The sequence below is a fragment of the Flavobacterium sp. AK-345 genome (assembly GCF_058310175.1).
Map to the genome: position 1 here is coordinate 1 of NZ_JBZEER010000013.1, position 57671 is coordinate 57671.

General features: G+C 35.7%; 37 protein-coding genes (1 of these 37 running past the window's edge). 32 read left to right on the forward strand and 5 right to left on the reverse strand.

What is annotated here, in order from left to right:
* The first annotated feature begins 141 nt into the window (after positions 1-141).
* Both AC4FQ3_RS19280 and AC4FQ3_RS19285 read left to right on the forward strand, forming a co-directional pair.
* Complete coding sequence (locus tag AC4FQ3_RS19280) at positions 142-972, forward strand: M57 family metalloprotease (protein ID WP_042562891.1); 831 nt, start codon at positions 142-144, stop codon at positions 970-972.
* A gap of 247 nt (positions 973-1219) precedes the next feature.
* On the forward strand, positions 1220-1894 hold the full coding sequence (locus AC4FQ3_RS19285; RefSeq protein WP_491182925.1) for a 3-keto-disaccharide hydrolase: 675 nt from the start codon (positions 1220-1222) through the stop codon (positions 1892-1894).
* Between the two features lie 139 nt (positions 1895-2033).
* On the opposite strand, the gene AC4FQ3_RS19290 is transcribed toward AC4FQ3_RS19285, so the two are convergent.
* Positions 2034-4661 carry a beta-glucosidase gene (locus AC4FQ3_RS19290; protein ID WP_491182926.1) on the reverse strand — a complete coding sequence of 876 codons (2628 nt, stop codon included), beginning with the start codon at positions 4659-4661 and terminating at the stop codon, positions 2034-2036.
* 233 nt (positions 4662-4894) lie between these two features.
* Here AC4FQ3_RS19290 and AC4FQ3_RS19295 point away from each other — a divergent pair, with 233 nt between their 5' ends.
* The 23 genes from AC4FQ3_RS19295 to AC4FQ3_RS19405 all read left to right on the forward strand — a co-directional run bounded on the left by AC4FQ3_RS19295 (position 4895) and on the right by AC4FQ3_RS19405 (position 46103).
* Positions 4895-5926, forward strand: coding sequence for a LacI family DNA-binding transcriptional regulator (locus tag AC4FQ3_RS19295; RefSeq protein WP_042562888.1), 1032 nt, complete (start codon positions 4895-4897; stop codon positions 5924-5926).
* Positions 5927-6227: 301 nt separating this feature from the next.
* Positions 6228-8390 (forward strand): alpha-glucuronidase family glycosyl hydrolase, encoded by a 2163-nt coding sequence (locus AC4FQ3_RS19300; RefSeq protein ID WP_491182927.1) that lies wholly within the window; start codon positions 6228-6230, stop codon positions 8388-8390.
* A 17-nt stretch (positions 8391-8407) separates the two neighbouring features.
* Positions 8408-9145, forward strand: a complete 738-nt coding sequence (locus tag AC4FQ3_RS19305) for an SDR family NAD(P)-dependent oxidoreductase (RefSeq protein WP_491182928.1) — start codon at positions 8408-8410, stop codon at positions 9143-9145.
* A 113-nt stretch (positions 9146-9258) separates the two neighbouring features.
* On the forward strand, positions 9259-10428 hold the full coding sequence (gene uxuA / locus AC4FQ3_RS19310) for a mannonate dehydratase (RefSeq protein ID WP_491182995.1): 1170 nt from the start codon (positions 9259-9261) through the stop codon (positions 10426-10428).
* Between the two features lie 117 nt (positions 10429-10545).
* Positions 10546-11661 (forward strand): endo-1,4-beta-xylanase, encoded by a 1116-nt coding sequence (locus AC4FQ3_RS19315; RefSeq protein ID WP_491182929.1) that lies wholly within the window; start codon positions 10546-10548, stop codon positions 11659-11661.
* Positions 11662-11941: 280 nt separating this feature from the next.
* A complete protein-coding gene (locus AC4FQ3_RS19320; protein WP_491182930.1) occupies positions 11942-13375 on the forward strand; it encodes an MFS transporter in 1434 nt (477 codons plus the stop codon).
* 24 nt (positions 13376-13399) lie between these two features.
* Positions 13400-14434, forward strand: coding sequence for a glycoside hydrolase family 43 protein (locus AC4FQ3_RS19325; RefSeq protein WP_491182931.1), 1035 nt, complete (start codon positions 13400-13402; stop codon positions 14432-14434).
* 36 nt (positions 14435-14470) lie between these two features.
* On the forward strand, positions 14471-15178 hold the full coding sequence (locus AC4FQ3_RS19330; protein ID WP_491182932.1) for an NUDIX hydrolase: 708 nt from the start codon (positions 14471-14473) through the stop codon (positions 15176-15178).
* A gap of 461 nt (positions 15179-15639) precedes the next feature.
* Entirely contained in the window at positions 15640-16650 is a 1011-nt protein-coding gene (locus AC4FQ3_RS19335) for a GntR family transcriptional regulator (protein WP_491182933.1), read from the forward strand.
* A gap of 3 nt (positions 16651-16653) precedes the next feature.
* Positions 16654-18138: a xylulokinase gene (locus AC4FQ3_RS19340; protein WP_491182934.1), complete on the forward strand. Its 1485-nt coding sequence runs from the start codon at positions 16654-16656 to the stop codon at positions 18136-18138.
* Positions 18139-18142: 4 nt separating this feature from the next.
* Positions 18143-19468: a xylose isomerase gene (xylA, locus tag AC4FQ3_RS19345; protein ID WP_491182935.1), complete on the forward strand. Its 1326-nt coding sequence runs from the start codon at positions 18143-18145 to the stop codon at positions 19466-19468.
* A gap of 132 nt (positions 19469-19600) precedes the next feature.
* Positions 19601-20257 carry a fructose-6-phosphate aldolase gene (gene fsa / locus AC4FQ3_RS19350; RefSeq protein WP_042562838.1) on the forward strand — a complete coding sequence of 219 codons (657 nt, stop codon included), beginning with the start codon at positions 19601-19603 and terminating at the stop codon, positions 20255-20257.
* A 537-nt stretch (positions 20258-20794) separates the two neighbouring features.
* Entirely contained in the window at positions 20795-23887 is a 3093-nt protein-coding gene (locus tag AC4FQ3_RS19355; RefSeq protein ID WP_491182936.1) for a SusC/RagA family TonB-linked outer membrane protein, read from the forward strand.
* Positions 23888-23899: 12 nt separating this feature from the next.
* Complete coding sequence (locus AC4FQ3_RS19360) at positions 23900-25846, forward strand: RagB/SusD family nutrient uptake outer membrane protein (RefSeq protein ID WP_491182937.1); 1947 nt, start codon at positions 23900-23902, stop codon at positions 25844-25846.
* Positions 25847-26099: 253 nt separating this feature from the next.
* Positions 26100-27833: a glycoside hydrolase family 43 protein gene (locus tag AC4FQ3_RS19365; protein ID WP_491182938.1), complete on the forward strand. Its 1734-nt coding sequence runs from the start codon at positions 26100-26102 to the stop codon at positions 27831-27833.
* 9 nt (positions 27834-27842) lie between these two features.
* The gene (locus tag AC4FQ3_RS19370) at positions 27843-29066 is read left to right on the forward strand and encodes an SGNH/GDSL hydrolase family protein (RefSeq protein ID WP_491182939.1); all 1224 of its coding nucleotides are present in this window, start codon (positions 27843-27845) and stop codon (positions 29064-29066) included.
* Between the two features lie 59 nt (positions 29067-29125).
* A complete protein-coding gene (locus tag AC4FQ3_RS19375) occupies positions 29126-31849 on the forward strand; it encodes an alpha/beta hydrolase-fold protein (RefSeq protein ID WP_491182940.1) in 2724 nt (907 codons plus the stop codon).
* Between the two features lie 42 nt (positions 31850-31891).
* Positions 31892-34414, forward strand: coding sequence for a glycosyl hydrolase 115 family protein (locus tag AC4FQ3_RS19380; RefSeq protein ID WP_491182941.1), 2523 nt, complete (start codon positions 31892-31894; stop codon positions 34412-34414).
* Between the two features lie 29 nt (positions 34415-34443).
* Entirely contained in the window at positions 34444-37155 is a 2712-nt protein-coding gene (locus tag AC4FQ3_RS19385; RefSeq protein ID WP_491182942.1) for a T9SS type A sorting domain-containing protein, read from the forward strand.
* Between the two features lie 455 nt (positions 37156-37610).
* Entirely contained in the window at positions 37611-39893 is a 2283-nt protein-coding gene (locus AC4FQ3_RS19390) for a beta-L-arabinofuranosidase domain-containing protein (RefSeq protein WP_491182943.1), read from the forward strand.
* A gap of 14 nt (positions 39894-39907) precedes the next feature.
* Positions 39908-41476, forward strand: coding sequence for a glycoside hydrolase family 43 protein (locus AC4FQ3_RS19395; RefSeq protein ID WP_491182944.1), 1569 nt, complete (start codon positions 39908-39910; stop codon positions 41474-41476).
* A gap of 44 nt (positions 41477-41520) precedes the next feature.
* The gene (xyl3A, locus tag AC4FQ3_RS19400) at positions 41521-44115 is read left to right on the forward strand and encodes a xylan 1,4-beta-xylosidase (protein ID WP_491182945.1); all 2595 of its coding nucleotides are present in this window, start codon (positions 41521-41523) and stop codon (positions 44113-44115) included.
* Between the two features lie 44 nt (positions 44116-44159).
* Entirely contained in the window at positions 44160-46103 is a 1944-nt protein-coding gene (locus AC4FQ3_RS19405; RefSeq protein WP_491182946.1) for a glycoside hydrolase family 97 protein, read from the forward strand.
* A gap of 107 nt (positions 46104-46210) precedes the next feature.
* On the opposite strand, the gene AC4FQ3_RS19410 is transcribed toward AC4FQ3_RS19405, so the two are convergent.
* From AC4FQ3_RS19410 to AC4FQ3_RS19420, 3 genes are all read right to left on the reverse strand, one after another.
* Positions 46211-47734: a phage tail-like protein gene (locus AC4FQ3_RS19410; protein ID WP_491182947.1), complete on the reverse strand. Its 1524-nt coding sequence runs from the start codon at positions 47732-47734 to the stop codon at positions 46211-46213.
* Positions 47735-47807: 73 nt separating this feature from the next.
* Complete coding sequence (locus tag AC4FQ3_RS19415) at positions 47808-49610, reverse strand: DUF8693 domain-containing protein (RefSeq protein WP_491182948.1); 1803 nt, start codon at positions 49608-49610, stop codon at positions 47808-47810.
* A 670-nt stretch (positions 49611-50280) separates the two neighbouring features.
* Positions 50281-50469 (reverse strand): hypothetical protein, encoded by a 189-nt coding sequence (locus tag AC4FQ3_RS19420; RefSeq protein WP_463460502.1) that lies wholly within the window; start codon positions 50467-50469, stop codon positions 50281-50283.
* Between the two features lie 381 nt (positions 50470-50850).
* Here AC4FQ3_RS19420 and AC4FQ3_RS19425 point away from each other — a divergent pair, with 381 nt between their 5' ends.
* The 3 genes from AC4FQ3_RS19425 to AC4FQ3_RS19435 all read left to right on the forward strand — a co-directional run bounded on the left by AC4FQ3_RS19425 (position 50851) and on the right by AC4FQ3_RS19435 (position 53350).
* Positions 50851-51642 (forward strand): polysaccharide lyase, encoded by a 792-nt coding sequence (locus AC4FQ3_RS19425; RefSeq protein ID WP_491182949.1) that lies wholly within the window; start codon positions 50851-50853, stop codon positions 51640-51642.
* 192 nt (positions 51643-51834) lie between these two features.
* Positions 51835-52416, forward strand: coding sequence for a TetR/AcrR family transcriptional regulator (locus AC4FQ3_RS19430; RefSeq protein WP_491182950.1), 582 nt, complete (start codon positions 51835-51837; stop codon positions 52414-52416).
* A 100-nt stretch (positions 52417-52516) separates the two neighbouring features.
* On the forward strand, positions 52517-53350 hold the full coding sequence (locus AC4FQ3_RS19435; RefSeq protein WP_491182951.1) for an SDR family NAD(P)-dependent oxidoreductase: 834 nt from the start codon (positions 52517-52519) through the stop codon (positions 53348-53350).
* 84 nt (positions 53351-53434) lie between these two features.
* Here the strand turns inward: AC4FQ3_RS19435 and AC4FQ3_RS19440 are convergent, their stop codons facing one another.
* A complete protein-coding gene (locus tag AC4FQ3_RS19440) occupies positions 53435-54337 on the reverse strand; it encodes a DUF6268 family outer membrane beta-barrel protein (protein ID WP_491182952.1) in 903 nt (300 codons plus the stop codon).
* A gap of 151 nt (positions 54338-54488) precedes the next feature.
* Here AC4FQ3_RS19440 and AC4FQ3_RS19445 point away from each other — a divergent pair, with 151 nt between their 5' ends.
* The 4 genes from AC4FQ3_RS19445 to AC4FQ3_RS19460 all read left to right on the forward strand — a co-directional run.
* Positions 54489-55505, forward strand: a complete 1017-nt coding sequence (locus tag AC4FQ3_RS19445; RefSeq protein WP_491182953.1) for a sensor histidine kinase — start codon at positions 54489-54491, stop codon at positions 55503-55505.
* Complete coding sequence (locus AC4FQ3_RS19450; RefSeq protein ID WP_491182954.1) at positions 55505-56197, forward strand: LytR/AlgR family response regulator transcription factor; 693 nt, start codon at positions 55505-55507, stop codon at positions 56195-56197. The genes AC4FQ3_RS19445 and AC4FQ3_RS19450 overlap by 1 nt, the downstream gene beginning before the upstream one ends.
* Positions 56198-56392: 195 nt before the next feature.
* Positions 56393-57007 (forward strand): pyridoxamine 5'-phosphate oxidase family protein, encoded by a 615-nt coding sequence (locus AC4FQ3_RS19455; RefSeq protein WP_491182955.1) that lies wholly within the window; start codon positions 56393-56395, stop codon positions 57005-57007.
* A gap of 112 nt (positions 57008-57119) precedes the next feature.
* On the forward strand, positions 57120-57671 hold the beginning of the coding sequence (locus AC4FQ3_RS19460; protein WP_491182956.1) for an NADP-dependent glyceraldehyde-3-phosphate dehydrogenase. Its footprint extends 1083 nt past the window's final position; the window shows 552 of its 1635 coding nt (coding positions 1-552); it begins with the start codon at positions 57120-57122; the stop codon falls past the right edge of the window.

Below are 57671 nucleotides of genomic sequence, written 5' to 3' on the forward strand. Positions count from 1 at the left end.
CAAAAAGTGTTAATTTTGTTAAATTATTGTTTTATAAGTATTTTAAGATTAAAAATTATATAAATTTGGTAATAAGTATTACAATATTTTGTAAAAGAACCCCTATTTATCAACTTAATTTAACAAACCAAAAAACTTATTATGAAAAAAATTAAATCAATTGTAGCCTTGTCATTTATAGCGCTAACGCTGTTTTCTTGTAACAAAGAAGATGAGCAAGTTCAATCTAATCAAGGATCCCTTAAAGTAACACCAGAGGTGTTAAATAAAATTAGTTCACTTTCATTAAATACATCAGATGTTCAGGTGATTAAGAATACTAAATTAGATGGTACTACCGAGGATGCGTTCCTTATAGAAGGAGATATTATCATTACACAAGATCAATTAAACAAAATGGATCTTCATGGTGGTATTACCACAGAACAGTATCGTACTACTAATTTAGTATCTGCTCCAAGAACAATTAGAGTTGTTGGGTTAACAGGGACTGGTACATCAGCGCTGTCAACAAATATGCGGAATGGATTGCAAGCGGCAATCAACAGATACAATAACTTAGGATTATCAATAAACTTTACACTAACCTTTAGTTCAAGTACTTCAGGGGCAAACATTGTTGTAAGAAGACAAACCGGATCTGCCGGTGGAGTAGCAGGTTTCCCTTCAGGAGGGAATCCTTATAATTCAGTTACATTATATTCTGGATTAGATACTTATTCAACAAATGTAAACGCACACGTAGCTGCACACGAAATCGGACACTGTATTGGTTTACGTCATACAGACTGGTTCAGCCGTCAAAGTTGTGGACAAAATTCAAACGAGGGAACAGCTGGCGTTGGAGCAATTCAAATTCCTGGAACACCTTCAGGATACGATTCTACTTCTTACATGTTAGCATGTTTCAGTTCAAGCGTAACAGGGGCTTTCAATTCTAACGACGTTACAGCTCTTAATTATTTATACTAGAAGTTGAATTAGAGTTCTCTTACAAAATATAAGAGGCTGTTTCACAATTGTGAAGCAGCCTCTATTTTTATTGGATGCATTTCCTCATTTTGTATTATTTTTAATTAATAATATAAAGTTTCTTTTAGTTATTCAATTTTCTAATTTCTCCTGAAACTTGTTATTTTTATAGTGCCTGAAACGAAAGGAAAATCTCAGGAAGAACTTCAGAAAACCGTTTTTAGCACAAATAAATAATTTAAACAAAATGAAAAAAGTTATAATTGCAGTATTGATTTTGTCTTTTTTACAGATTCATGCACAGAAAGGTTTTAAACCGCTTTTTGATGGGAAAACCACAAAAGGCTGGCATTCTTATGGTAAAAATTCGGCAGGAGCCGGATGGAAAGTTGAAGATGGAGTCTTGCATTTTGATACTGATACAGCCGCAAATGGACAAGGAGGAGATTTAGTGACAGATGCTGAATTTGGAGACTTTCATTTGAAATTAGATTGGAAAATAGCGCCAAACGGTAACAGCGGTATTATTTTTTATGTTAATGAAGATCCTTCAAAATATCAAAACACATACAGTACAGGTCTCGAAATGCAGGTTTTAGATAATGACGGTCATCCCGACGGAAAAATCACTAAACACCGAGCGGGAGATTTATACGATTTAATTCAAAGTAAATCAGAACCTGTAAAAAAAGTTGGAGAATGGAATACTGCAGAAGTGATAAGCAAAAAAGGAAAACTAACACTAATTCTAAATGGGGTTATAGTAGTTGAGACGGTACTTTGGGATACTAATTTTAATAAATTGATAGAGGGAAGTAAATTTGCAGGATGGTCGGGTTTTGGCACATTCAAAAAAGGAAAAATAGCTTTGCAGGATCACGGAAATAAAGTATGGTTTCGTAATATTATGATAAAAGAATAAGATGTCCAGCATCGATAAAAAAACGGCTCCTCAAGATCCATAGGATGTCAAAGGAACCGTATTTAATATTCTAATTATAAAAGCACGTAAAAAATTGAACCGCTTTGATTCGATTAATTCAATAATATTTTATGTCTGCTTATTTTTCTATCTGAATAATTTGAGACACAATATTACTTTTCATTTGATTTTTTTCATCTGGCTGAGCACCGCCAACGGCAAATTTAACTTTACCTTCATATTGTTGTAAATTCCCTTCGGCAGTAACATAAGACAAATCCTCAGGAGAAAGGGTAAAGGTGATGGTCTTGCTTTCGCCCGGTTTTAAATTAAGACGCTCAAATCCTTTTAGACTTTTGAGTGGTGTTTTTATGTTTGCATTTTGATTGATGATATACAATTGGGCAACTTCTTCACCCTCCATTTTTCCGGTATTGGTTATTTTTACGGAGACCGGAACAGTTTCATTCTTTTTTATTTTAGAAGGAATCGTTAATGGATCATATTTAAAGGAAGTATAGCTCAAGCCATATCCAAAACCATAAAGCGGCGTGCCCTTGAAATAACGATAGGTTTTATTATCCATGCTGTAATCAACAAAAGCTGGCAAGTCTGAATCGCCCTTGTAAAAAGTAACAGGCAGTCTACCCGCCGGATTATAATCTCCAAACAGAATATCAGCGACTGCAGTTCCTGTCGCCTGACCACCGTACCATGCATTCAGTACTGCCGGAATATTTTCTGCTTCCCACGGAATCGCGATCGCACTTCCGGTCATCATCACAAAAACAACTGGTTTTCCTGAAGTTTTTAGTGCTTTCATTAGTCGGGTTTGTACTTCCGGAAGTAGGATAGAGGTACGATCACCGCCTGCGAACCCCGGAAAATTAACTGGCATTTCTTCACCTTCAAGCTGAGGTGATATTCCGCCAACGAAAATAAATGCATCGGCATCTTTATTTCGGTCAGTTAATTTTGCAAAATCAGTTTTTACAAAGTTTCCGGTACGTAAGGCAACGTTTGCTTTTCCTTCTCCTTGCCAATATTCAAGAACTAGCTTATAAACTGTATTTTTTTTGGTAGTTAATTGAAATGTTTTTTCTCCCCATCTGTTTTTTTTCCAGGCGTTTACGACTTCTTTTCCATCAATTAAAAAACGATAACCATCATCAGCGCTGAGTTCGAATGTTATAGAACCGTCTTTGTCTGCAGTAAAGTTTGTGGTGTAACGAGCAGAAAAATGATTTGCCTTAATGTTTTTAACCACAACTTCGCCTTCCTGCCAAAAGTTATTAATTTCAGGTTCAATTCTTATTTCGGTAGGATTTCCTGACAAATCAACATTATCAAAATATTCCGCTTTAAAACCTGCTTTTCTTTCGTAATGGTATTGATTTTTAAGATCCTGGTATACTAATAAAGTGTCATTGGTAAAATTAATTGCCTGTTCATAAACAATTTCTGTACTACTGCCCAGTTTTTCTTTGATGCCATTTAAAACCGTTGTCAATTTGCTCGGAGTTCCGTTGTAATTACCTAATATCGAGATAGCATTATCTGCATTGGGACCAAGAACTACGATCTTTTTTAACTTTTTACTCAGTGGCAATATATCCTTTTCATTGCGTAACAAAACCATTGATTGTCTGGCCATTTTTAAGGCATGCTGGCTATGTTCAGGACTTTCCAAAACAGAAGCCGGCGTCTGTGCATATTTAACCATTGCCACAGGATCAAACATTCCGAGTCTGAAACGGATCATAAAAAGCCTTTTAACCGAAATATCAATTTGTTTCTCACTGATTTTTCCATTCTTTACCGCCTGAACCAAAGCTTTGTACGCATCGGTACCACAGTCAATATCAGTACCGTGAAAAACCGCATCTGCAGAAGCTGATTCGGCATCAGGATGCGTTTTATGATTTTTGAAAAAGTCATCAATTGCCCAGCAATCAGAGGTTACATAGCCATCAAATTTCCATTGGTTACGAAGAATATCAGTCATCAAAATATCACTGGCACAACAAGGCTGCGTTCTAAAAGCATTATAAGCACACATTACGCCCGCCACTTTTGAACCGGTTATTAATTTTTGAAAAGCAGGCAGATAAGTATCCCAAAGTTCATAAGGCGTCACGTCAACATCAAAGGTATGGCGCAATGATTCCGGTCCGCTGTGTACCGCATAATGTTTGGCACAAGCCGCTGCTTTTAAGTATTTAGGATCATCACCCTGAAGTCCTTTTACAAATGAATCACCTAAAATGCTGGTCAAATAGGGATCTTCGCCATAAGTTTCCTGACCGCGTCCCCAACGCGGATCGCGAAAAATATTAATATTGGGCGTCCAATAGGTAAGTCCCAGATAACGCTCGTTGGTTCTGTTTGATTCTAAAGCTTTATTATAAATAGCTCTTCCTTCCAAAGCAGAATAATCGGCCATTTTAAAAAGTGAATTTTTATCGAATGTCGCCGCCATCGCTATTGCCTGAGGATAAACCGTTGTCTTAAAAGGAGTTCTTGCAACGCCGTGTAAGGTTTCGTTCCACCAGTCGTAAGCAATTATTCCCAAACGGGGAATTGCCGGCGATGAATTTAGCATCTGTGATACTTTTTCTTCCAATGTCAAGCGACCTACCAGATCATTTACCCGTTCTTCAAACGTCAGGTTAGGATCCTGAAAAAGAAATTTTCCGGATTTTTCCTGTGCGAAACAAAAAGAAGTTATAAACAGTAGAAATAAATATTTGAATTTTGGAGATCTCATAAGCTTTTTTGTTTTTGGAGTATTAAATATACAGCATTATAATTAGTTTTCAAACAACCGATTGTGTAAAGGAATGACATTTTTTTAAAATAAAAAAATTATGTTTTGTGACATTTTTTTAAAAATGAGATGATATCAGGTAATCAATTAGGTGCTTGTAATATGCAAAATGCTTCCAGAATGTATTAATGTATCATTAAAATAATTACATTTACGATCTTAGTACTTTAATGATGGAAGAACACAGACATGTAACGATATATGATATTGCAGAGAAGCTTAATCTTGCAACATCAACAATTTCAAGAGCTTTAAAAGATCATCATACTATTAGTGATAAGACAATAAAAAAAGTTAAGCAGACAGCTAAGGAAATGGGTTTTGTACCTAACACTTTGGCCGCAGGTTTACGTGGGAATAAATCAAGAACTATTGGTATTTTAATTCCAACAGTAACACAACCATTTTTATCCTCTTTAATTAGTGGTATCGAAATCACAGCTCAAAAATCTGAATATTCAGTTCTTATTATGCAGTCGCATGATTCCTACGAGATGGAGGTTAATTTGGCTAAATCACTATATAGCAATAGGGTAAGCGGTGTTATTTGCTCGCTTGCGATGGAAACAAAAGATACTTCTCATTTTAAACAATTTTCCAATAATAACATTCCGCTTGTATTTGTAGACAGGGTTCCCAGAGATTATGATACTTTCAGAGTTGTCATCAATAATTATCTCGCAGGTTATAAAGCAACAAAACATCTCATTGAACAAGGCTGTAAAAGAATCGCGCATTTAACTGCCGGATCAGAATTTGGTACACTTTATAATGAGCGAAAAAGGGGATATATGGATGCTTTAATAGAGCACGAACTTCCTGTTGACGAAAAGCTGATTATAAACCTGAAAGAAATGACGTATGAAGACGGCGTAAAAGCTTGTAATCAATTATTTGATTTAAAAATCCGTCCTGATGGTCTTTTTGCGCCTGGGGATATTCTTGCCGTAAGTGCAGTGCAGACAGCAAAAAAGCGTGGAATTAAAATACCTGAAGAGTTTGCAGTAATTGGTTTTAACGACGATCCAATCTCTAAAATTATTGAACCAAACATTTCTACCATAACGCATCCGGCCGAAAAAATGGGCAAAGCCGCAGCCGAACTCATTATTAAAAATCTAAAATCGGTTAAGGAAGAAGATGCTAAAGAAATTACATTTTTAAATACACAAGTCCTTATACGTGAATCTTCTAAGAGAATTTAGATTCTCTTTTTTTACTATTTTATAAACCTGTTAATTTCAATATTGATGGGTTTTTTTATGTCGAATTCTTTCATAATTCTTCTTGCTAAGGATCTCATTTTCTATTTTTAAAAAGCTAATCAGAATTAAAAAAATCAATTTTTATTTTTTTATTCCCATATTTTTGTATTTTAGCACAACCGATTGCAAATGGCTTATTTTTTCTAAAACTATATTTTTTTAGCACTTTTTTTGCTAAATAATATGATTTTGAATAGAATTACTGATTTGCATTTTAAATTTAAATTGATAGAAAAGCAAAATGACATATATTAAAAAAACTTTTTTCAAATCTATTTTACTGTTTTTTGTAGTTTGCTGGTCTTCATCAGCTCAAAAAGATTACAAATTATGGCTGCAATACAATAAAGTTGATAACGATAATTTAAAAACAGAATATCTTTCTACTATTCAGGACATTGTTGCTTTGGGAAAATCGGAAACTGCAAAAATTGCCTTTACAGAACTGCAATCCGGTTTGGATGAAATGTTGGGAAAGAAATTTGAAAATAAATCAGCAATTTCGGGAGATCATAATATTATAATAAGTTCAAAAGAATTTCTAACTTCTGAAATTCAAAAGGAAATCGGGAATTTTGATCAAATAAATGACGAAGGTTTTATTATTAAATCTATTTCCATAAAAAATAAAAACCACCTTGTCATTACAGGTAAAACAGATGTTGGCGTTTTATATGGTGTTTATAGTTTTCTAAGATTAATGCAAACCAATAAGTCTATTCAAAATTTAAATATTGCTGATGCACCAAAAACAAACATCAGAATATTAAATCACTGGGATAATCTTGACCGAACTGTAGAGCGCGGTTACGCCGGATTTTCGTTATGGAACTGGCAAAAACTGCCTGATTTTATCGATCAGCGTTATATTGATTACGCGCGTGCAAATGCCTCAATCGGAATTAATGGAACGGTTTTGACGAATGTAAATGCAAATGCTTTAATCCTGACACCGCAATATTTAGAAAAAGTAGAAGCTTTGGCCAACGTTTTCAGACCGTACGGAATAAAAGTGTATTTAACAGCACGATTTTCAGCACCAATCGAAATTGGAGGTTTAAAAACAGCCGATCCAAAAGATGCCCAAGTCATTAATTGGTGGAAAAATAAAGCCAAAGAAATTTATAAAAGAATTCCCGATTTTGGCGGATTTCTGGTAAAAGCAAATTCAGAAGGTCAACCGGGACCGCAAAATTATAACAGAGATCACGTCGATGGAGCCAATATGCTGGCCGATGCCGTTGCGCCTTTTGGAGGTGTCATTATGTGGCGTGCTTTTGTCTATTCTGAACATGATGCAAACGACAGAGCCAAACAAGCTTATACCGAATTTGTGCCTTACGACGGAAAATTTAAAGACAATGTAATTGTTCAGGTAAAAAACGGAGCGATTGATTTTCAGCCTCGTGAACCTTTTCATCCCATGTTTGGTGCGATGCCAAAAACACCTTTGATGATGGAATTTCAAATCACACAGGAATATCTGGGTTTTAGTACGCATTTGGTTTTTCTGCCAAAATTATTTCAGGAAGTTTTAGAATCAGATACCTATCAAAAAGGAAAAGGAACAACCGTTGCCAAAGTTATTGATGGATCTCTAAACAAAACAAAACTGACCGGAATTGCAGGTGTTTCCAACATCGGAAATGATCTAAACTGGACTGGGCATCCTTTTGCGCAGGCAAATTGGTACGGCTTTGGAAGACTGGCATGGAATCCTTATTTAGATTCAGAAACCATTGCCGATGAGTGGCTTCGATGTACATTTTCAAACGATGAAAATTTCATAAAACCAGTTAAACAAATGATGATGCAATCGCGCGAAGCTGTTGTAAATTATATGACACCGCTTGGTTTGCATCACATTATGGATACGGGGCATCATTACGGTCCGGGTCCGTGGGTTTCAAACTTGTCACGACCAGAATGGAATCCCGTTTATTATCATAAAGCAGATAAAAACGGAATTGGTTTCGACCGATCAAAAACCGGAACAAACGCCACAGCGCAATACGCCCCCGAAGTGGAGAAAATGTTTGATAATCTCGAAACTTGTCCGGAAAAAAATTTGTTATGGTTTCATCACGTTTCCTGGGATTATAAATTGAAAAACGGACAAACGCTATGGAACGGTTTGGCGTTGAAATATCAGGAAGGCGTAAATCAGGTTGCAGCAATGCAAAATATCTGGAATAAAACACAGAAATATGTTGATGATGAACGTTTTAAAGAAGTGCAGATGTTATTAGAAATTCAGCACAAAGAAGCAAAATGGTGGCGGGATGCGTGTCTGCTGTATTTTCAACAATATTCAAAAAAGGAATTACCTTTAGGCGTCGAAAAACCAACACAGTCTCTGGACTATTTTAAATCATTAAAATTTCCTTTTGCACCGGGAAATTAATATTCAAATTAAAAAATATGAGCACAAAAACAGCAATTGTAACCGGAGGAAATTCGGGTTTGGGTTTTGCAACAGCAAAGAAATTATGCGATAACGGCATTAAAACCTATATAATTGGAAGATCAAAAGAAAAAACAGAAGATGCCTGTAAGGAAATTGGCGAAAATGCCATTCCGGTTATTTATGATTTAAATGATTTGGGCGGAATTCCGGAAATGATTGAAAAACTGACCAAAGAAAGCCCAATTGATATTTTGGTAAACAACGCCGGAATTAATCTGAAAAAAGAATTTACAGATGTTACCGATGAAGATTTTCTATCTGTAATTCACACCAATCTTTTGAGCGTTTTTGCTGTGAGTAAGCCCGTTGTAAAAAACATGAAAGAAAATAATGGCGGAAGCATCGTTAATATCAGTTCGATGGCATCGCAATATGGGATTCCAAAAGTAATAGCCTATTCGGCAAGTAAAGGTGCAATCGAATCGATGACCAGAGCCATGGCGGTAGAATTGGCACCGTTTGGTATTCGCGTCAATTGCATCGCGCCGGGATTTATAAAAACAAAAATGTCTTCGGCAGCACTTGATAATGATCCCGAAAGAAAAAATAAAGTCTTGGGAAGAACGCCAATGGGCTTTTTAGGAGAACCATCAGACATTGCAGATGCCGTTTATTATTTGGCATTAAGCGAATCAAAATACACAACCGGAACTGTTTTGCCTGTTGATGGTGGAAATAGTATTGGGTTTTAAGAACCTATGAAATTGCTCGCAAAGTCGCCAAGTTATTTAAAATAAAGCTTTTAAAAAAAACTTTGCAACTCTGCGACTTTGCGAGATTAAAAAAAATACTCAATATGATAAAAATGCAGCAAACAATGCGTTGGTTTGGACCAAATGACAGCGTAAGTTTATTAGATATAAAACAAGCCGGAGCAACCGGAATTGTAACCGCTTTGCATCAAATTCCCGTTGGCGAGATCTGGACGGTTGAAGATATTAAAGAAAGACAGCAAATTATAAGAAACGCAAATTTAGATTGGGCAGTTGTTGAAAGTTTGCCGGTTCATGAAGAAATAAAACGCGCGACCGGAAATTATCTGCAATACATTGAAAATTATAAAATAAGCATCAAAAACTTAGCAGATTGCGGTATTAAAATCATCACGTATAATTTCATGCCAATTTTGGACTGGGTTCGAACAGAGCACAATTTTATTAATAAAGATGGGAGCAAGGCACTTTTATACAATCAGGAAGCTTTTATTTATTTTGATGTTTTTTTGCTAAAAAGACCCAATGCCGAAAATGATTATTCCGATAAGGAAAAAGAAAACGCATTACAGTTTGGGAATAAACTTTCTGAAGATGAGAAAGCCTTACTTTTTAAGAATGTTTTATTGGGATTACCGGGAAGTAAAATCAATTTTACAGCAGAACAAATCCTCTCTTTATTAGATAATTATGCCAATATTGATAATCAAAAACTAAGAGAAAACCTGATTTATTTTTTATCAGAAGTTACTCCTGTTGCTGAAATGCATGATGCTAAATTAGCCATTCATCCTGATGATCCGCCGTTTTCGGTTTTGGGATTGCCCAGAATTGTTTCTACCGAAGAAGATATTAAAGCCATTTTGAATGCCGTTCCTTTTAATTCGAATGGATTGTGTTTTTGTACAGGTTCTTTGGGAGCAGATCCGAAAAATAATCTGGAGAGAATTATCGATGATTTCGGAGACAGGATTCACTTTTTGCATCTTCGAAATACCTTCCGCGAAAGCGAAACTATTTTCAGAGAATCAGAACATTTAAACGGTGATACCAAAATGGAAAGGATAGTCGAGAAAATTTTACTGCTAATGAATTCCACAAAAATAAGTCTGCCCATGCGTCCCGATCATGGGTTTCTGCATGAAGTGGATAAAGACAAGGAAACATATCCCGGCTATTCCTTAACAGGAAGATTAAAAGGTCTTGCTGAGTTAAGAGGATTAGAAATGGGTATTGCATATAAGCTCAAAGAATTGGCGTAAGCCATGATTGAAGGAGGTAAGAATTGAGAAGAAAGAGTTTAGAAAATAGAATAAAGAAATACAAACAACTAAGTACTAGCAACTAAGTACTAACTACTAACCCTAAAACCACATAAAATGAGATTACTTAACCGCTCTCTACTGCTTTTGTCTGTTGTAGTTTTAAACAGCTGTAATGCACAAAAAGAAAAAGAAGTTGTTTCTTTAAAAGACAGCTATAAAAATGATTTTTATATTGGAACTGCCCTGAGCGCCGATCAGATTGAAGAAAAAAACGCTAGCGAAGATTCCTTAATCGAAAGAGAATTTAATGCGATTACAGCAGAAAATATCATGAAATCGATGTTTATTCATCCACAAAAAGACAAATACGACTTTGCTCTTACGGATAAATTTATCGCTTACGGTGAAAAAAATAAAATGTTTATTCACGGTCATACTTTAATCTGGCACAGTCAGTTGGCGCCATGGATGCAAAAAATTAAGGACAGCATAGAAATGAAAGCTTTCATGAAAGATCATATCACGACAATTGTTTCTAAGTACAAAGGCAGGATAGATTCGTGGGATGTAGTAAATGAAGCTTTAAACGAAGACGGAACTTTAAGAAAATCAATTTTTCTGGACAAACTTGGAGAGCAATATCTTGTAGACGCTTTTAAATTGGCTGCCGCTGCAGATCCTAAAGTTGATTTGTATTACAATGATTATAATAATGAAGAACCAGCAAAAAGAGCAGGAAATATTGCCTTAATTAAAAAAATCAAGGCAGGCGGAGGGAAAATTGATGGAGTAGGGATTCAGGCACATTGGAAATTGGGTTATCCATCATTAGAAGAAATTGAAAAAAGTATTTTAGAATATTCTGCCCTTGGTATCAAGGTTGCTTTTACAGAACTTGATATTTCGGTTTTACCAAATCCAAAGGATTTTAGCGGTGCGGATGTAAACCAAAAATTTGAAGGAGATCCTAAAATGAATCCATATCCTAAAACACTTCCGGATTCTGTGCAGGTTAAACTGGCGGAACGTTATGCTTCGATTTTTAAATTATTTTTAAAACATAAAGACAAAATTAGCCGCGTTACGTTTTGGGGCGTTCACGATGGACAATCCTGGTTAAACGACTGGCCTATAAAAGGTAGGACAAATTACCCATTGTTATTTGATAGAGACTTAAAGCCCAAAAAAGCGTACAACAGCGTAATCCAATTAAAAGAAATAAAACAATAAAATTTTCTCGTAAAAAAAACTTTTTTTTGCGAAGTACACAACCGAATGCGTATTTTGTTTGATTTAATGAAATAATTAAATACGCACTTGCGAATTCTGTTTTTTTATATAATTTTACACAACCGATTGTTTTAAGAAATTTATCATTTTGAGGAACGAGAAATCATATAATGTAGTCATGTAGTGCGTCGCTCTCTGTATGTTATTTTTGTTTCTCGAAATGATAAAAAATAGATACCTTTTCAGGAATCAACTAACTAAAAAAATAACCACACCAAGAATGAATTACATTTCACAAAAATTATCCATTAAAGAAAAAATCGGCTACAGTTTAGGTGACCTCGCGGCAAATTTGGTTTTCCAGACCCTGATGACGTATCTCGCTTATTTTTATACAGATATCTACGGCTTATCGCCAACAGATTCTTCTATAATTATGCTAGTCGTGGGTTTAATTGCGGCTTTTGTTTTCAACCCGATTATTGGTGTTTTGGCAGACAGAACACGCACAAAATGGGGAAAATTCAGACCCTGGATTTTGATAACTGCAATTCCGCTTGGTGCGATTGCCTTACTGGCTTTTACAACGCCCAATTTCTCTTACCACGGAAAAGTAATTTATGCCGTTGTTACTTATACTTTATTATTGCTTTTTTATGCGAGTAATAATTTGCCTTATTCTGCTTTAAGCGGTGTTATTACAGGCGATATGGGCGAAAGAAACAGCATGTCGGCGTATCGTTTTGTGGCCGTAATGTTTGCGCAATTCTTCGTTCAGGTTTTTATGTTGGGCATCATCAAAAGTGCCGGAAATGGAGACAAAGCCGTTGGTATCGAAAAGGTAATGACCGTTTTGGCAATCATTGGAACCATCATGTTGTTAATCACATTTTTAACTACAAAAGAACGTATTATTCCAAAACCGGAACAAAAATCAAGCATCAAAGAAGATTTAAGCGATTTGATGAAAAACAAACCGTGGGTTATTATGCTAAGTCTTACTACATTGGTATTCATAACTTTGGCAATGAAAGGCGGTTCTTATGTATATTATTTTGAAAATTATGTAGACAAAGACCAGTTAGCAATTTTCATCCAGCCTATTTTGGATGTTTTATCTACATTAAAATTGAATTATTTTGGAAGTGATCCTGTTTCTGCCGGTTTCGGATTGTTTAATGCGGGCGGAATTATCTTCATGATTGTTGGAATAACTTTATCTAAAAGTCTGGCTGATAAATACGGAAAACGAAATATTTTCGGATTGTTTTTATTCATTTCGACCCTATTTATTATTGCATTTTATTTCTTTCCGGCAAACGCCATCAGCTTTATGTTTTTCTCACAAATACTGCACGGATTTTTCTACGGAATAACGATTCCGCTTTTGTGGGCGATGATTGCAGATGTTGCCGATTATTCAGAATGGCTGAATAACCGTCGCGCAACTGCTATTATTTTCTCGGCGATGATGGTGGGTTTAAAAGCCGGATTGAGTATTGGTGGGGCTTTAACCACTTCGTTTTTAGGCTTTTTTGATTATGTGCCAAATGCTTCGGGTCAAACCGCGATTGCTATAAACGGAATCAAATTATTGGTGAGTATTTTTCCTGCGATACCTTTTTTAATTGGTGTTGCGCTATTATTTTTCTATAAAATCGATAAAAATATGGAAATGCAGATTGAATCTGATTTAAAAGAAAGAAGAACTTAATTATTTTATAAAACAAAAACGACTATGCCTGAAGATAGTACTGAACAAATTAATTTCGAGCAAATTAATAAAAAAGCCATTTCGCAGCCTTTGGTTTCGCATATTTATACCGCAGATCCGTCGGCGCATGTTTTTAATGGTAAAATTTATATTTATCCGTCGCATGATATTGATGCCGGGATTCCGTTTAACGATAATGGCGACCATTTTGGAATGGAAGATTACCATGTTTTTTCGATGGAAAACATTAATGCAGAAACAGTTGATAACGGAGTTGCGCTTCATGTTGATGATGTAGCCTGGGCCGAAAAACAAATGTGGGCACCGGATGCTGCCTGTAAAAACGGAAAGTTTTACTTGTATTTTCCGGCGAAACGTGCCAACGGAATTTTTCAGATTGGCGTGGCGATAAGTGATTCACCAGTTGGACCATTTTTGCCTGAACCAGAAGCTATTAAAGGAAGTTATAGTATTGATCCTGCCGTTTTTGAAGATACAGACGGAAAATTTTATATCTATTTTGGCGGAATTTGGGGTGGACAGCTTCAAAAATACCGAAACAATACCTACGATTTAGATCAGGAAGAACCTCTTGGAAATGAACCTGCTTTAGGACCAATTGTGGCTTTGCTTACAGACGATATGTTAGAGTTTGCAGAAGAACCAAAAGAGATTAAAATCCTTGATGAAAACGGAGAAATTTTATTAGCCGGAGACAACGACCGACGTTTTTTTGAAGCTTCCTGGGTGCATAAATACAACGACAAATATTATTTTTCGTATTCAACAGGCGATACGCATTTTATTTGTTACGCGATTGGAGACAGTCCGTATGGGCCGTTTACGTATCAGGGGCGCATTTTGAATCCGGTTGTGGGCTGGACATCGCACCATTCTATCTGTAAAGTTGAGGATGATTGGTATTTGTTTTACCACGATTCGAGTTTATCAAAAGGCGTAACGCATTTGCGAAGTATGAAAGTAACTAAAATTGATTATCTTGAAGATGGTTCAATTATTACAATAGATCCGTACGGCATCAGAAGATCAGGAGATTAAGGAAAAGAAAAGTAATATGTTTAAATTTTATTTTCTATGAAAAAGGGAGATGAAAATGTTAGAAAAATCGCCAGACAATATATTACAAACAAAATAGAAATTGATTGTGTCATATTCAATTTTGAAAACAACAGTCTTAAAGTTTTATTGGTAAAACAACAAGACAATGAAGGAGTTATAACGTGGGGACTGGCGAATGATTACATCAAAAAAGGGGAAACAATTTTGAGTACAGCCCATAATATTTTGAAAAATTACATTAACGGCGATCAATTTTTCTTAGAGCAATTAAAGGCATTTAGTTATCAGTCAGACTCTTCGTTGCAGGAAGATATTTCGATCGCATATTATGCTTTGGTAAAACGCGATAACAGCAAAGATGATTTGTTTAATGCAGATGTTAAATGGATTGGTATTAATGAAATTATCGGTTTAAATGATAAACACAAAGTAATATTAGATTTTAGCTTAAAAGAATTACGCAAAAATATCTGCAAAAGCGCGGTTGGTTTTAATTTATTGCCGGAGAAATTTACCCTTTTGCAGGTTATCAATTTGTATGAAGAAATTTTAGGAATCGAGATTAATAAATCAAATTTTAGAAGAAAGTTATTGCAGACAGGAATTGTACATGACTCGAATGAAAAGGAAGAAGATGTTTCGCACAGAGCTGCAAGGTTTTACAGTTTGAATTTGCAAAATCAGGAATTGTTATCACAGAGAGAAATAAATTTTAATTTTTAAGGAAGTGTTTTGTCTGGTCTTGATTACGGTTGCGTGAGGGATAGTAGCGGAAAGCCCACAGCCTGACGAAGGAAGTGCGAGGACTTGCAGCGGATAGCCCGACCCGGAGGGACACGCCCAAATTATTTTTATTGTTTAGATAATAATTTAGAGAATATCAATAAGAATTTGAATAGTCCCAACGGGACGTCATATTTATAGAATTGATGTTTTAATGTAATGAAACCCCAGCGGGGTGGCATCTCTAGGTACGTAATATCGCTCCTATGGAGCTTTAAAATGATTGCGATAATTTTTAGCTATAAATATTGCGCTCCGCTGGAGCTTTTTACATTGTGGAGATTTCATTCATAAATGCTAAGTTTTAAAGAGCTTTGAAAAGTTAACAATTTACAGTAAAAAAGTATTTTTTATAAAGATCAAATAAACTACTTTAGCATACCAGAACAGAACGGAACAGTATGCTAAAAGACGAACAGGAAAAATTTGTATTTGTTATCAATCACGATAGTGATGTTCCGAAATACCAGCAGTTGGTAAACGGAATTAATAATGCTATTGCGGAGAATATTTTACAAAAGGGAGATTTGCTTCCGTCTGTAAATGCGATTTGTAAAGAAAATCAGTTGTCGAGAGATACGGTTTTTAAAGCATATTCAATTTTAAAAGATCAGAATGTCATTGATTCTGTGCCGAATAAAGGCTATTATGTTTCGGGAGAAACCAGAAAAGTGCTTTTGGTTTTAGACACATTTAAGGCGTATAAAGAGGTTTTGTATCATTCGTTTGTCAATAATTTGCCGGATAATGTGATTACCGATGTACAGTTTCATCATTATAATATAGATGTTTTTAAAACGATCATCAATAATAGTGTTGGGAAATATTATAAATACGTGGTGATGAATTTTGATCATAAAGAAGTAGCACCAACATTATCAGCTATTTCGAATGATAAATTGCTTTTGATTGATTGGAATATTCATTCGAAAAAAGAAAATAATTATGTTTTTCAGGATTTTGGAAAAGCGTTTTATAGTTCATTGAAAGAAGCCGTTGATTTGTTTAAAAAGTATAAAAGCATTCATTTTATTTATCCGGATTATACAAATCATCCCAAAGAAACCGTACAGTTTTTTAAGAAATTTTGCACCGATTTTAATTTTAAAAATGAAATTATTACCGATGCCAAAAAGTTTAATATCGAAAAAGGAATTGCGTATATCAGCATAAGCGACAGGATTTTAGGTCACTTTTTAGAACAATGCAAAGAGAAGGATTTGGAGCCTGGAGAAGATGTTGGTTTTTTATCGTATAACGAAACGCCAATGAAAAAATTTATATACAAAGGAATTTCGGTCGTATCGACTGATTTTAAGGAAATAGGAACAAAAGCGGCCGCATTTATTACGCATGATGAAGTGATGCAGAGTTATGTACCAACAAATTTAATATTAAGAGAATCATTATAAGTTATGTATTATATAGGATATGATATTGGAAGTTCGTCTGTAAAAGTAGCTTTGGTTGAAGCTGAAACAGGGAAAAAAATAATCGTTTTGAATGAACCTCAAAACGAAATGGAAATTGTCGCCCTTCATTCTGACTGGGCAGAGCAAGATCCGGAAATTTGGTGGCAGCACATTTGTACAGCCACAAAAAGAGCCATTCGTGAGGCGAATATCGAAGCTTCGAAAATTACGGGCGTTGGTATTTCGTACCAAATGCACGGATTGGTTATTGTGGACAAAGAAGGAAATGCGCTTCGAAACTCAATTATTTGGTGCGACAGCCGTGCGGTGGAAATTGGTAATGAGGCTTTCGCCGAAATTGGAGAACAAAAATGTATGGAGCATTTATTGAATTCTCCGGGAAATTTTACGGCTTCGAAACTAAAATGGGTCAAAGAAAACGAACCTGAAATCTACAGCAAAATTTACAAATACATGCTTCCGGGCGATTATATTGCTTTGAAACTTACAGGAGAAATTACCACTACAAAAAATGGTTTGTCTGAAGGAATGCTTTGGGATTATAAAGAAAACAAAGTAGCAAACTGGCTTTTGGATTATTACGGAATCGATCAATCATTAACTCCGGATATTGTAGAGAATTTCACGAATCAGGGAATTTTAAACGAAAAAGGAGCGAAAGAAGCTGGGCTTCCTGTTGGGATTCCGGTGGTTTACAGAGCGGGAGATCAGCCGAATAATGCCTTGGCTTTGAATGTTTTGAATCCGGGAGAAGTCGCTGCTACGGGCGGAACTTCGGGCGTTTTTTATGCTGTTAGCGAAATGTCTTCGGGAAAAAGCACACGTGTAAACAATTTTGTGCATGTTAATTACGAAGAAAAAACACCAAGAGTCGGAAAACTTTTAAACATAAACGGAGCCGGAATTCAGTATCGCTGGCTTCGTAATAATATGGGCGACGAAACCTACGAATCGATGAACCGAAAAGCTTCAAAAATTGATGTTGGTTCTGATGGCGTTGTCGTGATTCCGTTTGGAAATGGCGCAGAGCGTATGTTCAACAATAAAAACATCGGAACACACTTTTTAAATCTCAACTTGAATATTCACAATAGCGCACATTTGTTCAGAGCTTCTCTTGAAGGAATTGCTTTTTCATTCGTGTACGGAATGGAATGTTTAAAGGATGATAATGCGACGATAAATGTAATTAGAGCCGGAAATGATAATTTGTTCCGTTCGGAGATTTTTTCGAATACTGTAGCAACTTTAATCGGGCACGAAATTGAAATTTACAATACAACCGGCGCAGTAGGAGCGGCGAGAGCAGTGGGTTTAAAAGATGGTGATTACAATAAATTTGGTTCGAGCATTACAACCAACGATCACGTAATGACCTTTTTACCACTAAAAAATGCAGAACCGTATGCAAAGGCTTATGCAAAATGGAAACAGGAATTAGAATTAATATTAACACATAAAAAATAAAGAAATGGTAGTTTTAGGCAATAAAGAATATTACAAAGGCATAGGCCAGATAAAATTTGAAGGCAAGGAATCTGATAATCCGTTAGCATTTAAATATTACAATCCGGAACAGGTTGTGGCGGGAAAAACAATGCGCGAGCACTTTAGATTTGCGATTGCGTACTGGCACACGTTCTGCGGACAAGGAAGTGACCCGTTTGGACCGGGAACGCAGAAATTTGCGTGGGATCAATCATCAGATCCAATTCAGGCGGCAAAAGATAAAGCGGATGCTGCGTTTGAATTTATCAGTAAAATGGGATTTGATTATTTCTGTTTTCACGATTATGATTTGATTGCTGAAGGACCAACTTTTGCAGAATCAGAAAAACGTTTGGCAACGATTACAGAATATTTAAAACAGAAAAAAGCAGAATCAGGAATTAAATTGCTTTGGGGAACTTCAAACTGTTTCTCAAATCCAAGATTTATGAACGGAGCAGCTACAAATCCAGACTTTAATGTAGTGGCAAGAGCAGGCGGACAAGTAAAATTAGCGCTTGACGCAACAATTGCTTTAGACGGAGAAAACTACGTATTCTGGGGCGGAAGAGAAGGTTATATGTCTCTTTTGAATACGGATATGGGAAGAGAATTAGACCATATGGCACAGTTTTTAACGATGTCAAGAGATTATGCAAGATCACAAGGTTTTAAAGGAACTTTCTTTATAGAGCCAAAACCTATGGAGCCATCAAAACACCAATACGATTTTGATTCGGCTACAGCGATAGGATTTTTAAAAGAATATGGTTTAGATAAAGATTTCAAAATCAACATTGAAGTAAACCACGCAACTTTGGCACAACATACTTTTCAACATGAATTGGAAGTGGCTGCAAAAGCAGGAATGTTAGGAAGTATTGATGCTAATAGAGGTGATTACCAAAATGGCTGGGATACAGATCAATTTCCAAACAACATTCAGGAAACGACTGAAGCGATGCTTGTTTTCTTAAAAGCTGGCGGATTACAAGGCGGTGGTGTAAACTTCGATGCCAAAATCAGAAGAAATTCTACTGATCTTGAAGATGTTTTCTTAGCTCACATTGGTGGTGCCGATACTTTTGCAAGAGCTTTATTAACTGCAGACAAAATTATTACTTCTTCTCCATACGAAAAATTACGAAAAGAAAGATATAGCTCTTTCGATTCTGGAAAAGGAAAAGATTTTGCTGATGGAAAATTAAACCTTAAAGATTTGTATGACATCGCGAACCAAAATGGTGAATTGTCATTGCAAAGCGGTAAACAAGAATTGTTTGAAAACATTATCAATCAATATATATAATTAAAGTGATAGTTGTAGAGGGTTAAAAACTGAAATAACTATTTTGATAACTATTTTGTGTATAATCTTTGTCAAAGTTTAAAACTTTGACAAAGATGTACGCAATAACTAACCAAATTAAAACCAAAAAAAATGAAATTTTTTATTGACACAGCCAATTTACAAGACATCAAAGAAGCGCAGGAAATGGGCGTTCTGGATGGTGTAACGACAAATCCTTCGTTGATGGCGAAAGAAGGAATTACAGGAAAAGATAATATTTTAAAACATTACCTGGACATTTGCAATATTGTAGATGGCGATGTTTCTGCAGAAGTTGTTTCGACAGATTTTGACGGAATGGTAAGAGAAGGTGAGGAACTTGCCAAACTTCATCCGCAAATTGTGGTTAAGTTACCAATGATAGGCGATGGCGTAAAAGCATGCAAGTATTTTTCATCAAAAGGAATCAAAACCAATGTTACTTTAGTGTTTTCTGCGGGACAGGCGTTACTGGCAGCAAAAGCAGGCGCTACCTATGTTTCTCCGTTTTTAGGAAGGCTAGATGATATTTCTACAGACGGAATGCATTTAATTGAAGAGATACGAGAAATTTATGATAACTATGAATACAAAACTCAGATTCTCTCGGCTTCGATCAGACATACAATGCATATTGTAAATTGTGCAAAAGTAGGATCGGATGTTATGACGGGTCCGCTTTCTGCTATTAAAGGATTACTTAAACATCCTTTAACAGATATTGGATTGAACCAATTTATTGAAGACGCTAAAAAAATGAAATTATAATATTCTTACTGCCAGTTTAGTACGTCAATTTTTACTGATTTTACTGAATTTCAATTTTTAGAAAAGCTCCTTTTGAATTTAATTCGAAAGGAGCTTTTTTTAATTTTATAACAACCGATTGCCTCTTTTGTTGTTTTGATTTCTTTTTGAAGCTAAATAATTAATGATTAAGAGTAAATACACCAATCTACACTCCTTTGTTTTTGTTTTTTAACAATATTTTTACTTTAAAAAACACTTATTTTTAAGTAAAGACAGGCTCGTTTTTACTTTTTTTATTTTTTATGTTTTTTTTAACTAAATGGAAATTATGTAGCAATATTGTCAAAATTAGCAGCAAAAATAATTCTAATAATGAATATTACACACTGTTTTAGTCTTAAAATTACTTAGAATGTTTTTTAAAGTGTCTTTTTTTATAAATTATTTAAAAAAATAACAAACAACCGATTGTGTATTAATTGCTTTTCTTTATATTTGTTATAAGTACACTTATTAACTAAACCAATCAAATTTTAACTATCTAAATCAATTTTTATGACTAACTCTTTTGTTACAAGTAAAGCAAAGCATCTAAAATGTTTTTGTTTTTTGATCTTAATGTTTGCGTTTTCACTCCATTCGAGTGCGCAGACAAAAGTTACCGGAATCGTATCAGATGCAAATGGTCCAATTCCGGGGGCTAATGTAAATTTAAAAGGAACTAAAACTGGTGTAAGTACTGGTTTTGACGGTACTTATACTATCGATGTCCCATCCAATGGTATTCTTGTTTTCAGTTTTATAGGTTTAAGAAACAAAGAAGTAGCTGTAAACGGACAAAGCAAAATTAATGTAAGTCTTGAAGAAGATTCTGCTCAATTAAAAGAAGTAGTTGTTATCGGGTACGGAACGCAAAGGAAAGAAGCTGTAACGGGATCTGTAGCTTCTATTGGAGGCGGTGAATTAAATCAAGTTGCTTCTGCCAACGTAACCCAGGCTTTACAAGGAAGACTTGCCGGTGTTGACTTAACTCAAACTTCGACCAAACCGGGAGCAGCAATGCAGATACGCATACGCGGAACAAGATCTTTAACGGGGAGCAATGATCCATTAATTGTTTTAGACGGAGTTCCGTTTGCAGGTTCAATCGGCGATATAAATCCCGTTGATATAAAATCTGTAGATGTTTTAAAAGATGCTTCTGCTACAGCCATTTACGGTTCACGTGGAGCAAACGGGGTTATATTAATTACAAGTAATAAAGGACGTAAAAATCAAAAAGCTACTTTTAATTACAATGGATTTAGTGGTATCAAGCAGGTTTTTGGGAAATATGATATGATGGATGCTGCTAAATTTGGAGCACTTCGCGATTACTCCACTTTATATACAGACGGTATTGATGAATCAAGAAGCACCAATACAGACTGGCAGGATTCACTTTACGGAGCTGGCGAAATGATTAGTCATGATGTAAGTGTTTCAGGAGGTAGTGAGAACGGAGCTTATAATGCAGGTTTAGGATATTATAAAGAAGAATCTGTTTTACCGGGTCAAAAATACGAGCGTTTTAGCTTAAGAGCAGGTTTAGATCAGCAATTAGGAAGCTCTTTTCGTATGGGATTTAATACCAATAGCAATTACTCTGTTACCAACGGAGATAACATTGGTACAGGTACTGTTTTAGGAACCTCTCCTTTAGCAAATCCATATAATCCGGACGGATCTTTAAAAAGAACGGTGAGAATGGGTGGCGATGAAAACTGGGTTTATACCAGAGAATCCATTAATAATCTTGGCGATTCTTATGTGAACCAGACAAGAGCATTTAGTTCGTACAATAATATTTTTGCTGAAGTAAAAATACCGGGAGTTGAGGGTTTAAAATACCGTATGAATACAGGATTGAATTTACGCTTATCAAATGGCGGTTACTATGAAGGACAAGGTGTTTTTGATGTAAATCCAACCACGATTTCAAATGCATGGATAAGCAACACTTTATCAACACAATGGCTTATTGAAAATTTGATTTCTTACGACAAAACTTTTGCTGAAAAGCATACCGTAAATTTTGTGGGATTATATTCAAACGAGCAATTTACAGGAAATACTTCAAGAATCGCCAGAAACGGAATTACTTCTGATGCATTTCAGTTTTACAACTTGGGTCAGAGTGAAGAAGAAGCGGTTATAAACCCTGCAGATCAGGATTATACACAATGGGGTTTAAGTTCGTACATGGCAAGGGCGATGTATTCTTATGATAATAAATATTTTATTTCGGGAACAATTCGTTCAGACGGTTCGTCACGTTTATCAAAAGGAAATAAATGGGTTACGTATCCGGCGGTTTCTGCAGGATGGACAGCTTCTAATGAATCTTTTATGAAAAATCTTTCATGGGTTAATCTGGTAAAATTACGTGTAGGATACGGTGAAACTTCTAATCAGGCAGTAGATCCATATCAAACTTTGGGGGCTTTAAGTACAAGACCTTATAATTTTGGAAATACAAATTCTACAGGTGTATATGTTACAACACTACCTAATCCGGATTTAGGATGGGAATATTCGACAACATGGAATTACGGACTGGATTTCGCTTTCCTTAATAATCGTTTATCAGGTACTATCGAATATTACAAAACAAATACAAAAGATTTGCTGCAACGCGTAAATCTTCCGGCAACATCTGGTGTGAGCAGTTATGTGGCAAACGTAGGTGAAACTGAAAATAAAGGATATGAAATTGCCTTAAACGGAGTTATTCTTGATAATCCAAAAGGATTGAGTTGGACTGTTGGGGTTAATTTCTATGCCAACGAAAACAAGTTGGTTAAACTTGCGTCGGGAGCGCAAAGAGATGAGGCAAATTCATGGTTTGTAGGGTATAATATCAACTCTATTTACGATTATGAAAAAGTAGGAATCTGGCAGGAAGGCGATCCATACATGTCTATATTAGAGCCAGGACCAACCGGTATCAACGCTCAGGGAACAGTAGTAGGATCTATTAAAGTAAAATATACAGGAGATTTTAATCCGGATGGTTCACCAACGCGTGCCATTAATACAAGCGACAGACAAATTATAGAAACAGACCCGGACTTTCAGGGAGGTTTTAATACGAACTTAACGTATAAAGGTTTTGATTTTTCTGCCGTAGGAGCTTTTAAAAGCGGTGGTGTTTTAATCAGTACACTTTACGGAGGAAACAGTTACCTGAATTTACTTAACGGAAGAAGAAGTAATGTTGATGTAGATTATTGGACTCCGGATAACAGAGATGCTGAATATCCAAATCCAAGAGGGATTAGAAGTGGTGATAACCCAAAATACATTTCTACGATGGGATATTTTGATGCATCATACGTAAAAATCAGAGCATTAACTCTTGGATATACTTTAGATCAGGAATTTATGAGAAGCTTAGGTATTCAGAAGCTGAGACTTTATTTTACAGCGCAAAATCCGTTTGTACTTTTCTCTCCTTACAATAGAAAATCAGGAATGGATCCTGAAACAAATTCTTTTGGAGATGAAAATCAGGCCGTAACAGGTACTTACCAACGTAGATTTACGGTTATTGGAACAAATACACCTTCAACCAGAAACTTTTTATTCGGACTTAATTTCACATTTTAATCAAGAACAACTATGAAACGATATATTTTTAAAAGATTACTTATAGGATCAGTAGCTTTGTTCTCCTTTGCGGGCTGCTCTGATATTTTAGAAGAAAAACCACATGATTTTTATGAGCCTGGCTATTTTAAAACGGAACAGGGAGTTGTACAGGGATTGACGTCACATTATGCCCATTTACGATGGATATACGGGCAGGCCTATTATTATAATTCTGTGCAAACAGGAACAGATGAAAATACATATGGACAGCAAGCTGACGGAAATTTTAAAGATCATGATTTATCCGGAGTTGGGGTTATAAATCCTGCCTCAAGCAGAGCCGACGTGGTATGGAATAACTCTTATAATGATATCAATACAGCAAGTGGTATTATTGAAAATGCTGCCGCAGTAGGTATCGCAAGTAACTTAATTGCAGAATCTAAATTCTTTAGAGCTTTTGATTATTTTTTATTAGTACAAAATTTTGGAGGCGTACCTTTAGATTTGGGAGCTGGCGAATTAAAATTTAATAGCAAACCATCGAGATCTTCAAAAAGAAATACAGTAAGTGAGGTCTATACAAAAGCTATTTTTCCGGACTTGGTAGCAGCTGTAAATGAATTACCTGATGCGCCAAGGTTAACAGGTACAGCAACTAAAACGCTGGCTCGTTTAATGTTAGCAAAAGCATATCTGACATATGCATGGTGGCTGGAAAATCCAAACAATATTCCAACTTATCCTGATACACCAAGAACAGATCCTGATGGACATAATGCACAATGGTATTTTCAAGAAGCTTACAACATCGCATTAGACGGAATTAATAACCCGGGAACTTATGGATTATTGCCTTATTATTATGATGTAAACTTAGGTTCTAATGATCGCAACAAAGAAATTATGCTTTATGCAGACCATACAGAAGAAAGTGAATATTACAACGGCGCAAGTCTTACCTACGGAAGTGGTGGCGCGCCGGATAATTTTGCAGGCTGGATGGGAACATTTAATTACACTTCGATAAGAAGTAAAAATGCATCAGGAGCTGCAGTTTCGACTGTACAAAGAGCTGCAGATCAGTTTTTAGGACGTCCGTGGGTGAGAATGGTACCGCCTATAGAAGTCTTTACAAAAACTTTTGCAGATAAAACAAACGATTCAAGATACGACGGAACATTTGCAGCCGTATATCGTGGAAACTGGAACTTACTTGGAACCGGATTAACCGATGTAGCAACATTATATAATGCTAACGGATTACCGGTAAAACCAGGTGATGCTATTGTAACTTTTCTTAATGATGAACCTGCAACGGCAATTACATATCCTACAGGAGCGGGAGATAATGGTGTTGGAGCAGGAGTTTTACCAGGCAGATCTGATTATGTAATTTCTCCAATGGGAATAAGCAGAATCGTATATCCGGGATTATGGAAATTAGGTCCATACCGTACAGATAATGCAGGAGGATTAGGACAGCCAAATGCGGGAAGTACAAGACCTTATCCGGTTGCTAAATTTTCAGAACTCTATTTTGTCGCGGCAGAAGCGGCAGTAAAAGGAGCAACTGGCGGTATGTCTGCCAGAGATCTTATCAATGTAATCAGAGACCGCGCAGGAAAATGGCGCTGGGACAATAATGGTAAAGTAGCAAAAACGGCCGACAACAGTGCCTTATTAACGAGTACAACTCCAGCTGTAATTGATATTAATTACATTCTGGCTGAGCGTTCCCGCGAATATTATGGCGAAGGATACCGTTGGTACGATTTAGTAAGAACTCAAAAATGGAATGAAATTGCCGGTAAATATTCAATTGGCGGATCAAATTACGGTCAGCATACACCAGAGGTTATTACCAGAACAATAGAGCCGCATCATTATTTGCGTCCTATTCCACAAGGACAAATAGACGGTATGGAAATGTCTGATGCAGATAAAAAAACGTACCAGAATCCGGGATACAATTAATAAATATTTTGAAGTAAATAAATTTATAAGTTAGTTAAGTTTAGCCGAGGGATAATTTCCTCGGCTTTTAAATTGTGAATTCAATTTGGAAATAGAACACGGATGACGCAGATTTAAGCGAATTTCATGTTTTATTTACGAAGATTCATCAGATTTTAAATAAAAAAAATCAGCGCCGATCCGCTTAAATCAGCGTCATCCGCGTTCAAAAAACGTCTTTTATTCACGTTTCACAAAACAAGAAAAAACAAAAATGAAACAACAACTATTAGTTCTCTCACTAGCATTATCGTTTCTCTTTTCTTTTAAAGGAGTTGCAGTTAAAGATACCATTACCGGAAAACAGAATGTAAAAGCACCTGTTTTTTCTAACGTTGTGTATCAGGGAAATGATAATATTTATAAAAATAATCCATTAAAGCCAGATGAGTTTTATTCTCCCGTTTTACAGGGATGTTATCCGGATCCGGCAATTACCAGAAAAGGCGATGATTATTTTATGGTGTGTTCTTCATTTGCTATGTTTCCAGGAGTACCAATTTTTCATTCTAAAGATTTAGTGAATTGGACAGACCTTGGAGGCGTATTAAATAAAGTCTCCGAATTTAATCCCCATGACACAGGTATAAGTCAGGGCGTATATGCACCGGGAATAACATATAATCCTCATAATGATACTTTCTATATGATTGTAACAGCATTTTCAGGAGGTTTGGGCAATATTATAGTAAAAACAAAAGACCCAATGAAAGGTTGGGGAAGCCCAATAAAATTAGGTTTTGACGGAATTGATCCTTGTATCTTTTTTGATGATAACGGAAAAGGATATATCGTTCATAATGACGCTCCCGATAAAGGAAAAGAACTCTATCAGGGTCATCGTGTTATTAAAGTTTGGGAATATGATCTCGAAAAAGATCAGGTTATCAAGGGAACGGATAAAATTATTGTAGATGGCGGAGTAGATCTTTCGAAAAAACCAATCTGGATAGAAGCGCCACATTTGTATAAAAAAGACGGTCATTATTATTTAATGTGTGCCGAAGGCGGTACAGGCGGAAATCATAGCGAAGTTATTTTTATTAGTGACAGTCCAAAAGGGCCTTTCAAACCGGCATCAAACAACCCGATTCTTACCCAAAGATATTTTCCTCAGGACAGAAAAGACAAAGTAGACTGGGCAGGACATGCCGATTTAGTTCTTGGACCAGATAATAAATATTATGGTGTATTTTTAGGCGTTCGCCCGAATGATAAAGACAGAGTAAATACAGGACGTGAAACTTTTATGCTTCCGGTTGACTGGTCAGGAACTTTTCCGGTTTTTGAAAACGGATTAGTGCCTTTAGAACCAAAAATTAAAATGCCAAAAGGCGTTACCGAAAACAAAACCGGCAAAGACGAATTTTTCCCGAATGGTAATTTTACGTTTACCGAAAATTTTACTTCTGATAAATTAGATTACCGCTGGATCGGACTTCGAGGTCCGCGTGAAAATTTTATTTCCGTAACCCAAAAAGGACTTCAGATTAATCCTTTCGAAGTAAATATAAAAGAATTGAAACCTACGTCGACACTTTTTTACAGACAAATGCACAACACGTTCTCGTTTGCCACGACAATAGATTACAAACCAGAATCTGAAAAAGATTTGGCGGGAATTACATGCCTTCAAAACGAGCGTTTTAATTATGTTTTTGGGATCACAAAAAAGGGAAAAGACACTTATATTTTATTAGAAAGAACAGAAAAAGGACAATCAAAAATAATGGCAAGTGCCAAAATTGAAATCAAAAAAAACATACGTCTTCAGGTAAAAGCAACCGGAGACAGTTACGAATTTAGTTATGCCCTGAACGGGACTGATTTTAAAAATTTAGGCGAACCGGTTTCAGGCGATATTCTTTCAACAAATATGGCCGGAGGCTTTACAGGTGCATTGGTAGGATTGTACGCAACGGCTGCAAATGATGCTCAGCCACAATAAAAATGAAATATGAAAAAGGAACATTTTAAAGGATTGTTGTTTTTGCAGTTCTTCTTTTTGATTTTGAGTTGTCAGATATTAGCACAAAGCAAATCAAAAACGGAGAATTGGGTCGGAACTTGGGCTTGTGCGCAAATGCTGGTCGAACCCAACAATATGCCACCCGCTCCGGGACTTTCAGAAAATACAATTCGACAAATTATAAGGGTTTCTATTGGAGGAAAACGGATAAGATTGCGTTTCTCTAATATTTTTAGCAATCAACAAACGGTTTTAAAATCGGTTAGTGTGGCCAATGTTATCGATGCACCGATTGTTGATGCTAAAACCCAAAAGGAACTTCGTTTTAATGGAAAATCTGATATCACCATAAATCCCGAACAGGATGTTTTTTCAGATGCTTTTGATTTTGAATTACAGCCTGGACAGCTTTTAGCGATTACCATCCATTACGGAGATACATCGCAAAAAACATCAGGACATCCCGGTTCGCGAACTACTTCTTATATTCTTGAAGGAGATCAAATTCAAAATTCAGCTTTTGATCGCGCCATAAAAACAGATCACTGGTATTCGATTATGGGACTGGATGTTGTTTCTGATAAATCGACTGCGAATATCGTTTGTTTGGGAAATTCTATTACAGACGGCCGAGGCTCAGGAACCAACAAACAAAATCGATGGACAGATATTTTATCGGCACGATTATCAGCCAATAAAAAAACAGAAAAAATTGGTGTTTTAAATTTAGGAATTGGAGGAAATTGTGTCGTCAAAGGCGGATTAGGCCCAACGGCCATGAATCGTTTTGACAGGGATGTATTATCTCAAAAAGGCACAAAATGGCTCGTAATTCTGGAAGGCATCAACGACATTGGAGGAATTAAAAATCCGGAAGATGCACCAATAAAAGCGCAGGAACTTATTGAAGCGTATAAAGTAATGATTACCAAAGCGCATGCAAAAGGAATTAAAGTCTACGGCTGTACTATTTTGCCATTTCAAAAATCATTTTATGATGCGCCTCACAAACAAGAAGCCCGTGATATTGTAAATGCCTGGATCAGAAATAGTAAAGCCTTTGATGCTGTAATTGATTTTGATAAAGCCATGGTTGCAGAAGAAGGTTCAAAAACAATTTTATCCAACCTGCACGACGGCGATTTTTTGCATCCAAACGAAGCGGGTTATCTTAAGATGGGAGAAACAGTAGATCTCAATTTATTTAAATAACAGTTTGCATATTTTGAATTCGATTAAAATGATTTTTTGATAATAAAAACAAATCAACAATGAAATCAATAATTAGGTTTTTCACATTTATCATTCTTTTTTCAATAGTACAAAAAGGGTATTCTCAAGATTCTAACTTTCATATTTATCTGAGTTTTGGTCAGTCTAACATGGAAGGATATGCCAAAATAGAACCACAGGATAAATTGGGTGTCGACGATAGATTTCAGGTTTTACAGGCAGTCAATTGTCCTGAACTGAAACGTGAAAAAGGAAATTGGTACACCGCCATACCGCCATTGTGCCGTTGCAGTACCGGACTAACGCCAGTTGATTATTTTGGAAGAAATCTGGTAGCCAATCTGCCTAAAAATATAAAAGTGGGCGTAATCAATGTAGCCGTTGGAGGGTGCAAAATTGAACTTTTTGATAAAGATAAAACAGCAGAATATGTAGCAACAGCGCCAGACTGGATGAAAGGCATTCTAAAAGAATACGACGGAAATCCGTATGCAAGATTGGTAGAGCTGGCCAAAATAGCACAGAAAAAAGGAGTTATTAAAGGCATTTTGCTGCATCAGGGAGAATCGAATACCGGCGATACACTTTGGACAAAAAAAGTAAAAATCGTCTATGATAATTTGATAAAAGACCTGAATCTGGATCCGAAAAAAGTGCCTTTGCTTTCGGGGGAAACTGTAAACGAAGACCAGAATGGTAAATGTGGCAGCATGAATAAAATCATTGCGACCTTGCCAAAAACGATTCCCAATTCGTATGTTATTTCATCTAAAGGATGCACGGCTGAACCTGACTTTTTGCATTTTAATGCCGCAGGTTACAGAGATTTGGGAAGACGTTATGCCGATAAAATGCTTTCGTTATTGGGATATAAATTGGCTGATGGAAAATCGCCTTTTATAGTGCAGGCTCCCCTTGGTTTTGATCAGTTAAATAACAGTATTCCGGCAGGAAAAATAGAAACGATCTCTTATGAATCTAAAACGGTTGATGCTACACGAAAAGCAACGGTTTATACGCCACCGGGATTTAATAAAAAGAAAAAATATCCGGTTTTGTATCTTTTACACGGAATAGGCGGGGATGAAAAAGAATGGTTGAACGGAGGAAATCCGCAAATTATATTAGACAATCTTTTTGCAGAAGGAAAAATTGAACCCATGATTGTGGTCATGCCAAACGGCAGGGCAATGAAAGACGACAGTGCGACCGGTAACATCATGGCACCCGATAAAGTTCAGGCTTTTGCTACGTTTGAAAAAGATTTATTAAACGACCTGATTCCGTTTATCGAAAAAAAATACCCGGTTTTGAAAGACAGAGAACACCGCGCCATCGCCGGCTTATCAATGGGTGGCGGACAATCGTTGAATTTCGGATTGGGTAATTTAGATAAATTTGCCTGGGTTGGCGCATTTTCTGCAGCTCCAAATACTAAAGCACCCCAAGAATTACTTCCCAATCCAGAAGAGGCAAAAAAGAAATTAAAACTACTCTGGATTTCCTGCGGAGATAACGACTGGCTTATCGAAAACAGTAAACGAACGCATGATTATTTATATAAAAATGATGTACCTCACATTTATTATATCGAGTCCGGAGTTCATGATTTTAAAGTCTGGAAAAACGGATTATATATGTTTTCACAATTCTTATTTAAACCTGTCGATCAATCCAATTTTGCAGCTTACACCATTTTAGGAAATCCTGCGCAAACCAATATTCGCAATGCAAAATATCCTCAAATATTACCGGATAACAAAGTGCTTTTTAAAGTCAACGCTCCCGAAGCTTCAAAAGTACAAATCGATTTGGGCAAAAAATACGATCTGACAAGAGATTCAGAAGGATTTTGGACAGTAACTACAGAGGTAATAAACAAAGGATTTAATTATTATTCACTGCTTATTGATGGCGTCGCCGTTGCAGATCCGTCAAGTCAGACATTTTACGGAATGGGGCGAATGGCAAGCGGTATCGAAATTCCAAATAAAGAAGGAGATTTTTATGCTTTAAAAGACGTTCCGCATGGTGATATCAGAATCAAAAAATATTTTTCAAAAGCAACCAATTCATGGCGCGAAATGTATGTGTATACACCACCGGGTTACGAGAATTCGACAGAAAAATATCCGGTTTTATATCTCCTTCATGGTGGAGGCGAGGATCAAACAGGCTGGGCAACGCAGGGGAAAGCAAACTTAATTTTAGACAATTTAATTGCCGAAAATAAAGCAAAACAAATGATTATCGCAATGCTCGATGGCAATATGGGAAATATAGGCGGCGTTGCAGGTTTTAATGAAAATGCACTAAAAGCTTTTGAAAATGAATTGAAAACCGGAGCAATTCCTTTTGTAGAAAATAATTTTAAAGTAGCGAAAGACGCTAAAAACAGAGCTTTGGCAGGATTATCAATGGGAGGTTTGCAAACACTTTATGCGGGCGTTAAAAATTCTGACTTGTTTTCTTATATAGGCGTTTTTAGTTCAGGGTGGTGGGCGAATAATACCACTTTAGCTGATCCGCAATACGAGTTTATGAAAAATAATGTTGGGACGATTAATGCGAACATCAAAGAATTTTGGATTTCTATGGGCGGCAAAGAAGATATCGCTTATGAAAATTGCAAAATAATGATGAAAAAGTTCGACCAGCTTGGAATTAAATATAAATACAGCGAATATCCGGGCGGACATACATGGCCGGTCTGGAGACATGATTTATTTATGTTTACACCATTATTGTTTCAGCAGAAATAAAGATTTTAAAATAGTAATTGAATTGCATAATAAATAAAGTTCATGAATACATTTTCAAAATATATCCTCACATTTCTTATCGTTTTTAGTTGTACTTTTTTAAAAGCGCAGTCGTTTATTACAACTCAAAAAGGGGACAATGTTATTGTCCTGAAAGAGAAATCTTCAACCTTGTCCTTTCTTGTTAGTAATGGAACAGATGCAGGGATTTTGCGTGCTATAACTAATTTACAAAATGATTTTGAAAAAGTTACGGGAGAAAAACCATCAATCTTAAATCAGAAACCAAACTCATCATCACCGTTAATTATTATCGGAACAATCGGTACAAATTCTGTGATTGATGATTTAGTGAAAGCAAATAAAATCGACGGAAAACTACTAAAAGGCAAAAATGAAAAGTTTACGATTCAAAACATTAAAAATCCATTTAAAGGAGTAGATGAAGCCATCGTAATTGCCGGAAGTGACAAACGCGGAACGATTTACGGCATTTACGAATTATCCAAACAAATTGGCGTTTCGCCTTGGTATTACTGGGCTGATGTTCCTGTGGAGAAAAAAGACAATCTGTATTTTGTAAAAGGAACCTATACGGATGGCGAACCTGCCGTAAAATACAGAGGAATTTTTATCAACGACGAAGCGCCTGCATTAAGCGGCTGGTCGAAAGCAACATTTGGCGGATTTAACAGCAAGTTTTATGAGAAAGTTTTTGAATTACTGCTTCGGTTAAAAGCCAATTACATCTGGCCTGCCATGTGGGGAAATGCGTTTTACGATGATGATCCCGCCAGCGGACCTCTTGCCAACGAAATGGGAATAGTCATTGGTACATCGCACCACGAACCAATGGCTTTGGCACAAACCGACTGGCACCGATATATTAAAAAAAATAACCTCCCGAATGTTTGGGATTATAATAAAAATAAAACTGTTCTGGATGAATTCTGGAAAGGTGGAATAGAGCGCAGTAAAAATTGGGAAAAGCTCGTAACCGTAGGAATGCGTGGAGACGGCGACGAAGCCATGAGCGAAGGAACCAATATAACTTTGCTGGAAAATATCGTAAAAGAACAACGCAAAATTATTGCTGACGTAACCCAAAAAAAGCCTGAAAAAACACCTCAGGTTTGGGCTTTGTATAAGGAAGTTCAGGATTATTATGATCAGGGAATGCGTGTTCCGGATGATGTTATTTTGCTGTTCTGTGATGACAATTGGGGGAATGTGCGCAAGCTTCCAGACCTGACAAAACCTTTGCACAAAGGCGGTTACGGAATATATTATCATTTTGATTATGTGGGAGGTCCGAGAAATTCAAAATGGATCAATATAAGTCCGATACAAAGGGTTTGGGAGCAGATGAATTTGAGCTACGAACACGGCGTTGATAAAGTATGGATTGTAAATGTTGGAGATTTAAAACCAATGGAATTTCCGATCAGTTTCTTTTTAGATATGGCGTGGAATCCTAAAAAGTTCAATTCTCAGAATCTTTTTGAATTTACCGAGAAATGGGCTGCCGATCAATTCGGAACAAAACATGCCAAAGAAATTGCAAGATTATTAAATACCTATCCAAAATTCAACAGAAGAGTAACGCCCGAAATGCTCGACAGCAAAACCTACAGTCTGGAAAATTACAATGAATTTGAAACGGTTGTCAATGAGTATAAAAATCTGGCACTTGATGCGTATCGAATTTACAATGAGATTCCAAAAGAATATCAGGATGCTTATTTTCAATTGGTTTTATACCCAATAGATGCCTGCAGCAATCTTTATGAAATGTATTTTGCACAGGCGAATAACAGAAAACTGGCTTCGGAAAAAAATAGTTTAGCCAATGCTTTTGCAGATCAGGTAAAAAGGAATTTTGAAAGGGATTCTGTACTTCAAAACAAATACAACAATGAAATTTCTGGTGGAAAATGGACGCATATTATGGATCAGATGCGAATTGGATATAAGGCGTGGCACGATACTCCGAAAAACATTTTGCCTGAAATCAGTTATGTTTCTGAAAAAGAGCAGCTAGTTTCGAATGTATTTGTAGAAAAAGATGGTTATGTTTCTATCGAAGCAGAACATTTTTCTAAACTAAATAATTCGAACACAATTCACTGGGAGGTAATTCCTGATTTTGGAAAAACAAAAAGCGGGATTACGACATTTCCACAAAATAAATATCCTACTCAGAACGACAATATTTTTGTAGAGTATGAAATTGATTTTGCTTCAACAGGAGAATTTAATGTAGAATTGCTTTTGTCTCCAACACTCAACTTTAACAGCAACAAAGGGCTTCGTTATGAAGTTTCTTTTGATGAAGCAAAACCACAAACAATAAATTTTAACGGTCATTACCGTGGAGAATTAGGAAAATGGCAAGCCGAACACTTGATTCATTCGAACACGAAACATACCATTTCAAAACCCGGAAAACATATTTTACGCTTCCGTGTTTTAGACCCCGGAATTGTGCTGCAGAAAATTGTCATTAATACCGGAGGGTTAAAGCCGTCTTATCTCGGACCTCCTGAAAGTAATATTAAATTCTAAATTTTTAACGGATTAAATTTTAGTAGAATATGAAAAAATTATACAAATTAAGTTCAATATTGTTTGCAGTTTTATTTTTGTCATCTGCTCAGTTAAGTGCACAAAATGCGAAAGTACAAATTGATAAAAATAAGACGTATCAAAAAGTTACTGGTTTTGGAGGTTTTGTATGCAGTCCCCAGTTTGGTTATAATTACATGTCTGTTGACGAAATCAAAAAAATGTGGGGAACAAACAGTGAAGCCGGTTTTAACATTATGCGTCTTTACATTCCGGGAGAGAGTAACTGGGCCTCAACGCTTGCAACTGCAAAATTAGCCAAAAATGATTTGGGATTAAAGATTTTTGCAAGCCCCTGGACAATGCCCGCAGAATGGAAAACGAACAACAGTGAAGTTGCAGTTTACACAGATGAAAATGGAGTTAAACAAATCGGCTACCTGAAAGAAGAACATTATGAAGATTATGCTTTGTATCTTAATCGTTATGTAACCTATCTTCGTGATAATGGAGTAGAACTCGATTATATTTCAATTCAAAATGAGCCTGATGAAATGGCAACCTATCAAGGTTGTATATGGACACCTGTACAAATAGCTGCATTTGTTAAAAATTACGGGCATCTTATTAATTGTAAGGTTATTGCGCCGGAAAGTGTTGGTTATTCAGATGCTTTTTCAAATGCTTTTCTCGATGCTGATGTTATGCAAAATTTTGAAGTTTACGGAGTTCATCAGTATGGTGGTATTCAGTCCAAATACAAGCAATTTCAGAATTTTAACAAAGAGATATGGATGACAGAATATCTCATTAACTGGAATTCCGGAGGTACGGTTCGTGATTTTAATTGGGGAATTGATGCTTTTAGTTTCGCAAACAGTGTGAATGATGCCTTGCTAGGAAATGTCAATGCGTGGATTCATTATTCCACTAAGCGATATTACGCACTTATGGGTGATGGAACAAACGGAACAGTATCTGGAGAAATGACCAAAAGAGGGCATATACTTTCGCAATATGCAAAATTCACTACAGGTACGACACGTGTAGAATCAACGTGGAGTGACGCCACTGCACAGTTGAAAGGCTCCTCATACATAAATGATGCAGGTGATAAAATTGTTCTTACTATAATTAATCCATCACAAAACACCTATAATCTTACTGTAGATTTGCCATTTTATTCTGTAAAAGGCACTAAAACAATTACCAGTCAAAGTATTGATATACAAAATACTGCGATAAGTTTTGCTGAAACATTTCGTCCGGTAATAAGTATTGATCCATCTAGTTTTATTACTTTGATATTTGAAAAGAGTAAGGAAAGAGTACCTTCACAAATGACCAGTAAAGAAGTTCATTACGCTAAAGTTGAAAATCAGTCTGTTACAAATGCAGCATTCGGAACAACTTATCAGATGAGCGGCAAAACAGTGACATTTGCAAACGCAAATCCTCTGATAAGTACAAATATGGACGGTTCTAATGGCTATTTGAAATTAGACAACCGTTACAATAAATTTATACTGCATGTTAAAAGTTTTACCACTGCAAATCAATCCAATACAGATAATACGACTCTGTATTATATCAATGACAACGGCGAAGTAAAATCTAAAAATTATGGAAAATTTAATTTCCCTACCGGGGTCGAATTTGATTTGACATTTGATATTTCTAAATCCGTTCTTACAGATGGATGTACAGGAATTATTGGTTTGCGAAATTCAAATTACAGTTCAGTACTTACTTTAAATTTGGGTGATGTATATTTTAATATTGCTGATGAAAAAGCAGCCGAATTTGCAGGAATATATTCAGATGATGACAGCCTTTTGATGGACGCACTGCAAAGTCCAAACTATGTATCATTAGATTTTAGAAACGCCACCGGTATCAGTTCCACTCAGGATTGGTATGCCAAATCAGTGAATAAAAACAGTATTTTTTATGTGGCTGATAATAATACTGCTAACAATGTAATATCAGGAACAACGTGTAATAATCTAAAACTTATGGATCAGGGAGGAGATTTTAATGTTCCTTTCGGTTTTTCGGCTTTAGCTGCGTCTTTTACCAAAACGATTTCAGGTTATGATCTTTTGGTTCTTCCGTATGAAGCCAATATACCTCAAGGTGTAATAGCTTACACGCTAGAGCCTTCATCTGCTAAAATAATCTGTAATAAAATTGAAGGTGTAATTCCGACAAATACCCCTGTTTTACTGAGTGGTTCAGGTACATTTGTTTTCAGTGGTATCGGAAATGTTTCAACACCAAAAGCCTTAACTGTTGATCAAATGAATCCGGTTTACATTGGTTTTAAGGCACCTGCAGGAAGTTATACATTGAAGACAGTAAATAATGTTACTGCATTTTATCCTGTAACTGCAGGAAGCGAACCTTTAATTTCATCATTTAATTTTTACTTAAGTGAAAAAAGCGGATATAATGCCACGGTGCTTCCGTTGGAGTTTGCCACATTAGGCACGGTTCAAAATGAATTGAATGAAGTTAGTTTTACGTTATATCCAAATCCTGCGTTGGAGGAAATTTTTGTTGATAAGATGACTTCTGATTTTGATTATAAAATTTTTAATGTTCAGGGCATTTTAGTGAATTCAGGGACCTTGAAAAACGGCAATACCAGAATAAAAATAGAATCACTGCCTGCAGGAGTTTATTTTATTAATGGAACAAACGATAAATCTAAAATAAGTAGAAAATTTGTAAAAAAATAAGATTAGAATTCGGGATAACAGTATAAGAAAAGAGTTGCAAAGCCTCCTAAAACAATGGTGACTTTAAAGCTTGACTACAAGAATATTTACCCTGCGATATTAAATTATCGTAGGTTTTCGAATTTTCAATATCTGCCCAGGAAGCAAAATTTATTTGCCTGGTATTTGAATTAAAATGTAATATGTAAATGATTTCTTTTGGTTTTGAGTTGTTTTCTTAAAAATATTTGATTTAAAAACATAAATGATAAAAATATAGCTTTTTTATTGAAGAATTATTTTTCACGTTTTAAAAAGTGTTATTTTTACACTTTTAACAAACAACCGATAGAACTAGTTCATTTTCTAGTTTTAAGAATAGTATTCTTTAGTCTTATTCTTGTTTTAAAAAATAAATAGGATCAATCTGTTATTAAGAAAAAGGAAAAATATTTAAAATATTAAAAAAAATTAGAATGAAATACAGCTTTATATTTTGTTTTTGTACACTGTTACTGAGCCATGTGACAGAAGCTCAAATGCAGTTGTTTGATTTAAAAGAGGTAAGGCTAAAAGATGGACCTTTTAAAAATGCTCAGGATGTAGATCTCAAGTATATTTTAGAACTCAATCCAGACAGGCTTTTAGCGCCTTATCTCATTGCCTCGGGAATACCCGTAAAAGCAGAACGTTACGGCAATTGGGAAAGTATAGGACTTGACGGGCACATTGCCGGACATTATCTTTCGGCATTGGCGATGATGTATGCTTCGACCGGAAATACTGAAGTTAAAAACCGATTGGATTATATGATTTCAGAATTGGAGAAATGTCAGCAAAAAAACGGAAATGGCTATGTGGGAGGAATTCCGCAGGGGAAAGTTTTTTGGGACCGAATTCATAATGGAGACATCGACGGAAGCAATTTCGGGTTAAACAATACCTGGGTGCCGCTGTACAATATTCACAAGCTTTTTGCCGGTTTAACCGATACGTATCGTTACACCGGAAATGAAAAAGCAAAAGAGGTTTTAATAAAACTGGGCGATTGGTTTATCGAATTAATTCGTCCGCTTTCTGATGAGCAGATTCAAAATATATTAAAAACAGAACACGGCGGCATAAACGAATCTTTTGCCGATTTGTATATCATTACAAAGGACAAGAAATATCTGGAAACTGCCGAAAAAGTTTCGCACTTAGCCATATTAAATCCGCTGGAGAAAAAAGAAGATAAGTTAACAAGATTACACGCCAATACGCAAATACCAAAAGTGATTGGTTTTGAGAAAATCGGTGTACTTTCCGGAAACAAAGACTGGACAGATGCCGCGCAGTTTTTCTGGGAAACCGTTACCCAAAAACGCAGCGTAGCTTTTGGCGGGAACAGTGTTGCCGAACATTTTAATCCAACCGAAGATTTTAGCGGTATGTTAAAATCAAATCAGGGGCCTGAAACGTGTAATTCTTATAACATGGAGCGTTTGAGCAAAGCCTTATTTTTGGACAAAAACAAGGTAAGTTATCTTGATTTTTACGAGCGCACGCTTTACAATCATATTCTTTCGAGCCAGCATCCTGAAAAAGGCGGTTTTGTTTATTTTACACCCATTAGACCCAATCATTATCGCGTTTATTCTCAACCCGAAACAAGCATGTGGTGTTGTGTAGGTTCAGGCCTTGAAAATCATTCTAAATATGGAGAATTGATTTACAGCCATACAGAAAATGATGTTTTTGTAAATCTGTTTATTCCGTCAACTTTAGATTGGAAAGAAAAGAATATTTACATCGAACAAAGCACAAAATTCCCCTATCAGAATAGCACAGATCTTGTTTTAAAACTAAAGAAAAGTGAGACATTTTCTATGAATATCCGTTGTCCGGAATGGGCAGAAAATTTTGAAATTTCAATTAATGGAAAAATTCAAAAAATAGAAGCAAAGCCTTCTAATTATGTAGTTCTCAACAGAAAATGGAAATCTGGAGATCAAATTTCCGTTACATTCAAAACTTCGACACATTTAGAAAATTTGCCGGACGGCTCAAATTGGAGTGCTTTTGTAAACGGACCAATTGTATTGGCAGCCAAAACATCAAACAAAGATCTAGACGGATTATTTGCAGATGACAGCCGAATGGGACATGTCGCATCGGGTAAATATTATCCGTTGGATCAGGCTTATGAAATGATAGGTGAAAAATCAGCTTATATCGCAAAACTGAAGGATTTAGGAAACCTGCATTTTCGTTTAGATTCGTTAGAATTACAGCCTTTTTTTGGAATTCATGACGCACGTTATCAAATGTATTTTCAAAATTATACCAAAGAACAGTATAAAGAAAAGCATGCTCTTTTGAAACAACAAGAAGTTGAAGCTTTGGCTTTGGAAGCAAAAACTATCGATAAAATTAATTGCGGTGAACAGCAGTCAGAAGTGGATCATGAATATAAAGGCGAAAAAAGTGATTCGGGTTATGATGATACAAAGGCCTGGAGAAATACGCGATCGTATATTTCCTATCAGTTATTAAATAAAAATAAGTCCGGAAAATATCTGGATATAAGTTGTACAGACGATTCTAAAACAGATAAAATCACGATTCTTATCAACGAAAAACCCGCGCGCATTATTTCTTCAGCAAATAAGACAATTCGATTAAATATTGAAAAGATTGAAATTGTAAACATCAAAATAAAATCTAATGATGGAAACAATAGTCCCAAGTTTCATCAATTCAGAATTTTAAAGGATTAAAAAAATAAACCAGGATGAAAATTAGAAATGCTTTTTTTAGTCTTGTTCTGCTTTTTAGTCTGTGTAATTATGGACAAAATAAAGCGCAGAATCCGATCATTTTTGCCGATGTTCCTGATATGTCCATCATTCGTGTAAACGATATTTATTACATGAGCAGTACGACAATGCACATGAATCCCGGTGTTCCCATTATGAAATCTACTGATTTAGTCAATTGGAAAATAATCAATTACGCCTATCAAACATTAGAAGATGATAACGATAAACTAAATCTTGATAATGGAAAAAATGATTACGGAAGAGGTTCGTGGGCGAGCAGTCTCAATTATCATAATGGTATTTATTATGTCAGCACTTTTTCTGGAACGACGGGTAAAACCTATATTTTTTCGACAAAAGATATAGAAAAAGGACCGTGGAAACGAACCGTTTTAAATAATTCCTATCACGATCATTCTATTTTTTTTGATGATGATGGAAAGGTTTATATGGTTTGGGGAGCAGGAAAACTGCAGATTGTCGAGTTAAATTCAGATTTATCAGCTGTAAAAGAAGAAACAAAAAAAGTCCTGATAGAAAATGCCAGTGCACCTGCGGGAAACAATATTATGCTGCAATCTGAAGGTTCACAGCTTTTTAAAATCAAAGGAAAATATTATATGTTTAATATCGTCTGGCCAAAAGACGGAATGAGAACGGTAATTATACACAGAGCAGATAAAATTTCGGGTCCGTGGGAAGGAAAAGTGGGATTACAGGATTTAGGTGTTGCGCAAGGCGGACTTATCGATACACCAGATGGAAAATGGTTCTCTTATCTGTTCAGGGATTTTGGTGGTGTGGGGAGAATTCCTTATTTGGTTCCTGTTCAATGGGAAAAGGACTGGCCAATTTTAGGCGAAAATAATAAAGTGCCAGAAAATCTCGATTTACCAACAAGCAAAGGTTTGATTCCAGGAATTGTAAACTCCGATGATTTTAACCGAAAAAAAAATGATCCCGATTTGCCTTTGGTCTGGCAATGGAATCATAATCCGGATCATTCGCTTTGGTCGGTAAAAGAAAGAAAAGGTTTTTTAAGACTGAAAACCGCAAGAATCGACAGCAGTTTCGTTCAGGCAAAAAATACTTTAACGCAAAGAACTTTTGGACCTGAAAGTACAGGAACTATTCTTGTTGAGGTTTCTAAAATGAAAGAAGGCGACTTTGCAGGACTTTCGTTATTGCAAAAAGAGTACGGATTGATTGGTGTAAAAGCCGAAAAAGATGCTAAGAAAATCGTTATGATTGAAACGCTAAAAGATATTCCAACAGAAATAGAAAGCGTTCCATTAACGCAGGATAAAATTTATTTCAAGGCAGAATGCAACTTTAAAGATAAGGCAGATCAAGGTCAGTTTTTTTACAGTTTAGATGGTAAAAAATGGATCAGTATTGGAAAAAAAATAAAACTGCCTTATACGCTTCCTCATTTTATGGGGTATCGATTTGGGTTGTTCAATTACGCAACAAAAAATGTGGGAGGCTTTGTTGATTTTGATTATTTCCATATTGAAGATAAAATTTCAAAGAATAATTAGTCGATTTAGCGTCGTAAAATATTCATCACATAATTCAGAAAATCATGAAAATTAGTTGTCTGTTTATCATAAGTTTTGTTTGTGTTTTTAATGCAAACGCTCAACAATACAGTTTTAAGGATGCATCTTTAAGTTCAACAGAACGTGCAAAAGATTTAATTTCAAAATTAACACTTGAAGAAAAAGCGGCGTTAATGTGTGATCAAAGTGATCCGATACCGAGACTCGGGATTAAAAAATTCAATTGGTGGAGTGAAGCACTGCACGGTTACGCAAATAACGATAATGTTACTGTTTTTCCTGAGCCTATTGGTATGGCGGCTTCATTTGACGATCAGTTGGTGTATAATGTTTTTAATGCAGTTTCTGATGAAGCCCGTGCAAAATACAACCAATGGATTCAGGGCGGCAATGAAAACAAACGCTTTTTAAGTCTTTCAGTCTGGACACCAAACGTCAATATTTTCAGGGATCCGCGTTGGGGACGTGGGCAGGAAACGTATGGTGAAGATCCGTATTTAACTTCCCGAATGGGAATTTCAGTTGTGAAAGGATTACAAGGTCCGGCAGATGCTAAATACCGCAAACTTTTGGCCTGCGCCAAACATTTTGCTGTGCATTCTGGTCCCGAATGGAGCCGACACGAACTGAATTTGAATAATATAGATCCACGTGAATTATACGAAACCTATTTGCCAGCCTTTAAAGCATTGGTACAAGATGCCGATGTGCGTCAGGTTATGTGTGCGTATCAGCGATTGGATGATGAACCTTGCTGCAGCAACACTCGTTTACTGCAGCGCATTTTGCGAGATGAATGGGGTTTTAAATACCTTGTAGTTTCAGATTGCGGTGCCGTTACAGATTTTTACACCACACATAAAGTATCGTCAGATGCAACGCATGCGGCGTCAAAAGCAGTTCTCGCAGGTACAGATGTAGAATGTGTCTGGGAGAAATATCCGTTTAAAAACCTGCCGGAAGCGGTTGAGAAAGACTTAATAAAAGAAGCCGATATTGATAAAAGTCTGCTTCGTGTTTTAACAGGCCGTTTTGATTTAGGCGAAATGGATGATGACGCCATCGTGCCGTGGGCGCAAATTCCGGCTTCTGTTCTTAACAGCAAAGAAAATCAGCAATTAGCGCTCGAAATGGCGCAAAAATCCATGACGCTTTTGCAGAATAAAAACAATATTCTCCCTTTAAATAAAACGATAAACAAAGTAGCCGTTATTGGTCCGAATGCGGATAATGAACCGATGTTATGGGGAAATTACAACGGAACTCCGGTAAAAACCATCACAATTAAAACCGGTATAGAATCAAAAATTGCCGAAAATAAAATGGTTTATGATAAAGCCTGCGATTTAGTCGAAGACAAAGTAAACCAAAGTTATTTTGACCAGCTTTCGTTTGAAGGAAAAAAAGGAATGAAGGCCACCTATTGGAACAATCCAAACAGAGAAGACAACAGCGTTATCTCGCAGCAAATTGTAAATCCGATAAAAATGACAACAGCCGGACAGCATGAATTTGCTTCGGGCGTTAAATTAGAAGGATTCTCGGCAAAATATGAAACCGAATTTACAGCTAAAGAAAATGACAGTCTTGTTTTTAAAACAGGCGCTACCGGAGCTTTTGAATTATTGGTTAATGATAAATCCTTGGCAAAATATACGAATTGGAGAACGCTTCCCGGCAAAATTAAATTTGCAGTCGAAGCAGGTAAAAAATATAAAATCGAAATTCTCTATGCACAATCCAACAATTGGCAAGCGAATCTTGAATTTGATTTTGGAAAAGAACATGATATCAATTTTGCGGCTTTAATTCAAAAATTGAAAGGCATAGATACCGTAATTTTTGTAGGCGGACTTTCGACTTTATTGGAAGGCGAAGAAATGCCGGTTTCTTATCCCGGTTTTAAAGGCGGTGACAGAACCAATATCGAACTTCCTGCTGTTCAGAGAAAATGTTTGCAGGAACTAAAAGCGGCGGGCAAAAAAGTAGTTTTTGTAAACTGCTCCGGTTCTGCAATTGCCTTAACGCCGGAAACTGCAAGCTGCGATGCTATTTTACAGGCTTGGTATCCGGGAGAATCCGGTGGTCAGGCTGTCGCCGATGTTCTTTTTGGAGATTATAATCCTGCGGGAAAACTGCCTGTTTCCTTTTATAAAAATTCAGAAATCTTAGGAGATTTTGAAGATTATTCGATGAAAGGGCGTACTTACAGATATACAACAAATGTTTTGTTTCCGTTTGGTTTTGGTTTAAGCTATTCTAAATTTCAAATTGGAAAAGCGAATCTTGACAAGACCAAAATAAAAGCAAATGAAAACACGCAATTAAATTTTTCGATAAAAAACACGAGCAAACGTGAAGGAACAGAAATTGTTCAGGTTTATGTTCGAAAAGTGAATGATACTGATGGTCCTTTGAAAACACTGAAAGCTTTTAAACGAATTACCTTAAAAGCCGGCGAAAGCCAAAATGTAGCGATCGATTTACCGCCTGCTTCATTTGAATTTTACGATGCAAAAAGCATTGGAATGAATGTCACTGCTGGAGAATACGAAGTATATTACGGTACAAGTTCAGACGCTAAAGATTTAAAAATGAATAAAGTGTCAATTCAATAAAACTTATTCTGTTACCAATAAAAATAACCAATTATCAAAGTGTTATGAATTTTAAGTATGTTTTATGTTTATGTCTGTTTAGTTTTTTAAAATTAAGTGCACAATCAGTTGTAAAAAGTCCCGACGAAAAACTTAAAGTTTCTGTGTTGATCTCAAACGGAATGCCGTTGTATAGTATCACTTATAATGATAAAATATTCTTAGAAAATTCTCCACTTGGCTTAAAAACAAATGTTGGTGATTTTACAACAGGATTAAGTTTAAAATCGGAACCCAATCAAAATAAAGTAGATGAAAAATACGAACTTCCTAATATTAAGCAGCGTGAGGTACATTATGAAGCAAACGAAGCCGTATTCTCTTTCACAAAAGAAAACAAACCTGCGATTGATATAATTTTCAGAGTGAGCAATAACAATGTCGCTTTCAAATATAAAATACATCCACAAAAAGATATTATCTCTTGTGTAGTCGAGGAAGAAGCTTCTGGTTTTCTGCTGCCTCAGGGAACGACAACATTTCTTTGTCCACAAAGTAAACCCATGACAGGATATGTCAGAAGTGCGCCGAGTTATGAAACAACTTATAGTTTGGATGATGCAATGGGCAAAAACGGCATTGGCGAAGGTTATACTTTTCCGTGTCTTTTTAAAGTAAATAATAACGGCTGGGTTTTAATTTCTGAGACAGGCGTTGACGGAAATTATTGTAGCAGCAGACTAATCGGTCACGAAAAAGGATTGTACACGATTGGTTTTCCAATGGCAGGAGAAAACAACGGCAACGGAACAACTTCTCCGGGCATTGCACTTCCAGGTGAAACTCCATGGCGAACGATTACAGTAGGCGAAACGCTGAATCCAATAGTAGAAACCACGATTCCGTTTGATTTGGTTCAACCAAAATACAAAGCCTCAAAAGAATATCAATATACAAAAGGTACGTGGAGCTGGATTATGAAAATGGATAACAACACCACTTTTCCGGTACAAAAACAATACATAGATTTTAGTGCTGCTTTGGGCTATGAAACCATTTTGGTCGATGCGCTTTGGGATACACAAATTGGAAAAGATAAAATTGCCGAATTGGCGGAATACGGACGTACAAAAAACGTGGGTTTGTATTTGTGGTACAACTCAAATGGTTATTGGAACGATGCACCGCAAGGACCAAGAGGCATGATGGACAATGCAGCAATCCGTCGTCAGGAAATGGCGTGGATGAAAAGTATTGGTGTTAAAGGAATTAAAGTTGACTTTTTTGGCGGAGACAAGCAAGTCACCATGAAACTGTATGAAGATATCCTGACAGATGCTAATGATTTTGGATTAATGGTTATTTTTCACGGCTGTACATTACCAAGAGGTTGGGAGCGCATGTATCCCAATTACGCGGCAAGTGAGGCTGTTTTAGCGAGTGAAAACCTGCATTTTGGACAAGCAAGCTGTGACAATGAAGCTAAGAATGCCGCAACACATACTTTTATTAGAAATACAGTTGGCAGTATGGATTTTGGCGGAAGCGCGCTGAATAAATTTTATAATAGTGATAATATTCCCAATAAAGGTTCAAAAAGAATGACTTCTGATGTGTTTGCTTTGGCGACAGCAGTTCTTTTTCAGAGTGGTGTTCAGCATTTTGCCTTGGCGCCTAATAATTTAAATGATGCTCCGGATTGGGCAATTAATTTTATGAAAGAAGTTCCAACAACCTGGGATGAAGTTCGTTTTCTGGACGGATATCCGGGTAAATATGTCGTTTTTGCACGCCGAAAAGAAAATAAATGGTACATAGCAGGCATAAATGCCCAAAAAGAAAGAATAAAGCTAAAACTAAAACTGCCAATGATTGCTTCCGGAACAGCATTAAAACATTATTCTGATGATGAAAAACTAAATGGAAAAGCAGCAACAATTAAACTTAAAAATAATCAGGAAGTTGAAATAAAAATTCCTAATAACGGCGGTGTATTATTAGTGAATTAATTAGAATACATGAATCTGGATAAAGGGATTAATTTCATTGGGAAGTTCCTGCAAAAAATAGCCGGAACTTCCCAATAAAAAAAAATATAATATGTGAGATGATTTACTTATTTTACCGTTATTGCTAAAGTTGGTACAGAGACTGTACCTGTCGCTCCGGAATTACGCTGTACAGCCACTTCTATATAATCACCAGTATTTAATTCTGCCGTGGCCTGCAAGGAAAGGTTTATAATATCACCACTAATAGTACTTCTTCCATAATTTTTGTATTGTGTTAAAGGAGTGCCATTTTTAGTAACGTATGCTAAAAAAATCCCGGCTCCGGGTACCTGAATGGAAATAGTACCAGTAATTTGAAAAATTCTTTTCTTTTTTCCGGCGTAAACTAATCTGTTGTAACCGGCAGAAGTCGCATCAGTCGTAAATCTAAACAAATTTGAATATATTGTAGTAGGTGCTGTACCTGTACTTACTCCTACTTTTACAATATTACTTGGTGTAGAATTGTTCAAAGGTACATTGACTCCCACATTATTAACCGCATAATCTATTGCAAAATCGCCTACTGCATTCGCATCTGCCTCGGTGGGAATTCCCGCAGCCCTAACCGTCCAGCTGTTATTAAAGTTATAGCCTGTGTATGTTGTTGAAGATGCCGGATATGGTCTGACATAATTTGCCGGAGTAGGACCTGTAAAAACAACAGACTCTAAAACAGCATCCCCGCTGATTGTAAGACCCGGCGTAGAAACATCTAAACCGAAAGCTCCACTAGCTACATTGGAGAAACCTCCCTGTTTTTCTATCAGATTAAATGTGCCGGTAAATTTTTCATAGGTACCTCCATTATTACTAAACCAAGCCTGATTGCTCAATAGTAATTGACCAATATTATTGTAAGTAATACCATTTGTATTTCCTGAAAAATTAACGATGCTTAAAAAAACGAGTCCATAACCAGAAATGAGACCAATATTATTTGAATTGGCAATAACAGTATCTCTAAGTAAAAAGGTAGAAGTTGATGCTGCCGCATTCAAATTAAAAACAGTAGCACCCGGCGTAGTTATGGTTAGGTTTCTAATACTGCCTCCTGTTGTGCCGTCAAAAAGAACCCCCGATGTTTTTACGATTATATCTTCATTAGCATCCAGACCATCCAGATAAGCATTATTTAAATCTATAGGCAAATTAAATACAACCTGACCATTAATTTCATACAAAGTGTTTGCGGTTAAGACATATTTAGCACCTCCACCCGCCGCAAGTTCAGGAGCAAGAACAACAGCCAGGTTGTCCCCGGCTTTAATACGCTTAAAATTTGCTCTCGTAGGTGTACCGCCGCTAAGAATTGTCCAGGCCGCCGTAGTTGCATTATAATAATAAAACGATTTTACATCAGTATCATAAACCAGTAATGCATCGGCAGGTGTTACAATAGCGTTTCTTTGAGCAGTTGTCATCCTTGGAGCCAGCATACCATGTGTTGTAGAAGATATATCCAAAACAGAACTGGTATTTGGATTAGTAGTACCAATACCAACTTGTGCATTCCCAATAAAAGTTAAGAAGTAGAAAAACAGCAATAATATAATTTTAGTATTTTGTGAAGTACGTGTAGTTACCATAAATTTCTAATATTAATTAATGAAAGATTTTAAATGTTAAGCAGGCTGTTAGATTATAATTATGGATGAATTACTATTTGCCGGAATAGGAGATAATAACTTTTTGGGTAATTTTTATATTATCAGTAGTAAGGAATGTTGCAATATAAATACCAGAACTAAGCCCGGAAGTTGAAAAAGTGTAGCTCTGCTCAATTCCGATATTGTTTTTTGAAAGTACTGCTTTGCCCAAAACGTCATATAGAACAAATGATTGTATTGCTATATTATTTGGATTAAGTGCTTTTAAAACTTGATTTTTATTGTCTTGAGTGATATAAAAATTAGTCTTATTTTCTTGATTTGTTCCAAGTGTCTGGTTGGTAAAACTTATTTTAAAACGTTCTGCATACGTTCCGGGATCTACAGTAACTTCATATACCCCATTTTTAATGTCATGATAGGACATATCAAGTGCGTCATATATATAAATTTGCTGTGAACTATCAAAATCAACAATTTCGGGGATATAAAATTTAAAGGTTGTTTTTGTAGTTGCTTTTGCAGAGAGCGGAATTTTTTTTGATGCATCAAAACTAGTTCCCTGAATTACATAATTACTATTTTCTATCCAAAAAGAAACATCATTAGGAAGGCTTTCGTCTAAATTTTTAGCATCGATTCCCCTGTCAATTCCATCTGTAGCTTGAGGTGTGAATGCTAAAGCAAGTTGTCTGGTGAACTCATTATTTATAATTGTGTTAATCTTAAAATAAGAAAGAAGTACAGCTTCTTCTTTTTCAGATTCGTCTTGTGTTTTAGAAGTTGTTTTTTTTGGAATTTTTTCAAATTGTGATAAACCGCTTCCTTCTTTATAAAAAATACGATGCGAATTTCTAAAAGTTACTGTCCCATTACTAGCTCCATTTATCAAAAAGCCCTGGCCAATTGGGAGATATTTTCTTTGCACAACAGGACTTGTGCCGATTGGTGGATTATTGTTTAATGTTCCGTCACTATTATAGGATCTAAATGTTGCTGCGGTATAAATTCCATTCGAACCTAAACTAACCGGCGAATATGCGGCATATCCTCCTCGATATGCAGAGAGAAAATGAGAATTTACATTTTTGTCCTGTTGCCAAAAATACGCAATACCAGTTGAAGCATTATTTGTTGGATCTAACAGAAAAGCATTTAGATGTAAAGCTGATGGATAAGGATTTCCGGTTAGGGTTGCATTGTTGGTACCAACAGTAACGGCGATATTTCCGTCATTAGGTTTTCCTCTAAAATCATATCTTTGCGCGCCTGTACCAGGATTGTTTACAATACCGGTTCCTTCAGGATCTGTATTATCTGAACCGCTGGTTCCTTTCATCGTAAATCCCTCTCCGGGAGCAATTGTTGTAGCACTTCCCACCTGAACCCATTGCGAGTATTTATTGGCATTTGTTAATTTATAAATCCAATGTGAGGCTATTGCTAACGGATTGGCTGTTCCATTATAACTCCCAATGGGCAGTATCGCAGCATTTGTAGAAGCGATCGATGTAGAAGGTCGATATAATAAAGTGATTCCGAAATTATTATTAACAGAAGACGCAATATTATTTCCAACGGGTGAACACCAGTAATTGTAGTCAAAATTATCAGAAGTTCCCTCCTGATAAACCGATAAAATTCCAGTTCCGGTATTGGTAGAAGATCCGGATGTACCTTGTACGAATTGAGAATTATTTCTCAAATAAAGATTGGAGTTAGCTGCCAAATTTATATTTTGACCAACATAAAGCACTTGGTTTTTCACATAAACAGGTGTGTTTGCACCTACATATATTTGAGCAAAACTCTGAACTGAAATCACAATTGATAGTAAGTATATTTTTCTTTTCATTGGCCACAATTTTTGTAGATTAATTAATGGTGTTTTCCATGGGATGATACATTTTTATTTTAATTCATCTTTTTATTTTGTCTCTAAAAATGAAATAGAAGCCAAGATAAATTGCTGTGACTAATAAAATAATATCTATGCTATTTATGGAGACTGCCGGTGGATCTGGCAATCCCGGTGGTGGAGGGGTATTCTGAGCAAGGCATATAGAGGAAATTAACATTATAAAGAGCGTATATCTTTTCATAAGAGACTAATTATTATGATGGTAGATTAATTTATTTGGGATCATTAATACAGTGTAATAACATCTGATAAGAACGTTGTAAATTATGTAGTTTATTTTTGTACAAGTTTTACTACTTGCAAATAAATATTTTCGGACATTTTTTTTCTTATATAATTTTCCTCAAAAGTTTCATAATTTCTATTTAAGAAAAATATGTAGTTACTTCTAGCTCATTTGTATATTCAAAAAGCTACAATCAAAAAAGGGTACTTCGAAAAAACGGTGGTGGAAATGCAGAATCTTCTGGAGATTCTACTTAGGGAAATTTTAATTGAGACAACAATGTCATTTGAGGAGTTGTTGTTACGTCTTTATATAATGTGTTTTAAATCAACACTTTTATGCTGTGGGTTTATTCTAATTGAAATCCTAATGAGCAATTCAATTTGTGTTTTCATTGGCAGGTACCAGAACAGAATCCATAAATTTTGCTGTTATGATAGTTCCTTCCTCGTCTTCCCATTGTGTAATAATATTTTCAATTAGCTCTGGCTCAAAGCCTATTACCTTCATTACAGGACCTCCAAATTCCTGTTTAACTTCCTGTCCTTTTTTAAATTTGGTATTCATAATTGTTGTATTAGATTTCTGTATTTACTTTACAAATATCTAAATACAGCTGCTTTTTAATGTTATATCTTTTAATGCTGATCTTATAAAATTAAAGTCGTGGATATAAATAAGCACTCAAATAAAGTAGTGTTTTTTTTATCTAAAAAAATATGCACAAAATTCTTAAGCTGGATTTTTGTGTACGTAAAAACGTACTTTACTACTCCTTGTGACAGTTATTATTTATCAACTTTGTGATGTTAATTGCTAATAGCGTCACAAACCTGACGTGATTTAGAATAATCAGAAAAAATATAAATGCAATAGCAAGTTCAGCACAATTGCAGGAACGATATAATTACTACCTATTTATTTACTAACCCTTTAACCTTTAAAAAAATGAAAAAAATCTTAAAATTGACAAGTATGCTATTTATTACAGCATTATTATTTAATTCCTGTGAAAAGGAAGAAAATTTAGATGTACCACAAAGCGTTAACAAAGATGTGATACAAAGTAAAAACAAAGACACGCCGGAAAGTACCAACAAAGATGCCGCTTCACTTGTTGCTGCGCTAGGCAGTGCCGGAGCCAGAACAATTACATTGAAAACAAATACACTAACATGTCCAGGTGGTTTGTGTACATCGTATGGCGTCTGGTCAGAAGGCGTTTACACCGTTTGGTTTACTATGAAATTTAATTCCGGATTTTATTGGAGCAGAGGCGGTAAATGCGGATATGGAATACTAATTGGTGACCAGAATACCGGAGGCGACCCAGGATGGGATGGCAATGGCGGTAGTGCCAGATTTATGTGGTATTGCCCGAATGGATCAAACACTGCGAAAGGAAGCGGAGCTTATCTCCAGCCTTATGTTTACTATAAAGATCAGCCCGGACAATATGGGAATGATTTTGGAAAAAAGTACTACATACAAGAAGGAGTGACGTATAACTGTCAGATATCTGTTAAGTTAAATACTGGATCAAATACAAATGGATATGTCAAATATTATGTAAATGGTACAGAAATATTGAATCAAACAATTCGTTGGGTAACTAACGATTCTAAGCGAAATGTTAATGCAGTAAGTCTTCATACCTTCCGTGGCGGCAGTCAGGAATATTGGAAAGCCCCTGTAACAAGCTCTATTTATTATGGCAGTGCGTCTTGGGATGCTCAATAATATTTATATGCTAATAAATTAAATATTTTGCAACGAAAGGCTGTCTTTTAAAGACAGCCTTTTTTTATTATAATTCTTTCCTTACCGGTTAGGTTAGACAGTACTTCGGAAGTTTATGAAAAAATAATACTGAAAAACTTCTTTTTTAAAAGAAAGATTCTATTTTTGTATCGATCAATACAAAATAACAAAATGAGAGGAAGACCTACGATTTTTAAGGAGAAAGAGTTGCTGGAAAAGGCACAGCACATTTTCTGGGAGAAAGGGTACACAGCCACTTCACTTGAAGATTTGTTAAAAGCCATGCAGATCGGAAGCGGCAGTTTTTATAACACTTTCAAAGGAGGCAAAAAGGAGTTGTTTTCCAGGGCTATTCAACAGCGCAGAGAAGCTTTTTCCGAGTTTAAAGCCATCGTTGATGCAAGCACAGCGCCACTTGAAGTGATTAAAGATTTTTACCGCTCACTGGCACATGCCGACAAACAGACTCATTTGCAGGGCTGCCTGATTGCAAATACTGTTACGGAAATGACTTTTGTTGATCAGTCACTCGAGGAAGAAGCGGTTAGGGTTTTAAAAGAAGTGGAACAGATGTATATTAATGTTATTGAAAAAGCCCAAAGGGACGGAACCATGAAAAACAATACCAGCGCTGAGATCCTGGGGCGTTACTTAATTACCTTCTGGTGCGGATTTAATGTAACAAGGCGTATGTATCCCGATAATGCAATTCTTAAAGCACAAATAGAAATGCAGCTTAGTATATTGACCTAAGCTTTTTTTTTACACATTTTTGTAGTAATCAATACAAAATAAATAGAAAAATAGAAAATTAGTTTATTCAAAAAATAAAGAAATAAACAGCTCTTTTTCTTTGAATTATTTTTGTAGTAATCAATACAATAATCAATATAAAATGGATTTACAATTACAATCAAAAATCGCTTTTATCAGCGGTTCAACTCAAGGAATCGGTTATGCCATTGCCCGCCAGCTTTTTAATGAGGGGGCCACTGTTATCATAAACGGTCGAAATCAGGCTAAAATAGAGGATGCTCTTCAAAAACTCAGGCAGGAAATACCTCAGGCAGAAGTGTCGGGTATAGCGGCTGATTTTTCAAATGTAGAGCAGGTCAATGCTTTAATAGATGCTTTGCCACAGGTAGATATTCTGATCAACAATGTTGGAGTTTTTGAACTAAAAGCTTTTACGGAAATTACAGATGAGCAGTGGTTATCTATTTTCGAAATTAATGTTATGAGCAGTATTAGGCTCTCAAGGGCATTATTTCCAAAAATGATAGAAAGAGGCTGGGGCAGAGTCCTGTTTATCAGTAGTGAATCCGGAGTTAATATTCCGGAAAACATGATCCATTACGGAATGACCAAAACCGCTTTGCTTTCCATTAGCAACGGTCTTTCTAAACTCACCAAAGATACTCAGGTTACTGTTAATTCTATTTTAGGAGGCCCTACTTATTCTGATGGTGTGGCAGAGGTTGTCTCGCAGATTGCCCAGGCACAGCAATTATCAGAGGAGCAAATGAAAGAACTTATTATACAAAATACCAATCCAACCTCGCTTCTACAGCGTTTTATTACCCCTTCAGAAATAGCAAACATGGCAGTATATCTCTGCAGTCCTTTAGCTTCTGCAACCAACGGAGCCATTACACGAGTAGATGGCGGTGTGCTCACCACGCTATAATAATTTAATGAATTAATAATAGTAATAGTAAAGCTCCTGCTGTGAGGCTGGAGCTTTTTCTGTTTATTGAAATCCTTTATATTTTTAAAATTTATAATTTATTTGAGCTGCTGCATACGGTGAAAAATCAAAATAGGAACTTTCTTTATCTTTAAAAAAGCTTTTGAGGTTTCGATCCTGAAAATAAGCAAATCGTACGGCATTGACACCAAGTGTAATAGGTAAGGAGATATTCTTATTTATTTTGATTTCAGGCCTTAATCCTGCGACAGCATACTGATGTGTAAAAATCACATTTTTACCGTCTTTTTTAAGCAAAGCCATCTGACCATTCATTTCTGTAATTAGATGTAAATCAAATGTTTTATTAAAATTGTATCCGGCTGAAGCCTGAATTCCATTTAGCATTGAAAACTTAAAAGTATATTTTCCTTCTGAGTTGTAATTTACATATAGAGCAGGAAAAAGCATTGGGTATCCAAGAGTATTTGTCAGGGCAAGTCCTGCACCAAGATCCAGTTTAGGGTTAATTTTTTTTACAAAAATAACACCACCATTGCCCAGAATACTATTGGCATTTACTTTAGAAATTTGGGTTTCGCTGGTGTAAATTCCCGCACCGGCAAAAGCAATAAGTGACCATTTTTGACTCAATTGGCGAATGTTAACAACCGACAACTGAACGTTGGTAATATGGGATAAAACCAAGTCCTTAGTAAAATTTTTGTTGTCAAGCGAAGCATGATCGCCGGATAAATTAAGAACCCATGTTGATGCAAGGCTGTCCTTATTTATTTTTATAGCAAGAGGAATATTGGCAATTCCGCTATAAACCATAGCAGAGCCTTTACTATTGCCGACTTTTTCCCCATCGTTATTTTTATAGTTTGATGTACCAAAATATTCGGTTTTAAAAGATACTTGTGCTCTTGATTTTACATTCATAAGTAAAAAAAGTAATGCCGCTAAAATTAATGTTGTTTTCATGATATGGATTTGTTTCTAAAAATTTCGGAACAAAACTATATTTTTACTTCAATGCTCTTTTTTGCTTTTGACAAGTGGTCGTTTTTTGTTGACCAACGGTTTTCTATTGCCGATTAGAAAAAGGTATTTTTGTAAAAAAATAAAACAAGCCATGTTTACTGTAAAAAAAGCAGATTACGTTTTTTGGATTTTTATGTTCCTGATGACTTTATTGCAATTGTCCGATGACTTGTCATTTTTGGGCGGTGTTTTGTTTTCACTATCCATCACATTAACATTGAGAATACATGTGCTGTGTGTGATAAACAGGCTGGCAAAAAGGTATTTGAATAGTGAAAGTTCCATAAAATTCATTCTATATGCTTTGTTTGCCAGTGTGCTAACAGCTGTAATTTTGACATTTGAAGGCTGTTTAATTGTGGGAGCAATTCCCTCTGAGAGGCTCGTAATGCCCAATGACATGCTGTCTTTATTTTTCGGAATGCTGATGGTAAGTATTTTGATCTCCGGAGGGAGTTATTCAATAGAGTTATTCAAGCAGAACGTAGAATCTGAAAAACTTCATCAGGAGTTGAAAAATAGTGTTTTAGAAAACGAAATTGATAACCTGCGAACGCAATTAAGTCCGCATTTTACCTTTAATATCTTAAACAATCTGCAATTTTTAATTCGAAAGGATAAAGAGGAAGCTCTCGAACTGCTTTCCAGATACAGTAAAATACTGCAGTATTATGTTTACGAATCACAAAACAAATGGATAAAGCTAGATGACGAAATTTCTTTTTTGAAGCATTATTTTGAATTAGAAAAAGATAGATCCGGTGAAGATTTGCAGATTTCCTTTCAATGTAATATTGCAGAAAATCACTTAATGATCATTCCGTTTCTCTTATCGACTTTCATTGAAAATGCCTTTAAACATGTTTCTGATTTTGCTGATAAAACCAATTACATACACTTGCACATCTATTTGGAAAATGAAAATAACCTGTTCCTGAAAATAGAAAACACGGCCAATTCAGCATCAGACAATAAAAAAGCAAAAGGTGTCGGGCTAAAATATGTTAAGAAGAGACTGGATCTTTCTTATCCGGGTAATTATAGTCTGGATATTAAGAGGGAAGAAAATAAATACAGAGTAGAACTCCAAATAAATCTGAATAGGTAATGACATGTATAGTAATAGATGACGAGCGCATTGCCCGCGAAGGATTGAGTGAATTCATCAAAGAATTTGATTTTTTGGAAAACAGAGGTTCGTTTTCAAATGCGCATCAGGCAATGGAAAAATTAAAAAGTGAAACCATCGACCTGATATTTCTGGATATACAAATGCCTTTTTTAAACGGATTGGAGTTTGCAAAAATGATAGCAGATAAGCCCTCGATGATTGTTTTTACAACTGCTTACTCCGAATATGCTTTGAAAGGATACAAGGTAAATGCGGTAGATTATTTACTCAAACCTATCTTTTTTGAAGATTTTAAAGCCTCTGTTTTTAAGGCAAAAAAGATGTATGATTTAATGTTTCATCAGGAAAACACAGTTAAGCCTTTGTTCTTCAAAGAAAATGGAGTTTTTTTTAAAGTAATACCCACTCAAATTTTATATGTCAAGAGTATGCAGAATTATGTCGAAATACATCTTGAAAACCACAAACGAATAATTGTACACCATACTTTAAAGAGTATTTTGGACCAGTTGCCTCAGGAGGATTTTTTACAAATTCATAAATCCTATATCGTCAATACAAAATATATTACCCATATAGATGGTAGTACTTTATATCTGAATGAAATCAGTTTGCCCATTGCCAGAAATAGAAAGGAAGCTATTTTGGGTATTTTTCTTCCGCGCTAGGGCTCATTTTTTTTATGGATGCAGGAAGATATTCATTGGATCATAGATATTACTGATCGTAAAAGAAAAGTTATATAAAGAAATCAATTAAATTTATATAGTAATTTAAAGGACATTTTTACATTCAAAATAATAGCCTTGATGATCCTTAAATTAGACTTTTCACAATAGTTAGAAAACTAAAATCCTCAAAGTATGAACTACTCACAATTAGCATTTACGGATGCCATAAAAAAAATACAGGAAGAAGTTGGAAGCAGAAGTACTTATGACCGTATGGAAAAAATGTCGGTTGTTGATGGACTTACAGATAACGAAATTAATTTTATTGGTGATAGGGATAGTTTTTATATGGCCAGTTTTGGAGAAAATGAATATCCATACATTCAACACCGTGGCGGACCGGCAGGATTTATTAAGGTAATAGATAATAAAACAATCGGAATTGTAGATTTTGTAGGAAACAGACAATATATTTCGACAGGTAATATTTCTAAAAATGAAAATGTAGCTTTAATACTGCTATCATATCCACAAAGAGCAAGGCTAAAGATTTATGCACATGCAAAAATTGTTGATTTAAATGAAAATGAAGAATTATATAATCTTTTGAAACCAACAGATTACAAATTTAAACCAGAAAGAATGATGATTTTTGAAATTCAGGCATACGACTGGAATTGTCCACAGCATATAACACCTCGTTACACAACAGAAGAGATAGAAGAAGCTTTATTACCACAAAGAGAATACATTAAAAACCTAGAAAATAAGATAAAAGAGCTTGAATCAAAATTGTCAAATAAATAATGTTACAATACTTGTTTAATAATCCTGATCTTATGATTGTTAAAGAATTAAATATCTTAAATTAGTAGTACATTTTTATTGAAAAGCCTGATTACAAAATAATTTATTGAATATGGAAAATTTAAAAGTATCCCAGACTGCTATTGACGGTCTGTTTGTGGAGGAAAACTTAATTCCTCAGGAATATCAGATTTCTGAAATTCATCAGCGTGAATATTTATTAGATGGGAAGTTAGTTCCCTGGAATGGTGAGGTTACCGAAGTTTTTTCACCGGTTTTTATTCCTGGTCCCGATGGACTTAAGCGCAAGTTGGTAGGAACAATTCCGCATACTTCTGCCAAAGAAGCTTTAGTTTCTCTGGATGCAGCAGTTGCGGCTTATGATAACGGACAAGGAGTCTGGCCAACTATGAGTGTTGAAGACAGAATTAAATGTATGCAGAAATTTGTATACCTAATGATCCAACAACGTGAGTTAGTTATTAAATTATTGATGTGGGAAATCGGAAAAAGCCTTCCGGATTCAACAAAGGAATTTGACAGAACAGTAGAATATATAAATGCTACTATCGATGCACTAAAAGATCTGGACAGACAATCATCAAGATTTGAGGAAGCAGAAGGTGTGCTGGCTCAAATTCGCAGATCTTCATTGGGAGTTGTT

What these genes read in the sequence shown, in the direction of transcription:
- AC4FQ3_RS19410 (WP_491182947.1), bottom strand. Translation starts at nt 47,734, where the DNA reads ATGGTAACTACACGTACTTCACAAAATACTAAAATTATATTATTGCTG.
- uxuA (WP_491182995.1), top strand. Translation starts at nt 9,259, where the DNA reads ATGCAGCAAACAATGCGTTGGTTTGGACCAAATGACAGCGTAAGTTTA.
- AC4FQ3_RS19355 (WP_491182936.1), top strand. Translation starts at nt 20,795, where the DNA reads ATGACTAACTCTTTTGTTACAAGTAAAGCAAAGCATCTAAAATGTTTT.
- AC4FQ3_RS19385 (WP_491182942.1), top strand. Translation starts at nt 34,444, where the DNA reads ATGAAAAAATTATACAAATTAAGTTCAATATTGTTTGCAGTTTTATTT.
- AC4FQ3_RS19455 (WP_491182955.1), top strand. Translation starts at nt 56,393, where the DNA reads ATGAACTACTCACAATTAGCATTTACGGATGCCATAAAAAAAATACAG.
- AC4FQ3_RS19395 (WP_491182944.1), top strand. Translation starts at nt 39,908, where the DNA reads ATGAAAATTAGAAATGCTTTTTTTAGTCTTGTTCTGCTTTTTAGTCTG.
- AC4FQ3_RS19375 (WP_491182940.1), top strand. Translation starts at nt 29,126, where the DNA reads ATGAAATCAATAATTAGGTTTTTCACATTTATCATTCTTTTTTCAATA.
- AC4FQ3_RS19295 (WP_042562888.1), top strand. Translation starts at nt 4,895, where the DNA reads ATGGAAGAACACAGACATGTAACGATATATGATATTGCAGAGAAGCTT.
- AC4FQ3_RS19305 (WP_491182928.1), top strand. Translation starts at nt 8,408, where the DNA reads ATGAGCACAAAAACAGCAATTGTAACCGGAGGAAATTCGGGTTTGGGT.
- AC4FQ3_RS19405 (WP_491182946.1), top strand. Translation starts at nt 44,160, where the DNA reads ATGAATTTTAAGTATGTTTTATGTTTATGTCTGTTTAGTTTTTTAAAA.
- AC4FQ3_RS19365 (WP_491182938.1), top strand. Translation starts at nt 26,100, where the DNA reads ATGAAACAACAACTATTAGTTCTCTCACTAGCATTATCGTTTCTCTTT.
- AC4FQ3_RS19415 (WP_491182948.1), bottom strand. Translation starts at nt 49,610, where the DNA reads ATGAAAAGAAAAATATACTTACTATCAATTGTGATTTCAGTTCAGAGT.
- AC4FQ3_RS19320 (WP_491182930.1), top strand. Translation starts at nt 11,942, where the DNA reads ATGAATTACATTTCACAAAAATTATCCATTAAAGAAAAAATCGGCTAC.
- AC4FQ3_RS19445 (WP_491182953.1), top strand. Translation starts at nt 54,489, where the DNA reads ATGTTTACTGTAAAAAAAGCAGATTACGTTTTTTGGATTTTTATGTTC.
- AC4FQ3_RS19335 (WP_491182933.1), top strand. Translation starts at nt 15,640, where the DNA reads ATGCTAAAAGACGAACAGGAAAAATTTGTATTTGTTATCAATCACGAT.
- AC4FQ3_RS19425 (WP_491182949.1), top strand. Translation starts at nt 50,851, where the DNA reads ATGAAAAAAATCTTAAAATTGACAAGTATGCTATTTATTACAGCATTA.
- AC4FQ3_RS19380 (WP_491182941.1), top strand. Translation starts at nt 31,892, where the DNA reads ATGAATACATTTTCAAAATATATCCTCACATTTCTTATCGTTTTTAGT.
- AC4FQ3_RS19330 (WP_491182932.1), top strand. Translation starts at nt 14,471, where the DNA reads ATGAAAAAGGGAGATGAAAATGTTAGAAAAATCGCCAGACAATATATT.
- AC4FQ3_RS19450 (WP_491182954.1), top strand. Translation starts at nt 55,505, where the DNA reads ATGACATGTATAGTAATAGATGACGAGCGCATTGCCCGCGAAGGATTG.
- AC4FQ3_RS19340 (WP_491182934.1), top strand. Translation starts at nt 16,654, where the DNA reads ATGTATTATATAGGATATGATATTGGAAGTTCGTCTGTAAAAGTAGCT.
- AC4FQ3_RS19430 (WP_491182950.1), top strand. Translation starts at nt 51,835, where the DNA reads ATGAGAGGAAGACCTACGATTTTTAAGGAGAAAGAGTTGCTGGAAAAG.
- AC4FQ3_RS19440 (WP_491182952.1), bottom strand. Translation starts at nt 54,337, where the DNA reads ATGAAAACAACATTAATTTTAGCGGCATTACTTTTTTTACTTATGAAT.
- AC4FQ3_RS19290 (WP_491182926.1), bottom strand. Translation starts at nt 4,661, where the DNA reads ATGAGATCTCCAAAATTCAAATATTTATTTCTACTGTTTATAACTTCT.
- AC4FQ3_RS19300 (WP_491182927.1), top strand. Translation starts at nt 6,228, where the DNA reads ATGACATATATTAAAAAAACTTTTTTCAAATCTATTTTACTGTTTTTT.
- AC4FQ3_RS19325 (WP_491182931.1), top strand. Translation starts at nt 13,400, where the DNA reads ATGCCTGAAGATAGTACTGAACAAATTAATTTCGAGCAAATTAATAAA.
- AC4FQ3_RS19285 (WP_491182925.1), top strand. Translation starts at nt 1,220, where the DNA reads ATGAAAAAAGTTATAATTGCAGTATTGATTTTGTCTTTTTTACAGATT.
- xyl3A (WP_491182945.1), top strand. Translation starts at nt 41,521, where the DNA reads ATGAAAATTAGTTGTCTGTTTATCATAAGTTTTGTTTGTGTTTTTAAT.
- AC4FQ3_RS19370 (WP_491182939.1), top strand. Translation starts at nt 27,843, where the DNA reads ATGAAAAAGGAACATTTTAAAGGATTGTTGTTTTTGCAGTTCTTCTTT.
- AC4FQ3_RS19360 (WP_491182937.1), top strand. Translation starts at nt 23,900, where the DNA reads ATGAAACGATATATTTTTAAAAGATTACTTATAGGATCAGTAGCTTTG.
- AC4FQ3_RS19280 (WP_042562891.1), top strand. Translation starts at nt 142, where the DNA reads ATGAAAAAAATTAAATCAATTGTAGCCTTGTCATTTATAGCGCTAACG.
- AC4FQ3_RS19420 (WP_463460502.1), bottom strand. Translation starts at nt 50,469, where the DNA reads ATGAATACCAAATTTAAAAAAGGACAGGAAGTTAAACAGGAATTTGGA.
- fsa (WP_042562838.1), top strand. Translation starts at nt 19,601, where the DNA reads ATGAAATTTTTTATTGACACAGCCAATTTACAAGACATCAAAGAAGCG.
- xylA (WP_491182935.1), top strand. Translation starts at nt 18,143, where the DNA reads ATGGTAGTTTTAGGCAATAAAGAATATTACAAAGGCATAGGCCAGATA.
- AC4FQ3_RS19390 (WP_491182943.1), top strand. Translation starts at nt 37,611, where the DNA reads ATGAAATACAGCTTTATATTTTGTTTTTGTACACTGTTACTGAGCCAT.
- AC4FQ3_RS19315 (WP_491182929.1), top strand. Translation starts at nt 10,546, where the DNA reads ATGAGATTACTTAACCGCTCTCTACTGCTTTTGTCTGTTGTAGTTTTA.